Here is a 57,671-nt window from a genome sequence, read left to right on the forward strand (position 1 = left end):
TGCAAAAAAAATAGCATTGGTAACCGGCGGGGCAGCCGGAATAGGAAGATCTGTCGTTGACCGTCTGGTCGACGAGGGAGCTCAAGTTATCGTATGGGATATCAACGAAGAGCAACTGGAGCAATGTCGTACGCGCCATGGCGCCAACGTTCTGACGCAACGGGTCGATGTCACTGATAACGCTACTATCGAATCAGAATTGGCCGCGGCAATCAAGAGATTCGATCGTCTTGACATCCTCATCAATGGTGCAGGCATGATTGGCCCCAATGGCCCCTTCTGGACGGCGACGCCTGAGCAATGGGAGAAAACAATTCGCACCGACCTGACCTCTGTATTTTTAGTTTCACGTGCAGCGTGCCCACACCTGGCGGCCAATGGTTGGGGACGTATAGTGAATATCGCTTCGGTCGTAGCCAACGAAGGACCCAAAAATCTTTCCGTGTATGCGACATCGAAAGCCGGTGTGGTGGGACTGACGAAATCCATGGCAAAAGACCTCGCCGGCTCAGGCGTTCTCGTCAACGCAGTCGCGCCGGCGCTGATAGCTACAGAACTTCTTGGACAGCTTACAAAGGAGTACTACGAGGCTGCATTATCAAAGATTCCCTTGGGACGCCCTGGCACTTTGGCTGAAGCGGCTGCACTCATAACCTGGCTTTGCTCGGATGAGTGCTCGTTTTCTACCGGAGCGGTCTACGATCTTTCCGGTGGGCGAGGCGTATAAGTGCGGAGATGGTCACGCCATAAGATGGTGACCATCTTTGCCTCGGCTGAGGCGATCAGCCCTTAGAAGAAAGACTTCGTGCGCTTGATGCACGCTTTGCTGCGAAGCCTCCCGCGCGACGACCAGAAACCATCGCCCAGCCGATATGATGACCATGGCCGGCTAAAATAACGCCTCCCTGACCAGCAGAGCCAACCGCATAAAGACCTGGCACCACCTTGTTATCTCTGTTCAACACTTCGTGCTCGCAGCTTACTGCAAGGCCTCCTTCCGTGAAAACGATCCAGCTTTGCACAGGCCCCAGCGCATAAAACGGCCCATCGATCAATGGCTTGCGCGGCCCGGTTGGAGAACCCAACGCATTGTTATAGGCCTTGACGGTCGCCACAAGGTTTTTCTCTGACGTTCCGATGCTTTTGGCCAGTTGTTCGATGCTGTTTTCCTTGTGATAAAGGTCTTTACGGGTTCTCCGGTAGTCATCAAGGTATGCGTACGAGATCCCCGGCGCTGTTGAGACAAAGTTTGGCCATTGTTCAAACATTTTCGCCACTCGATCATCGAAAATAATGTACGCCTCTTTGTTGCTTTGACTCGCCACTTTTAACTCTGGCTTGTCTAGTTCGTCCGAGAAACGATTCCCTTCGTGATTCACCAGGATTGCTCCAGCACGTAATAGCGTTGGCTCCGGTGCAAGCGATGCCGTCATGAACTTCGTGATGAAAGGCCTGAACAATGACAACGGTAGATGAGAAAGCGCGAACTGCATTGGGGCAGTGATGACTCGATACGGCGGGAGACGCCGCAGTAGAGTGTCCTTTTCCGGCGCCTTGAATCGCATGCTCGGGCCCCACATTACTTCAGGATTTCGTATCCAAGCCCCTACCTGTGCGGCAATAACGTGTCCGTCACCCGTGCTTGCTGGGTTGATTGCATCAACATGCGCGACATGCGGCAAGTTCTCTTGTTTCAGGATTGCGCTGGCACTGAAGTCACCACTTGCCAAAATAACGCCACCCTTTGCGATATATTCGACCGGACCTGAGGCGTCTGTCGCCAAGATTCCAGTCACAGAGCCGTTTTCAATCAACAGTGATTGAGCACGAGTCTCAAGCCGGATTTCTACTCCGAGCCTGGAACACTCCTTGGAAAGGTAGTAAGGATAGGCTCGGGAATTGGGCAATACGTTGTGCATCCGAGGCATTTTGTGCGGCGGCTCAGGCATGGGGCCGTAGAAGCTAAGTCCAATGCTGGTCAGCCATTTGAAGGTCTCGGGAATATGATCGACCAAGACTCGCCGAAGATCATAATTCTCTTTTGGTTCAAGCTCTGGCGGCAAAAAGAGCGACATATCGGCATAGTGTGCATCTGGCGTATCGTTTATACCTTTACGCTTCTGGAATACGGTGCCCGATGACGTGATCGACCCGATCGAAAGCCTGGTCGTACCCCCTAAATGGGGATTTTTCTCCAGGACAATCGTTTTTGCTCCGGTTACAGCGGCAACGCACGCTGCGGCAAGACCGGATCCGCCACCGCCCATAATGACTACGTCCGCGAAGACCCTGCGAACATTCGAACCAACATCCTTATGCACTATTCAGCTCCGTATTAAGGTTTAGAGCCGCATCAAAGCGTACCGCTCCGCCAAATCTGCATAAAGATCTGTGGACCAGCGCCGATTGATTTAGCTCGAGAGATGACGCGGGCGCGGGCGGCATACCCACGCCCGACAATCAGGATATGACCGTTTGATACCGCGTTGCTTGCGGAGCTTTTGATGGAGAACGGATCTTGTCCAGATCCGATTTCCCGGCAGCATGCATCGCGACCCGATAGCCGAACGATAGTGCCGGCCCTAAGGTTGTGCCAGGACCTGGATAGGTGCCGAACATCACTGACGCCATATCATTGCCACAGGCATATAGACCATGCACGATGTCATCGCTTTCATCGAGAACTTGGCCATCACCGTTTGTACGTAAGCCAGTGCTGGTAGCTATCTCTGCTGGATACACTTTCATAGCGACAAAGGGGCCAGCCTTAATTTCTGCCAGGCACGCATTGGGCTTCACGCTTGCGTCGCCGTTAAAGCGGTTCAACTCTGTGTCGCCCTTGCCGAAGTCGGTATCTTTTCCACTCCGGGCAAGCTGGTTGTAACGATCGACGGTCTTCCGAACAATACGTGGGTCCAGCTTGAGTTTCTCAGCCAGCTGGTCGATAGTTGGAGCCAGGATTACGTAGCCATCACGGATAAAGCCCGAAAGGTTGGTGGTGCTCGGATGAATCGCACCCAATCCGTATTTTCTGATGAAATCCGCTTCGCAAATCAGGTAGGCCTCAGTCGTCTTGGCCGCATACATTCCCTGTACGAAATCATGATATGACGCCGCTTCATTCACGAAACGATGGCCATGCCGATCAAGTGCGATCAGTCCTGGCTTTGCGCGATCAAGCGACAGGTGTGGATAAACTCCAGTCTTGTTGCCGCTGCGACGAGTGACCGACACTGGAGTCCAGAAGGCTCCATCGCCATGCTCCGCGGGATTTACGGTTCCGCCATACTTCAAGCCTAGTGAGATGCCATCGCCGGTATTGAATTCGCTGGCCACGGATCGAGCAGGCGCCGGTTCAGGCATGAATCGGCTTCTCAACTCCTTATTGTGTCCATAACCGCCCGTAGCAATGACCACACCTTTTCTTGCATTCACACGCTCGATTCCTGAAGGTGTTTTGACAACAGCGCCAACAACCGCGCCGCCTTCAACAATCAGTTCAATGACCTGCGATTCGAATAGGATGGGTACGCGATTCTTCTTGAGACTATAGAACAACCTTCCTACGAGGGCGTTTCCCATCACAATCCGCGCACCACGGGTATATCGGAGGCGGTCTGTTAGATAGCGAAGGAATAACTTTCCCGCATAGACAAAGTTGCTGATACTTTTGAATCTGCCGAGCAACCGGGGGATATCATCTTTGCCGGCCATCATCCCCCCCAAAACCATGAATTCGGGAATCGGCGGACGAACGCGTTCGAAGTCGGCTCCTAGTAAGCGCCCGTCAAATATCTCTGGGACGAGCGCTCGACCGGAGATCGCAGCCCCTTCTAAATCTCGGTAGTCTGGATGTTTCCCACATGGAATGAACCGCACATCAGACTTCTCCCGCAAATAGTCAACGACTGTTGGCCCGGTTTTGAGAAAAACATCCTGCAGGCCAGAACTATCCACACGTCCGCTCAACTTCTCCATGTAGACAGCCGCCTTGGCTGCAGAATCATTGTATCCAGCGGCAAGACTCTGGCGATTCCCAGGAATCCAGATGGATCCAGCGGAAGTAGAAGCGGTACCGCCGACCTGGGCAGATTTTTCAACCACCAGTGTGTTGACCCCTTCTAGTGCGGCGACCAGAGCCGTGGTCATCCCTGCGGCACCCGCGCCGAGTACGAGCAGGTCGACTTCCCTGTCCCACTTGATATCTCTGTTCATTTTTGGTCTCCTAAGCTGTCGCGAGCCGGCGCTCTTTGGGCGCCGTGCCATTTAATGCGCGGACAATCTCTTCCCCAGTCAACAAGCCAAATACACTTGATTTCGAGAGTCCGCCGGAGTACCCGGCGGCGCCCCCTTGCCCCTCCAGACCTCCCGTGCACGCACCTGCGGCATAAAGCCCTGGAATCGGCATGTCCTGCTCATTCAGAACTCGTCCTCGGGCATCGGTCGCTATGCCACCCATCGTGTATGTGATACCCGCACACAGTCTCAACGCATGAAAAGGCCCTTGCTGAATCGGCCAGGCCTTATATACCGACATGGTGCGAGGTGGCTGAACATCAACAGCTCCGTTGATACAGGTTTTGTTGTAGGCGTCTACGGAACGTTGGAGAGCCACTTCATTCACGCCGATTTTCCTGGCGAGATCCGCCAGGGTTGTCGCCGTGATGAGATTCCCACCTGCATTCACTAAGTTTGGATTCGCGGGCAAGATCCAATCGCGTCCTGGACCATTCCACGTCGCGTCATCAAACACAACCGCGGCGCTTAACGGGTCATCCAGCCCTGCAATTGCGTTTGCAATGTAGACCCCGCCAAGGCCTTCGTCGCAAAACCTTTGAGCGTTCCCATCGACCACCATGCCAGCAGTAGTCAGAGAGTCAACGACGGGATATGGCCACAGACCGGGATTGGTCATAGCCTCGCGGTCATGGACGTGTCCGTAGAAGCGATCCGCTCCGACGATCTTGGCGCCAACCACCTCAGCCATCAATAACCCGGCACCTTGACCCGATTGGGCATTTCGTTGAAGCAGCTTCTCTGGTTGCTTGGTAATAAATCGTCGCAGCAGCTCGTGGTTGCCTTGGAAGCCTCCATCTGCAATGACCACTGCTTTTGCCCGAACTTCACTGAGGCCTTGATCTGCGGATCTAACTTCAACACCCACACACCTGCCGTGCTCCGTCACAAGACGCTGGGCAGTTTGGCCGCGTTGCAGTTGACCACCACGCTCTTCCAGTCGCTGCCCCAGCGTACGGAGCATGACGTCACCGGATCTGCCGTGCCAGTTCAACCCCGTTTTGCGCATTCCTGGTGGAGCTAGTGCATTGCGGCGCAATCCGTCTGGCCCTGCCTTGATTAGCCTTACACCTTGCCTGACGAGCCATGAAAGTGTCCGGCGCGCATTTTGAGTAAGCGCATCCGCCAGTTCCGGGTTAGCGGTATTGCGTGTGACCCGCATCAGATTGGACCGTACCCAGGAGGTATCGCCTGTCATATCATCCATTGCGATATGGAAGAGCCCCCCGGTGTAGCGACTATTGCAGAGATAAGCAATATCCGTACTTTTCTCGAGAACACGCACAGTAAGGCCTTCTTCCGCCACCTTGTTGGCCACGGTAAGACCGGCAAGGCCGGCACCAATCACCAGAACATCAATTTCAGAAATTTTGTGCATCACACCTCCTGCGACAACTAGACGTCATTAATACTTAGGAAGTAACGTGTCGGCGATGATTTTGAGAACTTCCACGTAGCTCAAAAGCAGAACCAGCAGAATCACAGCGCTGATCAATGCGACGCCATAAAGCCAGTTGGTGGATGTTGCAAAGGCAAAGTAGCCCAAGCCGCCCAGTAACGCCAACGCCAGAAGCACTGCGAGAGCATTGCCATTGGCGACCAGAAATTGGACGACCGGATAGGAAGGGGTTTTGAAATTAGGTTGATTCACGCGAAGCTCCGCTCATTGATATGAATTTAAGAGCGGCTGTGACATTAGCCATTCGCTGCGTTGTGACAATCGATGGTCGTTATCCTTTGGGGATCAATTGCATCAATTGGAATGTGGAGGTCTCTTCTGCCAGGCTTGTCTCCAAGACTGTTATTTTGCAGTCATAGCGCCGCTCTTTGAAAAAAGTATAGAAGTCGTGACATTCCATTACCAATGAATAAATCGTCTAATCCATACCTATTTATACATACCTTATCGTGGTGTTTTTGGTCTCTTCGACAGAGCGCCCATTCTTTCAAGATGAAAAAAACGGAGGCTAGCTCCGTCAAAATATTTCAATCGGGAATATGCGCTACGCGATCCCTTTGGACTCCTCAATTACGCGATGTACAGCGGCGCCCGCAGATAGCCCTCCGTCAAGAGCAATCTCTTCGCCAGTGATATAGCTTGAATCATCGGATGCCAAAAATAGTACAAGCTTGGCTGCCTCGGATTGCTTGCCCAAACGCTTCATCGGAGTCATCTTTCGGAATGGCTCCAAGTGCGAGGAATTTTCATTGAGTGGGGTCACGATTACCCCGGGGCATACCGCATTTACCCTGATGCCATCTTCTGCAAATTCGAGAGCTGACGTCTTGGTCAGACCGCGAATTCCCCACTTACTAGCAGTGTAGGCGGCATCGTAATAGCCGGAAAGGCCTGCGATGGAAGATATGTTGACGATAGCGCCGCCGCCAGAGGCTTTCATAAAAGGCACAACCGCCTTCGTTCCCAAAAAGGCACCCGTCAAATTGATGTCGATAAGCCGCTTCCATGCGTCCGCGCTCGTTTCGATAACACCAGTACGTAGAATGATGCCGGCATTGTTGACGAGTACATCGATGCGTCCTGCCCACTCGACAATCTGCTGAACCGCTTGCGTCCAAGATGCTTCGCTAGCCACATTCAGATCAAATACCCGTGCGTTGCCTCCGCCCGCAACGATACTTTCCGCCACCAGCTTAGCTTTATCGAAGGCAATATCGCAAACAGCGACCGTGGCTCCTTCGCTAGAGAATAGACGCGCTTCTTCTTCACCCTGGCCGCCGCCGGCACCGGTAATGATTACAACCTTTCCCTCAAAGCGACCCATTGAACAACCTCGACTTTCAGAATAGCGAAAAATAATGAACCGTCCAGACGTCGACTGCAATTTGCAGCAGTACGTCATGGAATACTTTTTCGCTCAAGTATCAAGGATTCAGAACTGATCGCGAAATGAAAAAATCACATGAGGTATATGTTCTGGAGTATCCCTGCAACTCGCGACAGATATCACCAAGTTGGTATTGGGCTGCATAAATTCGGCCAGCACTTCCCCAGTTTCCCAGACATTTTTCATCCTGGGGCGTCCCATTTTTGGCCATGCTGTATGACGGCTGATGAGTTAGCGGATCGACGACTTTTCGATTAATCGTCTCGCAGCGATGCCGATGTTATTCGCCGAAGCAAGCGCTGCCCCGCCTGCCGATGCCGCCCAATAGCCGCATTGGGGAATTGCTGCTGCCTCACTGGATACCGATCGACTATTTTTTGCCATCATGGAAAGCTCAAGTCCAAACCAAGCATCTTGCTAAAGACAAAGGTGGCGAGCCCCAGGACCAGGAGCGACAGCACGAAGACTGCGGCCACCTTGCCGCCCGCGCGCAGCACCGCGCGCCCTTCCCTTTCCGTTCCCTTCTTGCCTTGATCGTAATGCCACTTGATGGCGAAGAACATGCCCGTGCCGAGCACGAGAGCCTTGAACGTCACGAAGACTATAGGGGTCCAATCCACCATGTTGAGCATTCCCAGGTTGTTACTTGATACTGTCACAAACATCCGTTTGTGAATTCTAACCAAGCAATTGGTGACAGGGCTAGCAGACAAGATCCATACAACTTCATCTGCGACGCGGACTGACAAGTGTGTGTCGCATCAAGCTGATCGGACTCCCGAAAAGGCCGGGCGTCATTGGCTCAGACTGGGCGCCAGGATCTCCTCCAGCCACCGGCTAAACGTCTTCACCCGCGCCGACAAGTTACGCCGATGCGGATACACCATCTGCACCGACATTGATGGCGCCGCCCAACCCTCCAACACCTCGACCAGCTCTCCCTCCTGCAAATGCTCGCGCACGTCATACGCCGGGATCTGGATGAGCCCCATTCCCGCCAACCCGCACGCGATGTATGTCTCGACATTATTGACAGACACTTGCGCGGCCATCGCTACCGTTCGCAGCTGATCTCCCTCCAGCCATTCCCAAAGGGGGACCCGTCCGCCACCGTAGCGCACCATGCGATGGTGCGGCAGGTCGCCTGGACTTTGCGGCATGCCATAGCGAGCCAGATAGGCAGGGCTGGCGCAGTTTGCCATCCGAAATCGGCCCAAGGGATGCACCACCAGACTATCGGAACCCACATGACCGACACGCAATGCGCAATCGATACCCTCACGGACCAGATCAATGGAGCGATCGCTTGACCCCAGTTCAATGGCGATGTCGGGATAGCGATCCAGGAATGTCGGCAATGCGCGAGCCACAATGCGGCGCGCGATGCGGCTGGGCATTTCTACCTTGATGCGCCCGGATAACGCACTGGCTTGCGGCTTGAACTGCTGCTCCAAGGCCTCGCTGTCGGCCACCAGGACGAGGGCGCGCTCCAGCAACGCCTCACCGTCCCGCGTCAAGCTCACACGACGGGTCGTCCGATTGAACAGGCGTGTTCCCAGCCGCGCCTCCAATTGCTGGATCGCCAGAGAAACAGTCGGTCGTGGCAGGCCGAGCTGCTCGGCGGCTGCGGTGAAACCACCGCCATGCGCCACACGGATGAAAATACCGAGCTGGTCGATCCGGTCCATAAAGCCTCATTGGTAATGATTTCTGGCTAGTCTATACAGAAATGCGCTCTTTATTGGCGCGGGTTCCGCTTTTATAGTGGGGCACTCCTACCATCACAAGAGAGCTCCTCATGTCCACGCACAGCATTCAAGAGAAAATCGTCCTCATTGCCGGCGGCGCCAAGAACCTTGGCGGCCTGATCGCCCGTGATCTGGCGGCCCAAGGCGCCAAAGCTGTCGCCATCCACTACAACAGCGCCAGCAGCGCCGCCGATGCCAAAGCGACTGCCGCCGCTATCGAGAAAGCCGGCGCCAAAGCACTGATGCTACAAGGCGATCTGACTTCCGCCGCCGCCGTCGAAAAACTGTTCGCTGATGTGATCGCCGCCGTAGGCCGGCCGGACATTGCCATCAACACGGTCGGCAAGGTGCTCAAGAAACCATTGGTCGACATCAGCGAAGCTGAATACGACGAAATGACAGCGGTCAATAGCAAGTCAGCCTTCTTCTTCCTGAAGGAAGCCGGCAAGCACGTCAACGACAACGGCAAGATCTGCACGCTGGTGACGTCGTTGCTCGGCGCCTTTACGCCCTTCTATGCGGCTTACGCCGGCACCAAGGCGCCGGTGGAACATTTCACGCGGGCAGCGGCCAAGGAATTCGGGGCGCGCGGAATTTCAGTGACGGCGGTCGGACCGGGCCCCATGGATACGCCGTTTTTTTATCCGGCGGAAGGCACCGACGCGGTGGCGTACCACAAGACGGCCGCAGCCCTCTCGCCGTTCAGCAAGACCGGCCTGACCGATATCGAAGACGTCGTGCCGTTCATCCGCCATTTGGTCAGTGACGGCTGGTGGATCACCGGACAAACCATCCTGATCAACGGTGGATACACCACCAAGTAAATCATTTTCGCTTTCATGGCATTTCCATCCGGAATGGGTGTTGCAGACCGGCCACGCGTCACTCTTCCGGGTCATGCAACGCCCGTCCGTGCATTACACTTGTTCACAGGGTTGTCGGGAACATCAAACAGATTGGGAGCCTGCAATGCGAACGGATGAAGAGACTGCACTCCAGATGCAGGGGGACTAGCGCATGTACCTGCTGGATCCACGTACTACTGTTCTGATCGGGGGAATCACCTGCGGATTAATGGCCTTCGTCTTGACAATGCACGCGCGCGCCACGCCGCTGCCTGTTCCTGGCTTGTGGACCTGGGTAGCTGGCGCATGGCTGGTCTGCGTTGCGTTGCTGCTGATCGGATTGCGCGACTGGATCACCCCCTTGATTTCTGTCACCGTAGGCAACAGCGCACTGTTGCTGGCATTCATTGTTTGGTTTGCCGGAACGCAACGACATTTTGGCAACAAAATACGCTGGCGATACTGGCTCGCCATGTGGGGGCTGGCCACCATAGCGGTCACCTGGTTCGTCTATGGCGAAGAGAGTTTCCGTGCCAGAGTGGTCATCGTTGCCGGACTCGCCGCCTTCATCAATCTTTATCACGCGCAGGCCCTGTTGCGCCGTCCCCAAGCCGACATCACTGACAAAGGACTCGGCCCCACGCTGACGGGAGCCTGGCTCGCAACCTTGTCATTGGTGTTCTTTTTAAGGATGCTGCATGCCGCCCTCTTTCCACAGGGGGCTCGCGGCCTGCTCACACAAGACCTTGTCCAGGTTCTTTACACCGGCAGCTTTACCATCTGCGACCTCATGCTGGTGATCGGATTTGCTACGCTAGCCTCGGATTATGTCCGCGAGGTGATTGAAAAGCAGGCGCTGCGGGATCCGTTGACTGGCATCTTCAATCGCCAGGCGCTGGTGAAATGCCTCGAGCGTGAATGGGCGCAAGGCATGCGGGGGAACTATACCTTCAGCGTCGTCATGCTGGACGTGGATCATTTCAAGCAGATCAATGACCGATATGGACATCCGGTCGGAGATCAGGTTCTGGTTCAGCTATGCCGGCGCATGGAGTCACTGATCCGTCCCCATGACATGCTGGCGCGCTATGGCGGCGAGGAATTCTTCATTGTGATGCCCGCCACTGCTTTCGCGAATGCACTCTCGGCCGCACAGCGCATGTTAGTTGAGGCTGTCCAGACCGATGATCCTGCTCTGCCCGACTTTACGATCAGTATCGGCATCGCAGAATGGCAGCCCGTGGATACATCGATTTCCGAGCTGATCGCCCGTACGGATGCCGCCCTCTATCGAGCCAAAGCGAATGGACGCAACCGGATTGAAGCCGCCGTGATCCCGACGGAAAATTCCCTGCCACAAATCATGGTCGTTGCCGCGTAATGCGACCAATGCACTCCGGACGACCATGCCGGGCGAAGGCAGCCGCATCTGCTTCTGCGCTTTCACGCTCGCTGCGCTGGTAGTCCAACGCCAGGCCAACCCGCGCCGGTATACTTACTCCCTTGCCTCCCTTGTCGTTCCTTGTTCAATCGCTTGTGCAAAACCTTGCAAGAACCCGGTCACTTGGGCCGTGAATCCGGGTTGTGTGGCCAATGCGGCGACTTCTTCCGGCGACTTTCCCACGAGGGCGAGGCGAAGAAAATGCTGCTCAAGGAAATGCGTACTGACGGTCGACAATACCAGCCTCAGCGACGACAGCATGTCATCGCCGCGATGAGAGGCATGTACCAGGGCGATGGGCTTGCCGATGATCTCGTCACGCGACACCATCCAATCGATCACATTCTTCATCCCGCCGGGAATAGCCCGCACATACTCCGGACTGGAGATGATCACGCCATCCGCCTGGGCCACTTGCGCAAGCAATGTGCGTACTACCGCGGGCGTCCGCTCCTCCTCATTGTCCGGCGAGAACACGGGCAACGAACCTGCCTGGTCGAAAACCGTCAGTGACATGCCTGCCGGCGCCACGGCCTGTATCGCCTTCAACAAAGCCGTGTTGGTGGAAGCGCGACGTGCGCTCCCGGATATGGCGAGGATGTTCATGTGGCATGATTGTTCATTGGAATCATGGGCATTATTCCCGATATCGTCCCCGACGTCCGTTATCGCCATGAGTGGACGGTGGCAGAGTGTTGAGTTGGGCTTACGTTTGAGCAGTTGAAACAGTTTTTTGCTCGCCGTACGGAGATTTCCAGTGTTGCGGCAGCCCTCTCATCTCCGACTCTCCCCGTTGAGGCAATTGAGAGAATACTTAACGCACCTCAGAATGGCATCAGCCTGCCTTCGTCCCCATTTTCGCCACCTCGCCAACGTTCGATTGTTGCTCCAAATTCCAGCAAGCATCAAGCAACGCGCGCACTCGGTTTGCCGGCAGGATGTCCTTCGTCAGGTCGGTAAATTTGACCTCCAATTGCTGGTCGCTCATCGGAACTTCCAGACTTCCGATAGCGTGTTCGATGTATTTATGCAGCTTGCGGCCGTCCTTGAGGGTGATGGTCATATCCACTTGCTCAGTCTTGATGGCAGGGTCGATAGTGGCGTTCACGCGTTCACGCAAAGCTACAACAGTTGGGTCTTGAACCGCTCTGTCGCTGTACTGGCGTTCGCCGGCGGCACCTTCGATAATCGCCACGGCTACGGAATGGTAGATGCTGAACTTCCCTTCCAGTCCAATACGCGGCGTCTTTTTTCCAGTCAGCTCAATGACCAGCGGATGCACCTTAAGGTCAACAGATGCGATCTGGTCGGCCTTCAATTGATATTGGTTTCGCAGTTGAATGGCCGCATCCAGCGCCGGATGAATAACGATGCCACAGGCGAACGGCTTGTAAGTGTTGAGTGCTGCCTCGTATCGCTGGCCCAGACCATCGGTGATTTCACGGTAGTCCTGCTTTGTGCTGATAGTGTTGGCCCAACCGCGCTTTGCCTCAATCATGCCGTCCGAGCTGGTGAATCCACGTGCAGCCAACAATGCGGCGAATAAACCGTTGCTCGCGGCACGGCCGGGATTGAAGCTCTTGTTCATGGAACCGAAGGACTCGCGCAAGCCTACCGGCTGAGAGGCGGCCAAGCCCAGGGCCCAGACCATCTTCTGTTCGTCCAGCCCCAACACCTTGCCAGCTGCCGCCGCGGCACCAAATACGCCCGCAGTGCCGGTAATGTGCCAGCCGACGTCGTAGTGATTGGGGTACACAGAGTTGCCGATGCGACATTCCGTTTCCACGCCGAGCACCAGCGCATTGAGAAACTCACGCCCCGTGATTGGGTGGTACTCGGATAGCGCGAGCAACGCAGACGCCACCGGACCTGCGGGATGAATGATGGTCTTCAGGTGCGTGTCATCGAAGTCGAAGATGTGACTGGAGACGCCGTTCACGAACGCGGTGTTCATGATGTCAAAATGCTCCGAGCGTCCAAGCAGACTCGCTTGCGCCGGCCCGGAGAACGGCGCCAGTGCCGCGACGGCACATTCCACGGTCTCATGCCGGGAGCCTCCCACAGCCACGCCCATCCAGTTCAAGAACGTGCGAACGCCTTCTTTACGCACTTTCGCTGGCAAATCCTCGTATCGGGCGTTGACCAGGTAACGCGCCAGGATCCGGGTCACATCCTGGCCTGCCTTCGCCTCGCCGGCGGTAGCAGCCGGCATCGCCGTCCCCTGCGACTCAGGCGCAGCTGCGGCAAGTTTGGCAAAGCCAGCCGCAGCGGTTAGGGATGCCATGGCACTCGCTTTCAGCATGGAACGACGGTTGATCGTATTCATTGCATTGGTCTCCTCAGGTCTATTGGTCTTGGCTCGCATCTTGTTGCGAGAGCAATCATCATCCACGAAGGCAATTGCAATTAGAATTGCAAATATCACACCTATTTATGCATACAGCACATGAATATCGAATTGAGCGACTTGAGAGCGTTCGTCGCAGTGGCAGAGCGCGGCAATTTCAGCGCCGCGGCGGAAGATATCCACTTGTCGCAATCCGCCCTGTCCAGACGCATTTCAAAATTGGAGGAAGAACTTGGAGTCCGGCTCCTGGAGCGCACCACCCGTCGGGTCGACCTTACGGCACACGGACGCGATTTTGCCCGTAAGGCACGCGAGCTCCTGAATGGATTCGATGAATCACTACTGGGCATTACAGAGGTGGCCACACGCATGAATGGCGAGGTCACCCTCACCTGTGTTCCATCTGCCGTCCGGCATTTCTTGCCGGCCGTGCTGAGCGAGTACCATCGGAAATACCCGCGCATCCTGGTGCGCGTGGTGGATGAAGGCGCCAGCGAGACGTTGTCGTGTGTGGCGCGCGGCGAAGCAGACTTCGGCCTCAACTACGTCGGCGCCCAAGAAGGGAACATCGAGTTCACCCCTATTCTGAAAGAACCATTCGTTGCCGCGTGCCATCCTGACCATCCCCTGGCTTCGCGCCGTTCAGTGAGCTGGCAAGAGCTGGGCAAATACGACTACATCTCCGTAGCCAAGGCTAGCGGCAATCGCTTTTTGCTAGACCTCGCGCTCGCCGAAGTCCCGGAATTGCCTCGCGCGTTCTGTGAGGTTCGCCATGTCATGAGCGTCATCAGCTTGGTAGAGGCAGGAGTCGGCATCGCTGTCGTTCCGCGGCTGGCAATGCCACCGGATACTCATCCCAAGCTCAAATCGATCAAACTGACGAAACCAGAAGTACACCGGACAATGGGGCTTATTCGTCGGCGCGGCGTTGCCTTGTCACCTGCGGCGCAACAGCTGTACGACGCGATTTATGCGCACGCTCGGCGAATCGTTGGGCTCAAATAAGGCCCGATACGGCACCCAACATATCTACAGCGATGTTGATAGAAAGAGCGGGAGCCGCAGGCGCCCTGGCGCTAGCGTCCCCGGAACCCGGAAACAGTTTCCCGTTGCGGAAAATGCTCCACAAGCCATCCGCTTGCGCCATTGGAGCCAGCGACATGCGCAACTGGGCTCTTGTCCATGAGATTTTGTGGATAAAATAGCTCGACCATTCTCCAACCACCCCGGCATTGAAACTATGACCTTGAAGCAGCTGGAAGCCTTTTATTGGGCGGCCACCCTTGGGAGCTTTGCCGTGGCATCTCACCGGCTCAATATCACCCAGTCCACGTTGTCGAAAAGACTGGCTGAACTGGAGACGTCGCTCGGGGCCTCCCTCTTCGACCGCTCTGCCCAGCGCTCCGTACTCACCGAACATGGCCAGCGAATTCTCGACCATGCTCATCGCATGCTGGTCATGGAAGGAGAACTCAAAGCCTTGTTGAGTACCCCCCAGCCCCTTACCGGAAATTGCCGATTCGGCGTTAGCGAGCTCACCGCTCTTACCTGGTTCCCAAAGTTTGTCTCGCAAGTCAACGTGAACCACCCGCACCTGGTATTGGAACCCTATATTGACCTGGCCTCGGCCCTGGAAAAGAAACTTCTTAGGGGCGAATTGGATTTTGCGATTCTTCCCCGTACCGCGTCGGATACGAATCTTCTTTCGTCGATACCTCTCGCCACCCTGGACTTCGCTTGGATGTCCTCGCCGAAACGGATTCGCGCAGGAAAGATCCTTACCAAGAAGGATATCCAGAAGCATCCCATCATCACGATGACGAGCGAGTCTAGGCTGACCGAATCCTTCCAGCTTTGGGCCGCGCAGCACGGCGTACCGGCGCGCCGCGTCTTGGCCTGCAATAGCCTCAGTGCCATTGTTGGCCTGACTATCGCCGATGTCGGCATCAGCTTTCTGCCCCGGCACTTTCTTCAGCCCATGGTCGACCAGCGCAAGCTGAACGCCTTCCAGTGCGACCCACCGCTACCATCCATCGAATACTGCTTCCGCTGGCGCAGCGACGACACCCGCTCCCTCGTGCCAACCTTGGCCCGCTTGGCACAACAGGAAGTCGACTATTCGCTGACTTACGGATTCTGATGGGAGAACATCGACTTGCCTGGCGTATCCCAACGCGCGCGCATAATGCAGCCGCTTGCGGATTCAGTGATATAGATGTCTTGGTTCTCCGGCCCGCCAAAGGCCAGGTTCGTCGACAACATGCCGTTCGGCGTCTTAATGCGAGCCCGCGGCTCCCCGTGCACATCGAAGGCCCAGACCGATCCTAGCCCGGCATGGGCGACCAAGAGCCCGCCACGGTCGTCCAGAGCAAGGCCATCCGGGCCGGCGCCGCCGGAGAGCTGGATGAAGGTGCCGACCTTCGAGACCCCGCCATTGGCCGTCAGCGGCACTTTCCAGACCGCGTTGGCGCGCGTTACCGCCAGAAGAAGCGTGTTCTCCGCCTGGTTCATCACCAGGCCATTCGGGCTGGGCACGTTGTCCAGCAAGCAGTCAATGCGCCCCTTGGCGGTGACCCGGAACACCCGACCGGTTGGGTCGTGCAGGCCGGTCAAGCCCTGGTCGGTGAAGTACAGGTCGCCGTTGGCGGCAAAGAACAAGTCGTTCACCGCCTTGAACCGTTCGATGCCGGCGCGTTCCAGATAGGGCTTCACAAGCTTCGAACCAGGCTCGTGAATCATGATGCCGTTCTTGTAGTCGGCGATGAACACCAGGCCATCATCGCGAATCTTCAGGCCATTCGGCCAGCCGTCGTATTGGACGGCAACCGAGAAGTTACCCGCCGGGTCCACATTCAGGATGCGGCCGTTGACAATATCGACGCACCAAAGCACGCCGCTTTTATCGAAGGATGGCCCTTCCAGGAAACTGGAGGCGCCCAACCCTGCCGGCTGGTTCTTGTTCCATTCGCTCTCGGCGCCGGTCCTGAGCTCCTCGGGATAGAGGGCGAACAATTCGGCGTTGATGGTCTCAGGCGGTGCGAAGAACATGCTGGTCCCCTTGCTTCGGTTTGTTCAGCTGCTTCACGAACAGCAACGTAATAAGCGCACCCGCGACCAACAAGGTCCCGGCGATGACGAATCCCGCTTGATAGCCATGGGAAATCGAGATGACGTAACCAGTCACGATAGGCGCCGCAATACCGAAGATATTACCGCCGGTGCTGATAAATGCGATCGCCGAGCCCGAATCCTCCTTGGAAGGCAACAGGTCGTTGACCAGCGAGATATTGGAAGCGACCGCCGCGGTGCAGCCCGTGAGCGACAGCGTCAGCAACGTCATGATGAGCCAGAGTTCGTTCACGTACGGCACCAACATCACCAAGGCCGACAGCAACAAGCAACCGACCACCACGAGCCGGCGCTTGCCTTGACTCAAGTCGGCGCCTGCCAGGAACCGGTCGCTGCAGCGGCCAATCAGGACACCCAGAACGGCCGCGCCGACATAGGGAATTGCGGTATACACGCCGCTCTTGATGATGGTCAGGCCCTTTTCGGCTTGCAGGTAATTCGGCAACCAGGTCAGGAACAGGTAGGTCGCGTAAACGGCGCAACCGTGTGCTACTGCAATTGCCCACAAGGTCGGGGAGCGCATCAGAGCGCGCAAGCCCAGTTTGGTTTGAGGCGCGGTGGAAAGCTGCCCCACATTGGAATCGCGGTCACGCAGCAATTGCTCGCGCTCTGCCGGCGACAGCCAACTGGCCTGCTCCGGTTGACGGAACCAAATCAGCCAGGCGGCCAGCCAGACGAAGCCGATTGCCGATGCCAGCACGAATGCAATACGCCAGCCGTAGGCATTGACCACCCACCCCAAGCCAACTGCGCCGATAGCGGGGCCCAACAAACTACCCGCATGGAAAATCGATGTTGCGATGCCGCGCTCACGAGCAGGGCTCCACTCGCGAACCACGCGACCGCCGGCGGGATAGGTCGTCGACTCGCCCAAGCCCATGATGACGCGAGTCATCAGCAACGAGAAAAATCCTCCTGTCATTGCCGTCAAGGCTGTGGCAACAGACCACAAACCGATGCCCCAGGCATTGACAACGCGGGTGCCGAAGCGGTCAACAATCATCCCCACCGGGATGAGCGCGGCGGCATACAGCCACAGGAACGAAGAAAAAAGATAACCCATCATCACCGGATCGAGCCCGAATTCCTTGCTAATCTGGCTCGATGCAATCGACAGCGCGATACGGTCGATATAGTTGACGGTGGTGAGGGTGATGAGGAATAAATAAATCCAGTAGTGCTTGCGCATGATTGTCTCCGTTGAATATTCTTCTCATTCTTATGCATTACCGGCGCCGGGTGGAAACCCCGGCGCCGATATAGGGCAACGCTTTTTAGCGCTTATGCCAGCGTTTCGTCCGCGCCGATGACGCCTGCCGCACGCAGGGCATCGTCCAGCCACGGAGAGACGAGAATGCCGTCTTCGATTTCCTGGATGCGTTGCGCTTCTGCCCTCACCTTCTTTTCGGCGGCGGCCAGGACGGCCGGCACGTCACGGCGGGGGATGACGACCACGCCATCGGCATCGCCGACGACCAGGTCACCCGGCTCCACGGCGACATCGCCGATCGAGATTGCAGTGCCGATACGGCCGTCCAGTCCCTTGGTCGGTCCTGCGGGGTTACGGCCTGCGGCAAACACCGGGAATGGCCCTTGGTTCAGGGTATCGACGTCGCGGGCGGCGCCATCGACCACGAAGCCGCCGAGCTTTGCAGCGTGTGCCTGGGTCACCATCAGTTCACCGAACAGCGCGCTGGATTCATAGCCTTTGCCATCCACGATGATGATGTCGCCGGGCTTGGCCAGAGCCAGCGCCACGTGGAACAACAGGTTGTCGCCGCCTCGCACTTCGACCGGGAAAGCCGGGCCCGCCAGCTTCATCGATGGCACCAACGGCTGCACGCGGGCATTCAGGGCGCCGCGGCGGCCGGCCACGTCACACAGGATGGCGGCCTGGAACTCACTCGCCTTCGCGACCTGGTCAGCTGGTACGCGTTCGAATTGGGCAACGTTGTCAAATTTCTTGGTCTTCATCAATAGGTCCTATTGTGGCTGGGAATAGAGAAATCGGCGCCCGAACGTCACTTGGCGCTCAGGACGTGAGCCGGCTGTCGGCCGGCCAATGCGTCGATACATGCTTGTGCGGCGCCGCTACCCATGCGCAGCAGCGAATCACGGCTGCTGCCTGCCACATGAGGGGAACCGACAAAATTGGGGAGTGAGAACAGCGGATGGTCCGCCGGCGGCGGCTCGACCTCAAATACGTCGCTGCCTGCGCCGGCGATGACGCCGTTCTTGAGCGCCTGGTACAGCGCAGCCTCATCCACGACGCCACCGCGCGCCGCATTCACCAAGATAGCCGTCGGCTTCATGGCAGCCAGCTGCCTGGTGCTGATAAGGTTGCGTGTGCTTTCCAACAGCGGCACATGCAGGCTCACCACATCCGCCGCATTCAGAATGGCGTCGATATCGGCCACCTTGACGGCGCCGGCCGCCGCAAACACTTCATCAGAGGCGTATGGGTCGTATGCCAGAACCCTGGCGTCGAAAGCCCCCTTGAAAAGCCGGCTGGTGCGGCTGCCGATGTCGCCCAGACCGATCAGGCCCAGCGTCTTGCCCCCCAGTTCAAGGCCATCTTGCACCAGCCCACTCACGCTGTTGCGCAAGTTGCGGTCGGAGAGCGCGACACGGCGAGCGGCAGACAGTGCCAGCGCCAGCACATATTCCGCCACCGCATCAGCGTTCGCGCCAGGCGTGTTGGTGACCAGAATGCCCTTGGCGGCGGCGGCGGCGATATCGATGTTATCCACACCGCTGCCATGCTTCGCAACAATCTTCAGGCGCTTGACCTGCGCCAAGTCGGGCGCACGGACCTGGAAAGTGCGGACAATCATTGCATCGGCCTCGTTGCGCCAGTCACGCTCGCGTGATTCAGGAAAGTCGACTACATCGTGTTGCTGCTTGAGTTGCGCCACCGCTTCAGGCGCGATGCGGTCCATGATGAAGATTGCCATTTGCTGCCCTACAAGTGATAAACAATACGGATTAGGCTTGAGCCACCTTGCCAATGCTTCCAGCTGGTTCATTTGCGACGGATGGCGCATTCGCGCTGCGCGGCTTGGGCTCAATCATGCTGAGCACGAGGAAGAAGGCAATCAGGGAACTCAGCGCCAGCAGACCGAACACCCAGTCCCAATTGAAGTTGTCCAGGATGACGCCAACGATGAATGGAGTGAATGCGCCCCCCAGGGAGCCCGCGAAGTTGACGATGGATGCGGCGAACGGGACCTTTTCCTTGGTCGCAATACCCATCGGGTAGACCAGGAAGGTCGAGTAGCCCAGGTTCAGGAGCACGCCAGCGAGGAAGAACAAGGCCGCCAGAGCAATCGGCTCGCTAGGCGCGGCGATGAGGGTGTACATCATCACCACCGTCGCCGCGGACGTGATAATCATCACGGGCTTGCGGCGTTTTTCAAAGAAGTTGTCGGACAGCCAGCCGCCCAGCAAATTACCCACGATAGCGCCGACCCACGGAGCGGAGGCGACGATCCCCATCTTCATGATGGAGAAGTGCTTGACCGAGACCAGGTAGGTGGGCACCCAAGTCATGATGGCGTAGGTGATGCCAACCATGAAGAAGTAGCCCAGTGCGCAGGCCCAAACGTTCCAGGAGCGCAGGATCTCCCCGTTCGTCTTCAGCAGGTCGATTTCACGAACGCGAATCACCTTATCCAGCCATCCGCCTTGTGTTCGCGGCGCGACCTTGCCGGCATCTGCAGGGGCGCCCAGGGGAGCCGAGTCCTTGATGTACGCCTGTTCTTCCGGCGAGCACTTCTTCACTTCAGCGGGGTCGTCGCGCACCAGCCAATACCAAAGGAAGGCGCTCAGGAAACCCGGGATTGCGAAGAAATAGAAGACCTCTCGCCAGCCGTAATGCAGCATCAGCCAGGCGCACAGCGGCGGCACAAATGCCGGCGCAAACTTGATGGAGGACATAAACACGCCGGTAGCCAAGCCCTTTTCATGCGGAGGGAACCAGCGGTTGATGGTAGAGACGATGCCGATATTGATGGGGCCCTCTGCGGCGCCCAAGATGGCGCGAGAGGCCTTGATTTGGAAGGCACTGCCGGCGCTGCCGGTGAAGAATGTCGCCACCGACGTAAGCACCATGGAGCCGACCAGAATCTTGCGGATCCCGAATTTCTCGAACAGATAGCCGGCCGGAATCTGAATCAGCGCGTATGTGATGTAAAACAGGCTGGCAAGTGCGCCAACATCCGTATTGCTGAGATGAAAGTCCTTGCGTATTTCAGGGATGGTCACCCCGATGTTTGCACGGTCTGCGCCCGCAATCATGTAGGTGATGTAAATCATGACAAGCACGAGCCAGCGATAGCCGGTGCGCTTATTGGAAGCAGCGGTAGACATGTCTCTCCTCTTTTTATCGGCCCATCCATTGCGGACCATATTGGGGAGAGATGCTAGAGCAAGCGGTGCGCCTGCGGGGAGTGAAATATATCGATGCCCGGATAGTCGGAAATCTCATGAGCCGTATTTCTGGCCGCACAAAGCAAAAAGGCCAGTCATAGTGACTGGCCTTTTTGCTTTTCTTTCTCGCTATTCTGTCGCATTGAACGAGTCATGATAAGAAACCTCTCCGCTTGGAATATCTCCATCAAACGCAAGCGCCTGGAAATATTCCGGTGGGACGCCCGGATAAAAAAGCCCTTCATGAACGCTGAACCCGAATCGGCCATAGTAGTTGGGATCGCCAAGGACGACACATCCTTGCGCATTGCTTGCCTTGAGTTCGGACAGCACCGCCCTCATCAGCTCGGAACCAATGCCTTTTCCCTGGTGCTCAGGCAATATGGAAATCGGGCCGAGGCCATACCACCCAGCCACTCCGATCGAAATGCTGACGGGGGAAATGGCGACATGGCCGACTATATTTCCATCGAGCTCAGCCACAAGGGAAATGGATAGCTGATTGCTTCTCCGCAAGGCATCGACAATCCAGTGCTCCGTGTGACTGGAATACGCCGCATGCCTGAATGCCGCTTCTGTGACATCCCTGATTGCGCCGATGTCGGCATGGTCTTCCGGGCGGATCTTGATTTCGTCTCTCATTTATTTTTACCCTGGTTCAGATGTTCCATCCCGGATTTTCGCATCCCGCATGCCGCAGGAAAAGGACATTGGCCGCATTCAGGCGACGGCCATGCCATTCCCGCCGGTGACTTTTTCTCACATTACCGGGATTTCATATCGTTTGCCCGCCGCATACCCATCTCCTAAGATGCGGCGTAGACGTGACGGCTTCAGGCTGCGCGCGTCGTTCATCAACCCAATACCTACCCAGAAAAAACATGGAGAACAATACCAAAGTCGCCATCGTTACCGGCAGCGCCAGCGGTATCGGCGAAGCATCCGCACTCACGCTGGCCCAACGCGGCTACCGCGTGGTTATTGCCGACCTGCGCGAAGATGCCGCCCGGGCAACTGCGCAACATTTCCAGGCGCAAGGCTTGCAAGCGATGGCCGTGGCAGTCGATGTGTCGGATGAAAACAGCGTGGCCAGGATGGCCGAGACGGTCATCGGCAAGTGGGAACGGATCGATGCGCTGGTCAACAGCGCCGGACTGGAAAGCGCCAAACCCTTCCTCGACATCACGCCTGCCGAATTCCGCAAGGTGATGGAAGTCAATACCACCGGAACCTGGTTGTGCTGCCAGGCGGTATTGCCGCACATGGTCAGGCAGACCGGCGGCGCCATCGTCAACATCAGCTCGATCGCCGGCATCCGCGGCGGCGGCATGCTGGGCACGGCGGCCTATGCCACCTCAAAGGGCGCCGTCATCGCCATGACCAAATCGATCGCCCGCGAGTTTGCCAAGACCGGCGTACGCGCCAACGTGGTCGCGCCCGCTTTCACCCTGACCGATTTCGTGGCCCGCCAGCTGGAAACCAAGCCGGCCGGTTTCATCGATAGCATCATGGCGTCCACGCCCCTGGCGCGCGGCGCACAGCCACGCGAGATTGCCGCTGTGGTGGCCTTCCTGGCGTCGGATGAATCGTCGTTCGTGACCGGCTCGGTCTACAACGCCGACGGCGGTTCGGCGATGTAAGAAAGCACGGCTCAGGCGGCGCCTTCAGCGGCATCCAGTTCCTGCTTCAGCCACGCCACCAGCGCATCGCTCTGGTGGCGTCCGGCCATATGCGGCGCCACCCACAGCACCAGATGGTGCGGCCCCGGCACAAAGCCGAACGGCGCCACCAGGGCGCCCGAACGCAGTTCGTCGCGCACCAGCATGCGCGGGACATTGGCCACGCCCAATCCGCATTTCGCCGCCTGGATCAGCAGATAGAAATGCTCGAAGGCTTCCGCGATGGCGGGCTGTATTTCTGTCTGGCCGGAAACATCGCACCACTCTTGCCAGGCTTGCGGGCGCGTCTTGGTGGCCAGCAAGCGCACCCGGGCCAAATCAGCCGGGCTGCGCAGGCTGGATGAGCGCATGTATTCCGGCGTGCACACCGGCCCGATCCACTCCGGCACCAGCTCGATGGGAACAATGTCGCGCGGCGGCTCGATGGTATTGATGCGGATCGCCACGCTCACGTTGTCGCGCGCGAAATCGACATGGCCATGGTTCATGTTGAAGCTGACCTTGATGTCCGGATATTGGTCGTGGAACTGCGCCAGCCGCGGCAGCAGCCAATACATCATGATGGACTCGGAACAGGAGAGGATCAGCGGCCCCGGCTTGACCTGTTCCACGCTGGCCTGGATCAGGTTAAAGGCGCGCGACAGCCCTTCCGCGAGCCGCGCGCCTTCCGGGGTAGGTTCGGTCGAATGAGCGTTGCGCATGAGCAGCATGACACCCAGCGTGTCTTCCAGCGAGCGGATATGCCGGCTCACCGCGCCATGCGTGACCGACAGCTCTTCGGCCGCGGCGCCGAAGCTGCGCAAGCGCGCGGTCGCTTCAAACGCGCGCAGCGCATTCAGGGACGGGCGGGGTATCCGCGTTGGCGCAACATATGCCATCTGGCATGTCTCCTCTGTTCTGCATGCCCGGCTGTGTCGTGCAGAGACGGTGGTACGGGCAATCCTGGTGTGGCCTGTCTTCGCTATTGTGAGTTTTTTGCAGGGCGTCCAGAAATCATATCGTTTGATGCTTTTGACGGTCAATCTTATATTCGACACTGGCCGCCCGGTGTGCGCCATCCCAACTCAAACGACAAGAGACGACCTTGCTGCGCCATACGACAACACCATACGGCGCTGCCAATAACCCGTAGCCGACATGCCAAACCAATCTCCTCCACGCAAAGAATTCATCGCCCGCTATTTCGTCGAAAGCACCGTCCCCATTCCGAAGGCGGCGGAAATCATCGCTGGCGAACAATCCAGCGGGACTTTTCTTTCCCTGCCCGGTGAAACCGAAGAGCTCAAGCAGCGTTCGCGCGCCCGCGTCACCCATGTCGCCATGCTACCGCCGGCCATGGAGCCGTCGCTGCGCAGCGCCCACGCCGAACGCAACGGCCATCAAGGCGTATTCCATCGCGGTGAAATAGAAATCGCCTTCCCGTGCGCCAATGTCGGCGCCAACCTGCCTTCGCTGCTGGCCACCGTCGCCGGCAACCTGTTCGAACTGGGCGAGATCACCGGCCTGCGCATCCTCGACATCGACATGCCGGACGATTACGCCGCGCGCTTTCCCGGCCCCAGATTCGGCATCGAAGGCACACGCACATTCGCCGGGGTACATGGCCGCCCCATCGTCGGCACCATCATCAAGCCGAGCATCGGCCTGTCGCCAGAACAAACGGCGGAAATGGTCGATGCGCTATGCGCGGCCGGCATCGATTTCATCAAGGACGACGAACTGCTGGCCGATCCCGACTACGCCAGCTTCGACGCCCGCCTGCAAGCCGTCATGCCAGTGCTCAAGCGCCATGCCGACCGCCTGGGACGCATGCCCATGTATGCCATCAATATCTCAGGCAGCATCGAAGAGCTGCGCCAGCGCCATGACGCCGTGCTGGCCGCCGGCGGCACCTGCGTGATGGTCAGCGCCAACTGGGTCGGCTTTGCCGGGGTAGAGCATCTGCGCCGCCACACGCAGTTGCCGATCCACGGCCACCGCAATGGCTGGGGCGCGTTCACGCGCTTTCCCCATCTCGGTTTCTCGTTCACCGCCTATCAAAAGCTGTGGCGCCTGGCAGGGGTGGATCATCTGCACGTCAACGGCCTGCGCGGCAAATTCTGGGAACCGGACGATTCCGTGATCGCTTCGGCCAGGCATTGCCTGGCCGGTTTCGCCGGCACCCGGCCGCTGATGCCGGTGTTTTCCTCCGGACAATGGGCCGGACAAGCGCCCGACCTGTACCGCCTGCTGCAGTCCACCGACCTGATGCACCTGGCCGGCGGCGGCATCATCGGGCACCCGCAAGGCATCGCGGCGGGTGTGGCCAGCATGAAGGAAGGATGGGAAGCGGCAGTGTCAGGCGTCTCGCTGGAACAATATGCCCAGACCCGTCCGGCGTTGAAGGCGGCACTGGCTTATTTCAAGAAGGACTGAGCATGCGCGACAACGGACAACCCCCGGCCTTGCGCCTGGCATTCTATGGCGACGATTTCACCGGCTCGACCGATGCGCTCGAAGTGCTTGCCTTCTCCGGACTGCGTTGCGCGCTTTTTCTGAAAACGCCCACGCCGGCCATGCTGGAGCGGCTGGGCGGCTTCGACGCCATCGGCGTGGCCGGCGACAGCCGCGGCATGTCGCCGGCGGAAATGGATGTCGCCCTGCCGCCGGTATTCCAGGCGCTGCACGCCCTGGATGCGCCCATCGTGCATTACAAGGTGTGCTCGACCTTCGACAGTTCGCCGGCCATCGGCAGCATCGGCCGGGTCATGGAGATCGCGCGCGCCCAGATCGGCGCAGATGCGATTCCCATCGTTGCCGGCACGCCGGCGCTGCAGCGCTATTGCCTGTTCGGGAACCTGTTCGCGCGTTCCGGCACCGACGGCCGGGTCTACCGTATCGACCGCCATCCCATCATGCGTCGCCACCCCGTCACGCCGATGGATGAAGGCGACCTGGCCGCGCACCTGGGCCGGCAAACCTCACTGCCGATCGGCAATTTCCACCTGCCCTTATTCGAACTTGCGCCGCAGGCGCGCGAACGGGAACTGGATGCGCTGTTTGCCGGCGGCGGCGGCGCCGTGCTGCTCGATACCGCCAGCAGCGGCCACCTGACCGAACTCGGACGCCTGCTGGAGCGTGAAGCGAAGTTGCGCCAGGCATCGCGCAAAACGCTCTTCGCCGTCGGCTCTTCAGGCCTGGAATATGCCCTGACCCAATGGTGGCAATCGCAAGGCCGCTTGCCGCAAGCCAGCCGCAGTTACCGGCATGTCGATGCCGCCGCCTGCATCCTGGCCGTCTCAGGCAGCGCCTCGCCGCTCAGCGCGCAGCAAGTCGATGCCGCCATCGATGCCGGCTTTGAAGAGATCGCCGTCGACGCGACCGCGCTGGTGGGCGACGACACCTGGCAAGACGCGCAGGCGATGATGGCGCGACGGGCCGTCGCCGCGTTGCACGCCGGGCGCAGCGTCATCATCCATACCGCGCGCGGCCCCGGGGATGCGCGCATTGATGCCATGATCGCCAGCCTGGCGCAGCGCGGCATGGAGCGCGAACAGGCGCGCCACCAGGGTGGACGCCTGCTGGGCCAGCGCCTGGGGCTGCTCACGCAAGCCATCCTCAAGGCGGCGCCGCTGCGGCGCCTGATCCTCTCCGGCGGCGACACCTCCAGCCAGATCACGCAGGTGCTGGGGCCGGACGCGCTGGAAATCTCGGCCAAGCTGGCGCCGGGCGCCCCATTGTGCAAGGTCATCTCCGACAAGGAAGAACTGCGCGGATTGGAAATTTCCCTGAAAGGCGGCCAGATGGGCAATGCCGATTTCTTCGTCACGGCATTGCGCGGCAACCTTTGAAGCATCGTCGCCACCGCCTCTTCCCTCTCCATTTTCCCGCCTCCGCTGATACCCGTCCGGCCCAGTCCGGCGGGTATCGCTTGGTCGTGCCGATTCTCCCGTCGATTCCCGCGCCGCTTCCCGTACCATTTCCCGCACTGTTTCCTCCGCCGGTCCGGCGCACATAAAAAAAGGCGGCAACCGGAGTTGCCGCCAAATCCACATACCAAGCTGCGGGATGTGTTTCCGGTATCAGAGGAATCCGATCGAGATCCACGGTATGGCCGCGACCACGATGATGCCGATCAGCAGCGCGACCATGTAGCCGATGATCGGTTTGATGCCGGCATCGGGATGGGTCTTGCTGACCGCGCAGGCGCCGTAGTAGCCGACGCCGAACGGCGGCGAGAACAAGCCCAGGCCCATCGACAGGATCACTACCATCGCGTATTGCACCTCATGAATGCCCACCTCGCGGGCGATCGGGAACATCAGCGGCCCGAACAGCACGATGGCGGGAATCCCCTCCAGCACGCTGCCCAGCACCACGAACAGCACGATCGACATGGCCATGAAACCGATCGCGCCGCCCGGCAGGTTCTCCATGAACAGCGCCAGGTTGTGCGAAAAGCCGGACTGGGTCAGCGACCATGCCATCGCCGTGGCGGTGCCGATAATGATGAGGATGGCGCCGGACAGGGCCGCCGTTTCCACCAGCATCGGCCCGATGCGTTTCCAGTTGAAGGTGCGGTACAGCAACAGGCCGGCAACGACGGCATACACGATGCCCACCGTCGACACTTCAGTGGCGGTGGCCACGCCTTCGACCACCGCCACCCGGATCACGACCGGCAGCGCCAGCGCCGGGATGGCCACCAGCAAGGTGCTGCCGACTTCGCGGCCCGAGGCCCGCGCCGCCGACGGCACCGTCTTGCGGGCGCGCCACCAGACCAGGATGCACAAGGCCAGCCCCAGCACCAGGCCCGGCAGCAGGCCGCCCGTAAACAACGCCGAGATCGACACGCCGGTGACCGAACCGATGGTAATCAACACAATGCTCGGCGGCACCGTCTCGGTCTGGGCGCCGGTAGCCGACAGCAATGCCACCAGCTCGCCCGGCTTCTCCCCGCGCTTGGTCATCTCGGGAAACAGGATCGGCGCCACCGCCGCCATGTCCGCCGCCTTCGACCCCGAAATGCCGGAGATCAGGTACATCGCGCCCACCAGCACATACGACAAACCGCCTCGTACGTGCCCCAGCAAGGAGGCCAGGAAATTGATCATCGCCTTGGCCATGCCGGTCATCTCGATCAGCAAGCCGAGGAAAACGAACATCGGCACCGCCAGCAACAGCAGCTGCGACATGCCCTCGTCCATCCGGCTGACCACGATTTCCAGCGGCATCGTGGTCGACAGCGACAAATAGGAGAACGTCGCCAGGCCGAACGAAAAGGCGATCGGCATGCCGCTGAGCACCGTGAAGCCGACCACGCCGACGAAGAAGATCAGCAAGTTGAGGTTGCCCAGGTCCTTGAGCAGCGGGCCGCTGAACTCCAGCGCGAACACCGCCAGCGCCACCATGCAGATGCCGCCGAGCATCTGCTTCCAGCCGATCGCCAGCAGGCGGACGATGCACATGGCCAGCATGCAAAGCACCGCATACATGATCCCGGCCACGCGCCAGCCATCGTTGAACTCCAGCGCCGGCGTCACCAATCCCCATTGCTGGCTGATGAAGGCCCATGCCGGCGCCAGGATCAGGCCGAGGAACAGCATGCTGGACATCAGGGCGACGTTGTCCCAGATCTTGCCCCACTCTTTTCCCGCGCGGTTGACGATGGCCGTCATCCGCATGTGCGCACCGCGATGCAAGGCGGTGGCGGCGCCGGTCATCGCCAGCCAGAGGAACAATATCGCCGCCAGTTCATCGCCCCAGGACAACGGGTTGTGGAAGGCATACCGCATCACCACGCCGGAAAACAGCAGCACGATCTCCGCCAGCACCAGCAGCGCGGCCGGCACGGCCACCATCAGCCCCAGCGCATGGTCGATGCGCTTGAGCCAGCCAGGCATGGAATGCGGCGGCCCGGCAACCGCTGCTTCGCCGCCGCGCGCAGCGGCGAACTCTTCAGCGATGGCCGGAGTCATGCCAGTTTCCCGGTGACTTTTTCGAGCAACGACCACTCTTCATCGCCGAAGGTCTTTTGCATCTCGGTATAGAAACCGCCCTTCTTGAGCACATCGCGGAAGGCATCGATGTTGGGCTTGTTGAAGACCAAGCCTTTCGCCTCCAGGTCTTTTTGCAGCGAAGCGTTCAGCCTGGCGACATCTTCGCGCTGCTTCATCGCATGGGCATTGAGATGCCTGGACACCACGTCGCGCACGCTGGAGGGCAACTTCTGCCAGGCATTACGATTGCCCAGGAACCAGAAGCCATCCCACATGTGGCTGGTCATCGAGCAATACTTCTGGACTTCGAACAGCTTGGCCGAATCGATCACCGCCAGTGCGTTCTCCTGGCCTTCCACCACCCTGGTCTGCAGCGAGGAATACACTTCATTGAAGCTGATCGAAGTGGGTGCCGCCGACAGGGCCCGGAACAAGGAGATCCATACGCGTCCCGGCGGAACGCGGATCTTCATGCCTTTCAGGTCGCCCGGCGTGGCGATCGGCTTGACGCTGCTGGTGATCTGGCGGAAGCCGTTATCCCAGATCTTGTCCTGCACTTCCAGTCCCGCCTTGTTGATCAGGCCGCGCAGGTGGGCGCCCAGTTCGCCGTCCAGCGCCGAGAACACCTGGTTGTAATCCTTGAAGGCAAAGCCGACGCCCGAAATCGCCGTCTTCGGCACCAGCGCCGACAGTGCATTGACCCCGGACAAGGTGAAGAACTCCAGTGCGCCTGCGCGCAACTGGGCGAACATGTCGGGATCGCCGCCCAACTGGTTGTTGGGGAACAGGCGAATTTCCATGCGGCCATCGGTTTCCTTCCTGATGGCATCGGCCGCTTCCTGGATACGCGTATTGAGCGGGTGCGAAGCCGGCAAGTCAGTACCGACCTTGTAGGTGAACTCGGCCGCATGTGCACGGCGAATCCAGGGTGCGCCCATCACGCCGGATGTGGCCAACGCGACGGAACCTGCCCCGGTGATGAGGAATTTGCGGCGATCGAAAGTCATTGCTATCTCCTTGATGTAATTGCCGACCGTTGTCAGCGTTTATGTGCCTGGCGACGGCAAAGCGGTACCCTGCCGCAGCATCGGCTGTCTCCCTACCTTGGTATGCGTTTTTCCTCTATCGCGGTGCTGTCGGCATCGCTCAGTCGACGGTGATCACGGGCTTGATCTCCTCAAAATTCTTCATGCGCTCCAGCGCCAGGTTGACCTCATCGAGCTGGTAGCGGCCGGTGATCATTTTCTGGAACGGGAAATCGTCCTGGTGCTTCTCCAGGAACTGCAAGGCCAGCGAATAGCTGCGCGCATCGCCCGAGAACGAGCCGATCACCTGCAGGTTCTTCTTGACGATCATCGACGGCTGCATCGTGGTGGCGCCTTCGCCCAACTGCCCGACCACCAGGTAACGGCCACCCTTGCGGGCCAGCGCCAGGCCTTCATTGAAGGCCGATGGCGCGCCGGTGAACTCCATGACGATGTCGGCGCCCCGCCCTTCGGTGTGCTGCAGCACCAGGTCCAGGCGTTCCTGCGGCGTCGTGCCTTCCACCGGGATACAGACATCCGCGCCGAACTGGCGCGCCATCTCCAGGCGCGGCGCCGGCGAACCGACCACGATGATCTTGCGGGCGCCGCGGACACGGGCATTGGCCGTCGCCAGCAGGCCCAGCGGGCCGGCGCCCTGGATCAGGACGGTCTCGGTCGGCTCGATCTCGCCCAGTTGCGAAAAAGCGTTCATCACCGAACGCAGCGCGCAGCTCGACAGGCTGGCCAACTCATTGGGCACCGAGTCCGGCACGCGCAAGCGGCCGGACTGCGGCAGCACGTAACCGTATTGGGAAAACCCGCCCAGCAAGTAAGGCGACTGCTCGATGTTTTCATACATGTAGGCGCGGCGGTTGGTGCATAGCGTCGGCTTGCGCGCGGTGGTGCAGAAGTAACAGCCGCCGCAGGAAGTATGGGTATAGACCACCCGGTCGCCGACCTTCAGCGGCGTGCCGACCGAGTCGGTCTCCACGCCCTTGCCGGCGCGGATCACCCGGCCCACCATTTCATGGCCGATGATCACGGGCAGGTTAACCTTCAGCGACAGGGAGCCCTGCCACAAATGGATATCGGTGCCGCAGATCGAACACATCTCGATCTTGACCATGGCGGCATTGGGTTCGAGCTCGCGCGGCACAGGCACTTCTTCGATCTTCAGCGGCGCCTTGAATTCGCGCAGCACGGCCGCGCGGGAAAACTCCGGAATGGGTGTCATGCAGTCTGTCTCCTGATGGGATGGCGTTGTTCTGTTCAACCGTGGCGCAGCACGATGGTCTTGGCGACGGTGTATTCCTTGAGCGCTTCCAGGCCCTTTTCGCGGCCGTGCCCGCTGCGCTTGACGCCGCCGAACGGCAGTTCGATGCCGCCGCCGGCGCCGTAGTTGTTGATGAATACCTGGCCGACGCGCAGCTTCTTGGCCACGCGCATCTGGCGCGCGCCATTCTCGGTCCACAGGCCTGCCACCAGGCCGTATTCGGTGCCGTTGGCGATGGCAATTGCCTCGGCCTCGTCCTCGAACGCAATGGCGGCCAGCACCGGCCCGAACACTTCATCCTGGGCCAGTTCATGCGTGATCGGCACCGGGCCGAACAAGGTCGGCGGCACGAAGTAACCCGTCTTCACCGCGCTGGCATCCATGCTCCCTTGCGCCAGCACCTTGATGCCGTCCTTGCGCGCGCGTTCGATGAATCCCTTGACCTTGTCGGCCTGGGTGGCGTTGATGACCGGGCCGCATTGCAGGTCGGCCGCCGGCGCGCCGACGCGGATGGCGGCCATCTTTTCAGCCAGCAGCGCCGAGAAACGGTCGTAGATGGAACGCTGGATCAGCACGCGGCTGCCGGCCGAGCAGGTCTGCCCGGCATTCTGGGTGATGACGCCGACAATCGTCCTGGCGGCCAGTTCGGCATCGGCATCGTCGAAGACGATCTGCGGCGATTTCCCGCCCAGCTCCAGCACGCATGGAACATGGTTCTTCGCCGCCGAAGTCTGGATCAGCGTGCCCACCTCCGGCGAGCCGGTGAAGGACAGGAAATCCACATCCGGATGGCTCGACAAGGCCGCGCCGGCCTCTTCGCCCAAGCCGGTGACGAGGTTGAGCACGCCCGCCGGCAAGCCGGCCTGCGCGGCCAGTTGCGTCAGGCGGATGCAGCTCATGCTGGCGTCTTCGGCCGGCTTGAGAATGGCGGTATTGCCGGTCGCCAGCGCCGGGCCCAGCGTGCGGCCGAACATCGATGCCGGGTAGTTCCACGGGATGATCAAGCCCACCACGCCGCGCGCCTCGCGCTGGACGGTCACCTGGAAACCGTCGAGGAACGGCAGCACGTCGCCCAGTATCTTGTCGCAGGCGCCGGCATAAAACTCGAAGTAGCGGGCAGTGGCCTTGATGTCGGTGCGGGCCTGGCTGATCGGCTTGCCGGTGTCGCGCGCCTCAAGCTGCGCCAGGTCTTCTTCGCTGTCCAGGATCAGTTGCGACAGCCGGGCCAGGATACGGCCGCGCTCGAAGCCGGCCATGCTGCCCCAGGCGCCTGCCAGCGCGCGGCGCGCGGCCTGCACTGCGCGCTCGACTTCGCCCTTGGCGCCGCGCGCAATCGCAGTGAACACTTCACCGTCGGAAGGGTTGCGCACGTCGATGGACGCGCCCGATTCTGCGGCGCTCCAGGCGCCGTTGATGAAGATGGTCTGGGCTGGTACAGCCATGGTGATGCCTCCTGATGTCTCGATCGTTGTAGTGGTGTTGCGGCGGTATTGGCCATCGTTGCAAGGCGAGGCCTTGCAACGATGCTGGAAAAAAGTATAGGGAGTTAAAAGCCCGCGCTACAAATACGAATTGCCAATAGAGGATATAATCCACACCTATACCAACCATAAAAACACCGCTTTTCCATCGTTTCTCCATGTGTGGCGCCCGCCATGGAACCTGTAGGAGACAAGTTCGTGGACGTACGACAATTGCGTTACTTCGTGGCCGTCGTCGAAGCCGGCAGCCTTTCCAAAGCCGCGCTGAAACTGGCCATTTCGCAACCCTCGCTGAGCCAGCAGATCGTCGAAATGGAAGGCGACATGGGCCTTCCCCTGCTGTTGCGCAGCTGGTCCGGCGTGCGGCCGACCGAGGCCGGACTGTCGATGTACCGGCATGCAAAAACCATCCTCGGCCAGGTCGAACAGATGCGCGCCGAAGTACGCCGCGGCGAGTACGAACTCTCCGGCCCGGTCGCCATCGGCCTGCCCACCAGCGTCGCCACTGTCATCGCCGTGCCGCTGTTCGACCGCATGCGCAGCAGGTATCCCGGCATCCAGCTGCAGATCATCGAGAGCATGAGCGGCAGCCTCTCCGAACTGCTGGCCAACGGCAGGCTGGACATGGCCATCCTGTTCCGCGAGACCGAGACGCGCGGCATCAGCGTCATCCCGCTGTTCAACGAACTGCTCTCCGTGCACGGCGCGGCCTGGATCGGCGATCCGATGGCGCGGTCGCTGCCGCTGTCGATGCTGTCCGGCGTGCCGCTGGTCCTGCCAGGCAAATCCAACGGCTTGCGCCTGCTGGTGGAACGCACGTTTGCCGCCGAACGGCTGGAGCTCAACGTCGTCGCCGATATCGACTCCCTGCCCACCATGCTCTCGCTGGCCCGCCGCGGCAGCGTCGCCACGATCCTGTCCGGCTTCATCACCATCGGCAGCCACGGCGAACTGCCGGCGCGCTATCTGGTGGAGCCGACGCTGGAGCGCTCGGTCGCCCTGTGCCGCCTCAATTCCGTCCCGCAGACCGCCGCATCGCGCGCGGTGCAGGACTGCATCCAGGCGATCGTGGCCGACCTGGCGCCGTCGCTGAAGGTAACGCCCTAACCTCCCTGGCCAGCGGCAGGCATCTACCACATTGGTTTTGGCTATACCCCCTAGTCAAAAAGAGTATTTCCCGGGGTCTCCTTTTGCGGGCTAAGATTTTTCATCGATACGACATTCGCTTCGTGACAACGAAAAATCCAACCATCCTGGAGACCTGCCATGCCACTTCCTCTTTCCGGCGTCACCGTGGTGACGCTTGAACAAGCCATTGCCGCACCGATCGCCTCGCGCCACCTGGCCGACTGGGGCGCGCGGGTGATCAAGATCGAACGCCCGGGCCAGGGCGACTTCTGCCGCGACTACGACACCGCCATGAACGGCATGTCCAGCCAGTTCGCCTGGACCAACCGCTCCAAGGAAAGCCTGGCGCTCGACATCAAGAGCCCCGAGGGCAAGCAGGTCCTCGACGCGCTGCTGCCCAAGGCCGATGTGTTCCTGCAAAACCTGGCGCCGGGCGCCGCCGCCAGACTCGGGCTCGACGCGCGCACGCTGGTCAAGCGCTTTCCGGCACTGATCGCCTGCGACGTTTCCGGCTACGGCAGCGGCGGCCCGTACAGCAAGAAAAAAGCCTATGACCTGCTGGTGCAATGCGAATCGGGCTTCCTCGCCATCAACGGCACCGAAGAGCAACCGGCCAAATGCGGACTGGCCATTGCCGATACCGCCACCGGCATGTATGCCCTCAACGGCATCCTCATGGCGCTCTATCACCGCGAACGCACCGGCCAGGGAACCGCCTTCGAAGTCTCGCTGTTCGATTCCATGGCCGAATGGATGAGCTATCCGGCCTTCTACACCAGCGGCACCGGCACACCGCTCAAGCGAACCGGCATGCGCCACGCCACGATTTCTCCTTACGGCCCGTTCCGCGCCGGCGACGGCCGCAGCATCTTCTTCGGCATCCAGAACGCCCGCGAATGGGAGTCGTTCTGCCAGACGGTGCTGGAAGATCCGTCCGTCTGCACCGATGCCCGCTTTGCCAGCAATCCGCATCGGCTGCTCAACCGCGATGCGCTCGAACAGCTCATCGAAGAACGCTTCACCCGCTGGAGCAGTGACGAACTGCTCGCCAAACTGGACCAGGCGGCCATTGCCAACGCGCGCATGAATACGGTGGAAGAATTCACACAGCATCCGCAATTGCATGCCCGCAAGCGCACTCGCGAAGTGGACTCGCCCTACGGCCCGCAAACCATGTTCCTGCCCGCCATCACGATCGACGGTCTGGAACCGGCCATGCATCCGATTCCTGCCGTGGGCCAGCACAACGACGCCATCCTGGGCGAGCTCGGCCTGCGGCATTTGCGCCAGCGGGGCGCCGCATGAACCCGGCCCGCGTCTTGCAAACCGTGCGCACCTTCCTTGCCGTACCGGCCCACCGGCGGCGGCTGGTGGAGTCGGCGGCCCGCTCGCAGGCCGATGCCGTCTTCCTCGACCTTGAAGATGCCGTTCCCGAATCCGAAAAACAGCAGGCGCTGGGCGATGCCTTGCTGGCGCTGCAGGAACTCGACTGGGGCGGCAAGCATGTGGCCGTACGCGTCAATGCCTTTGGCAGCCGTTTCCTGCAAGCCGAAATCGAGACGCTGGCCAAGGCCGCCCGGCTCGATGCCATCATCATCCCCAAGGCCGAACGCTGCGGCGACATCGCCGTCATTGCCGGCTGGCTGGATGCATCCGAAGCGGCGCGCGCCCAACCGCTCGAACTGGAACTGCTCATCGAAACCGCGCTCGGCCTGGTGCAAGTCGATGCGCTGGCGCAAAGCCATGCGCGGGTTTCGGCGCTGCACCTTGGCGTCGGCGATTTCGCCGCCTCCATCGGCGCCCGCAGCACGGAAATCGGCAGTTCGCCGGACGGCTACCGGCAAACCGTTGCTGCCGCGGGCAACTACCTGAGCGCGCCGCTCGACCTGTTCGCCTATCCGATGATGCGGCTCCTGGTCGCGGCCCGCGCGTTCAACCTGCGCGCCATTGACGGCCCATGCGGCGCGTACCGGGATGCCACGCTCACCCAGGCCTGGGCCGAGAAAGCGGCGGCGATGGGCTTCGATGGAAAACAGGTCATCCACCCATCGCAAATCGCAGCCACGCGCGACGCCTTCATTCCGGACGCCGCGCAACAGGCATTCGCGCAGCGCGTCGTCGCCGCCATGCAGGATGCCGAACGCAACGGCAAGGGCGCGGTGTCGGTCGACGGCAAGATGGTCGACTACGCCAATGTCCGCATGGCGCAACGCATCTTGCGCCTCGCCGGCCACTCCTGATTCATACCGGCGCCATCGAAAACGGCGCCGGTGCGCCAACCTTTGCAAGCAGGCCTCAGATGGAACCGGCGCCATGCGCCAGGAACCCGCCATCCACCGGCAGCACGATGCCGTTCACATACGAAGCGCCATCCGAGGCGAGATAGGTCACGGCCGAAGCGATCTCGGCCGTCGTTCCGTAACGTTGCATCGGGATGGCGCGCGTATATTCTTCGCGGAATTTGTCGGTATGCAGGACCCGCGTCATCGGCGTATCGACCGGCCCCGGCGCCACCGCATTGACGGTAATGCCGTGCTGGCAAAGCTCGACTGCCATCTGGCGCGTCAAGGCGATCACCGCGCCCTTGGACGTGCCATAGGCCGTGCGGCCGCTGCCCACGGCGCGCATGCCGGCCACCGAGGCGATGTTGATGATGCGGCCCCAATGCTTGGGGATCATCAGGCGCGCCGCGTGCTGGCCGCACAGCATGCTGCCGGTGACGTTGACGTTCATGGTCGACTGGAAGATGTCGAGCGGGTATTCGACGAAAGGCAAGACCTTGGCGATGCCGGCGCTGTTGACCAGCACGTCGCAGCGCCCGAACTCCTGGCCGATCTGGCTGAAGCCGGTGGCGATCGATTGCGCGTCGGCCACGTTCATCTGCAGCGCCGATGCCGCATGGCCCTGATTCTGGAAGCGTGTGGCGGTGGCTTGCGCCGCCGCCGGATCCAGGTCCGCGATGACGATGTGATAGCCGGCCGTCGCCAGCTGCTCGCCCACTTCGGCGCCGATGCCGGCCGCGCCTCCGGTGATCACTGCGACCCTGCCGTTGCTCTTGCGTTGCGTCTCGTCCACGTTGTCTCCTGTCCCAATTTTTTCGCTGCGGCGCCGGATCGACCGCGCCGAAGCATGCATGATTGGAGCAGATTATGAGAGACGGAAAACGCCGGCTCAATGGATATTAAAGCCGCGCCCTGTGAGAAAAAGTCACTGCGGTCAACGTCACTGCTGATGAACCGCTGATGAGGCGACTGCCAATAGCGCCAAGTAGGCAAACGCCCGCACAGCACTGCGGTGAATCGGGAAGGCACGATGGCCGGCTCCACAAAAAAACATCCATCCAAGCGCCTACGCCTGCCCCAAACGCACTCCCAACACTTCGATGCAGGCCGGCGCTTGGATTTCCATTGCCAACGCAGGCGATGAATCGGCATGGCCGGCCAATGCGGCGCTGCGTTGCCGCGATTTTCCTTTACAATAAAAATATTAATTCTCATTTACAATTTGGCCATGCCAACCCTGTTCCCAGCCGGAAACAGGGTGGTGCGCATCGCTTGCTCCTGTTTTCCGACCATCGTGCATCCATCTTCGGCGTCTTCCCTGATCGGCCTGCTGGCGCGTCATTACGACGAGCTGATCGATCATTTGCGGCGCCGCTTCCGTGACAAGGAGTTCGCCGCCGAAGTGCTGCACGATGTGTGCGTGCAATTGCTGGAGCGGCCGCCCCAGAGCGAAATCCGCGCCCCGCACGCCTTCTTGCGGCATGTGTCGACGCAGGCGGCGATCGATCGCTACCGGATCGAGAAGGCACGGGCCGATGTCATTGCCCATGTCGGCGAGTTGCCGGAGTGCGCGCCGGCGCCGTCAGCCGCGCCGCTGCAGGGAGCCGAACTGGCGGTGGCGTTCCAGCAGAAGCAGCGGGCCGTGCTGGCGGCTGTGCGGGAATTGCCCGAGCGCTGCCAGGAGGTCTTCATCCTCCACAAGCTCTACCATCTGCCGCAGGCCGAAGTAGCGGCCAAGCTGGGCATTTCGCGCGGCATGGTGGCGCGCCACATGGCGCGTGCAGTGGCCGGGCTGGCGCCGGTCATCAACCAACCCTGACAGGACAAGGGACAACGATGGCCAATCCCGCAACCGGGCGCGCCGATGTCGGCGCCGTGGAACATAACGGCAACCGTCCTGGCGGCCAGGCGCCGACGCTGGACGACGATACCTTGATGTTGTTCGAGGACGGCCTGCGCGCGCAGTTGCCCGATGCCGAGGAGATCATCGCCCGCGCCGCCTCGCGCAAGCGCGAACATCGCCTGGCCGGCGCCGCCGCGCTGCTGTTGGCGGTGACGGCCGGCCTGTTCTGGATCAATCCGGCCTACCGCACCGAAACCATTGCCACCGCGCCCGGCGAACGCGGCACCTGGACGCTGGACGACGGCAGCGAGGTCTCGCTCAATACCGCCTCGCGCCTGACCGTCGAATACCGCCTGCGCTCGCGCGAACTGCATCTGCCGCAAGGCGAAGCCATGTTCCGCGTTTCCCATCCGCGGGTGCGCAGCTTCATCGTCTACGCCAACCGGATGCAGGTCGAGGACATCGGCACCGTCTTCAATGTGCGCAATACCGAAGAAGGCGCCCGCGTCACCGTGCTGGAAGGCCATGTGCGGGTGCATTCCGGCGTGCGCGACGGCCCGAGCCAGTTGCTCGGCGCCGGCCAGGGCATGGAGGCGCAAGGGGAACAACTGCGCCCGTTCGCCGTCACCGGCCTGCCGGCCCTCCCGGCCTGGCGCGAAGGCAAGCTGGTGTTCGACAACACGCCGCTGGCGCAAGTCATTGCCGAGCTCCAGCGCTACCGCGCCGCGCCCTTGCTGCTGTCACCCGCATTGGCCGGCGGCCCTTTGCGCATCACCGGGCAATTCGACATCGACCATCTGGACCAGTTGGTGGCCATGCTGCCCAAGCTCGCGCCGATCGCCGTCGAGCATCGCGCCGATGGCAGCGTGGCCATCTTCCCAAAGGGCGGGACAGACATCCCCGCCCCACGGGCTGCGCGCTGAGCCAACCGGTTTCTTAAAAATATTTTTCGCCCAAAGGTGTACATCGACCTGTGCCGGCCCGGCTATCTCTCTATAGACAGATTCTGACAAGGAGATTTTCATGGGGAAGCTACAGGCCAGGTTGGCCTTGCTGGCCGCGGGTGTGGTCATTTCGGTTTCGGTGCTGGCCCAGCCGGCGCCGCTTGAGCTGGATCTCGGCGCGCAGCCGCTGGGCCAGGCGCTTAACGCACTGGCGCGCCAGTCCGGTGCGCAGATCGTGTTCATATCGGATGTCACAGCCGGCAAGAACGCGCCGGCCCTGAAAGGCAGGTTCAGCGTGCGCGAAGCGCTGGAGCGCTTGCTCGAAGGCTCGGACCTGCGCGTGGACGCCATGGATGAACGCACTTTCGCCGTGGTGCGCGCCGCCGCAGGCGGCGCCGCCAACGGGGTATTGCCGCAGGTGACGGTGGCCGCCGCCGCCGATGCCGGGGACTTGCCGCCCGCCTATGCCGGCGGCCAGGTGGCGCGTGGCGCACGGCTGGGCCTGCTGGGCAACCGCGACGTCATGAGCACGCCCTTCAACGTCGCCAGCTATACCTCGGCACTGATGGAAAACCAGCAGGCCCGCAGCCTGGCCGATGTGCTGGCCAGCGATCCCTCGACCCGCTTCATCAGCCCGGCCGCCGGCCTGAGCGACGACTTCCTGATGCGCGGCTTCACGCTCAGCAGCACCGATATCGCCTTCAATGGCTTGTATGGACTGCTGCCGTACTACCGCGTCCCCACCGAGGTGGCCGAGCGCGTCGAAGTGCTCAAGGGCCCAAGCGCGCTGCTCTCCGGCATCTCCCCCGGCGGCGCGGTGGGCGGCAACATCAACGTGGTGCCCAAGCGCGCCGGCGACCAGCCGCTGACGCGCGTAACGGCCAGCTATCTCTCCGACGCCCAGTTCGGCACGCATGTCGATATCGGCCGCCGCTTCGGCGACGACAACGAGGTCGGCCTGCGCTTCAACGGCGTGTACCGCAACGGCGGCACCAACATCGACCACAGCACTGAAAAGCTGGCGCTGGGATCGCTGGGGCTGGACTACCGCGGCCAGCGCCTGCGCGCCTCGCTGGACGTGATCTCGCAGCAGGAAGACATCGATGGCACGCGCCGCCAGCCGCAGTTCGCGGCCAACATCGCGATTCCGTCGCCGCCCTCTTCCTCCGCCAACTGGTTTCCCAATGCCTACTCGCGCCAGAAGGACGATACCGTCCTGCTGCACGGCGAATACGACTTCAGCGACGACATCACCGGCTTTGCCAGCGTCGGCTCGCGCCGCAGCCGCTCGGAGCTGCTGCTGGGCAATCCCTCCAATGTCAGCGCGCAAGGCGTATTCCAGTCTTCGCTGGCGTACTGGAATGCCTACACCGACACCACCACGGCCGAAGCCGGCATGAAGTTCCGTTTCCGCACCGGCCCGGTGGGCCACGAACTGGTCGCCAGCAGCAATATCCTGCAGCAGGAAGACGGCCGCATCCTGTCGGCCTTCAGCACGCCGGTAACCTCCAGCATCTATGCCCCGGTGCCGGCCAACCTGCCGACGACGTATCCGGGCGCCACCCCCAAGATCTCGGAAAGCTCTTCGACCAGTTTCGCGCTGGCCGACACCATGTCGTTTGCCGACGACCGCGTGCTGGTGACGGCAGGCGCGCGCAAGCAATACGTTTCAACCAGGAATTTCGCCACCGGCGGCGCGGTGACCTCGCGCTACGATGCCGACGCCATCACCCCGATGCTCGGCATCGTGGTCAAGCCGTCGGAGCAGGTCTCGCTGTATGCCAACTACATCGAAGGCTTGAGTCCCGGCCAGGCGGTCAACGACATCGCCGCCCCCAACAACGGCGAGGTGTTTGCGCCCTACAAGACCAAGCAGTATGAAACCGGCGTGAAGTTCGACTTCGGCAGGATCACTACCGGCCTGGCCCTGTTCCAGATCACCAAGCCCTCGCTGATCCAGGATCCGGCCAGCCTGCGCTACAGCGCCGACGGCGAGCAGCGCAACCGCGGGCTGGAATGGAACGTCGCCGGCGAAGTCGCCGAGCATGTGCGGGTGCTGGGCGGCGCGGCCTATACCAATGCCGTCCTGACCCGCACCGCGGGCGGCGTCAACCAGGGCAACCGGCCACTGGGCGTGCCGAAGTGGCAAGCCAACCTGGGCGGCGAGTGGGATGTGCCGGCGCTGCCGCAACTGACGCTGCTGGCGCGCGCCATCTATACCAGCCAGCAATACGTCAACGTGGCCAATACCCAGAGCATACCGAGCTGGATCCGCTACGATGCCGGCGCCCGCCTGCAGACCCGTATCGCCGGCAAAAGCGTGACCTTGCGCGCCAACGTCGAGAACCTGCTCAACAAGGACTATTGGGTGGCGCCCAGCTCCGGCGGTTACCTGACGCTGAGCGCGCCGCGCACCTTCCTGCTGTCGGCAACGGTGGATTTCTGAACGCGAGGAACCTGACATGAGCACGCATGCCGCCATCCGCCGCTGGAGCTGGATCCACAAATGGAGCAGCCTGGTCTGCACCGCGTTCCTGCTCATGCTGTGCATCACCGGCTTGCCGCTGGTGTTCCACGAAGAGATCGAGGAGCTGATGGGGGAAGTGGCGGCGCCGGCCATGCCGGCCGATACCCCGCGCCTGCCGTTGGCGCGCATCGCCGCAGCCGCGCGTGAGCATTACCCTGACCAGGTGATCCAGTTCCTGTCATGGAATGCGCAAGAGCATCCGCACCTGGTGTTCGCCGGCATGAACAGTTCGCCGCAAGCGTCCCCGGAAACGCGCAAGTCGCTGGTGCTGGACGACCGCACGGCGCAGATCCTGGACACGCCGGATCGTCGCCAGGGCTTCCTCTTCGTGATGCGCCAGCTCCACACCGACATGTTCGCCGGCTTGCCCGGCAAGCTGTTCCTGGGCGCCATGGGCCTGCTGTTCGTGGCGGCCATCGTCTCGGGGATAGCGCTCTACGGGCCGTTCATGCGCAAGCTGGAGTTCGGCGCCGTGCGCCACCGCCGCTCGCGCAAGCTGCAGTGGCTGGACCTGCACAACCTGCTGGGCATCGTGGTGCTGGCCTGGACCTTCATCGTCGGCGCCACCGGCGTCATCAATACGCTTTCCGACGTGATGCTGGTGGCCTGGCAGAACGGCCAACTGGCGGAAATGACGGCGCCTTACCGCGACGAACCGACATTGCCGGCCGATGCCGTCCTGAGCCCGCCCGAACGCGCCGTGGCTACCGCCGAAGGCGCCGCGCCGCACATGAGCTCGCTGTTCATCGCCTGGCCCGGCACCCGCTTCACCAGTGCGCACCATTACGCCGTGTTCATGCACGGCAATACGCCGGTAACCTCGCGCCTGCTGATGCCGGCGCTGATCGACGCCAAGACCGGGCAGCTCACCGACATGCGCGAGATGCCCTGGTATGTGCGTACCCTGTTCCTGTCGCAGCCGCTGCACTTCGGCGACTACGGCGGCTTGCCGCTCAAGATCCTGTGGGCAGCGCTCGACCTGATCACCATCGTGGTGCTGGGAAGCGGCCTTTATCTCTGGTTCGCGCGCCGCCGCCAGGCGGCGTTGCGGTCGGCGCATTTTTCCTCTGCGGCGTCGGCAGCGTCGGCGGCCGGCCACGACGGGAGCTCATCATGAAAGACCATGCTACGCGCGGCGGCTTTCTCCGGGTCTGGCGCATGCCCCTGCTGCTGGCGGCGTTGACCGTGTTCGGCTTGTTGGCCGCCTTGCTGGGGAGCGGCTTCTGGCGCGTCTTGTCGTGGCTGGCGCTGGCGCTACCGGTGGCAGTCGGTGTGCGCCACGCGCTGTGGCCGCGCGATGGTTCCGGATAGCATGAGCGTCGGCGTGCCTCCGGCCTGCGGCACGCCCCCCCGATGGGCGGGGCGTGCCGCCAGCACCGTTCAGAGAAAGCAGGTCGAAATCGCCGGGATGAACGTAATGGCCACCAGCCCCGCCAGCAACACGCCCAGATACAGCCAGATGCGCTTGAGCGCGGTCTCCGGCGGCACCTGTCCGATGATGCAGGCGGCGTAGTAGCACAGGCCGAAGGGCGGCGCGAACACGCCCAAACCCATGGCCAGGATCACCACCATCGCGTAGTGGATTTCATGGATGCCGAGCTGGTGCGCCACCGGGAACAGCAAGGGCGCAAACAGCACGATGGCGGGAATCCCCTCCAGCACGCTACCCAGCACGATGAACGCCACGATCGACACCAGCAGGAAGCCGGTGGCGCCGCCCGGCACATGGGTCATCATGGCGGCCAGGTCATGCGAGAAGCCCGATTGCGTCAGCGCCCATCCCATCGCGCTGGCGGCGCCGACGATGAACAGGATCGCGCCCGACAAGGCGGCGGTCTGCACCAGGATCGGCATGGCCATGCTCCACTTCAGGCTGCCCCGATAAATCAGCAGGCCGACGATGAGCGAATAGGCGATGCCGATGGTCGAGACCTCGGTCGCCGTCGCCACGCCTTCGACCACGGCGGTGCGGATCACAAACGGCAGCAGCAATGCCGGCAGCGCGATGGCGAAGGTGCGCAGCACGTACTTGGCGGGAGCGCGCGCGGTTTCCACATGGTCGCTGCCGGCGCGCCACCAGGCCACCACCGCCAGCACCACGGCCAGCACGATCGCCGGCAGGATGCCGGCGGTAAACAGCGCCGCGATCGAGATGCCGGTCACCGAGGCGATTGCGATCAGCACCAGCGAGGGCGGGATGGTTTCGCTCATCGCGCCGGAGGCGGCCAGCAGCGAAATCAATTCGCTGTCCTGCATGCCGCGCTTGCGCATTTCGGGAAACAGCACCGGCGCCACGGCGGCCATGTCGGCGGTCTTCGATCCGGAGATGCCCGACACCAGCAGCATCGCCCCCAGCAGCACATACGACATGCCGCCGCGCACGTGGCCCACCAGCGAGGCCAGGAATTCGACCATCACGCGCGCCAGGCCGGTGGCATGCACCAGTTGGCCCAGCAGCACGAACATCGGCACCGCCAGCAGGATCAGGCTGCTCATGCCCTCGTCCATGCGCCCGACCACGATCACCAGCGGGGTCGAGGTGGTGCATAGCAAGTAGGCGCTGGTGGCGATGGCAAAGGCGAAGGCGATCGGCGCGCCGGCCATCACCGCCACGCCCAGCATGCCGAGGAAGAACACCGGCAGCGCCTGCTGCCCCATCGCCGCCAGCATCGGCGCGGCCAGGTAGCAGCCGCCGGCGACCAGCGCCAGCAGCGCCGCCACGCTGGCCACGTCGCGCTTGCCATGCTGCAGCAGGCGCAGCACGCAACTGGCGAGCGCGACCACGAAGCCGGCCGGCAAGGCCAGCGCGCGCACCATGCCGCTCCATCCCAGCGCCGGCGTTTCGACAAAGCCCTGGTCTTCCACGTAATCGAAGCTGGGGTGCAGCACCATCGCCAGCAGTACCAGCGTGACGCCGATGGCCAGCGTTTCGGCCCATACCTGGGCCCGCGGCGGCAGCTTGGAAACGAAGAAGGTCAGCCGCATGTGGCAATTCTTCTGCACCGCCAGCGCCGCGCCCAGCATGGCCAGCCACAGGAACAGGATCGACGCCAGCTCGTCACTCCAGATCAGCGAGCTGTGCAGCACCGAGCGCGCGACGATGCCGGCCATCAGGATCGCCACCTCGGCCACCAGCACGGTCGCCGCCAGCGCCTCCACCGACTTCTGCAACCAGTGCTGGCAGGCGTCGATCAGGCTGCGCGGGGCGTCATGCGTGCCCATCGCGGCGCCTTGCCGCATGCTGTGGACCGCACTCATGTCATCTTCCCGACGACCGATTCCAGCGCGGCCCACGGCGCGGCGCCGAACTTGTCTTTCCATTCCTTGTAGAACCCGACGTCGGCCAGCGCCTTGCGGAAGGCGTCGCGGTTGGCGCTGTCGAAGACGATGCCCTTCCTGGTGAGCTGCTCCTTGAGCGAGACGTTGAGCTGTTCGACGTCGCCGCGCTGCTCGACGCTGGCGCGGTCGAATTCGCGGCGCACGATCGCCTTGAGGTCGTCCGGCAGATTGTTGAACGCGCGGCGGTTGCCCAGCAGCCAGAACGGATCCCAGATGTGGTTGGTCTGGCTGATGTATTTCTGCACTTCGTACAGCTTGCCGGCATCGATGGCGACCAGGCCGTTTTCCTGGCCGTCCACCAACTTGGTTTGCAGCGCCGTGTACAGCTCGTTGAAGTTGATCGAGGTCGGGTTGGCGCCGAGCGCCTTGAACAGCGAAGTGAACATCGGCGACACCGGCACGCGGATGCGGTAGCCCTGCAGGTCGGCCGGGGCCTTGATCGGCTTGGAAGTCGATGAGATCTGGCGGAAGCTGTTGTCGGCGGCCTTGGAGACCGACACGATGCCGCTCTTGTCGATCTGCGCGCGGATGATCTTGCCCAGCTCGCCATCCACGCTGGACCACACTTGCTGGTAATCGGAATAGGTGAAGCCGACATTGGTGATGGCCGCCAGCGGCACCACGGTCGACAGCACCGAGCCTGCGATGTTGAGGAACTCGACGCCGCCGGTGCGCACCTGGGTCAGCAGGTCGGTATCGGAGCCCAACTGGCTGGCCGGGAAGAAACGGATGTCGAGCCGGCCCGAGCTGGCTTCGCGGATGCGCTCGGTGGCCTGCTTCAAGCGGGCGTTGATCGGCTGGTCGAGCGACTGGCCGGTAGCCAGCTTGTAGTTGAATTCGGCGGCGCGCGCCGGTTTGCTCCAGATCGTCACCAGCGGCAGGGCCGCGGCGGCGGCCAGGACGGAACGGCGCGACACGCCGCGCAGCGGGTTGGTTTTGCTCATGCTGTGTCTCCAGTTTTTATGTGTCGGAGGAGTGCCGCCTGCCGACTGAAGCGGGCTGGCGGCCATGTCCTGATAGTGCAGCTCTGTGGCTGCTACGGTGTGTTCGAGCTTGAATTTAAAAGGTTTATTGGTGAAGTACAATTAATTTATTTTTCATTAATCTTTAGAAAATTTAAAGGATTAGCGTATGTATCTGCCGCTCCGCGCCATCAGCGTATTCCACGCCGCCGCCCGCTCCGGCAGCATTTCGGCGGCCGCCGACGAGCTCAATGTGACGCCCTCGGCCGTCAGCCAGCAGATCCAGGCGCTGGAGACGCACCTGGGCACGTCCCTGATGGTGAAAGTGGGGCGCGGCGTGGCGCTGACCGAGGCGGGGGAGCGCTACTTCTCCTTGATCGCCGAAGAGATCGACCGCATCTCCGAGGCCACCCAAAGCATCCGCGGCCTGCGGCCGGTCACCCTGCTGACGGTGCGCGCCACGCCCACGCTGTCGAGCAAGTGGCTGCTGCCGCGCCTGAAGGGTTTTCTGGACGCCAATCCCGACCTCGAAGTGCGCCTCAACGGCACCAACGAGGTCACCGATTTCACGCGTGAAACGGTGGATGTGGAAATCCGCCACGGCCGCGGCCAATGGCCGGGGCTCTATACCGAAGGACTGACCGAAGAACTGTTCTTCCCGGTATGCCACCCCGGCTACGCCGCGCCCGGCAGCCTGAACGCGGAAGACCTGGCGCAGCACCGCCTGATCCAGTCGGTGAAGTCGCAGGTGCAATGGCCCTACTGGTTTTCGCTCAACAAGCTCAGTGCGCCGAACCAGATGCGGCGCGTGCTGTTCGACCGCAGCCACATGGCCATCGACGCGGCGGCCGACGGCATCGGCCTGGCGCTGGAAAGTTCGCTCATGATGTGGCGCGAACTGCGCGAAGGTACGCTGGTTTGCCCATTGCGCCACCCGCCGCGGGTGGCGCAGACCACGCAATGGGTGGTGTGCCCGGTGGACAGCCTGCGCAAGAAGAAGGTCAGCCTGTTCCTGGACTGGCTCAAGGAAGAAGTGAAGCAGTGGCAGGCGCAGCAATTCATCCCGCCCGGCATGCCCGGCGCCAAATAATTAGAAAAACTAATCATTCCCATCGTAAATGTTAATTGTTTTAACAAGATGCGCTGATTAAACTTTTTTGCACGGGTTGGCTGCGTCGTCGCTTCACACCGCAGCCGCCCCGCAAAAAGGAGACACGGCAAGGAACCCATCCCTGCCGCTTTGACGAGTCAGTCGCATCCGGCGCCCGCATGACGCTTCACGCATCGGGCCGCCGCACATTACGAGAAGGAATTGACATGAATTTGTACAGCTTGCTGCGCGAGCGCGCGGCCGCCGGCCGCCCGGTGCGCGTCGGCCTGATCGGCGCCGGTAAGTTCGGCTCCATGGTGTTGGCCCAGGCGCAGCACATCGAAGGCATGCATGTGGTCGGCGTGGCCGACCTCAACGTCGAAAAGGCGCATGCCGCGCTCAACCGCGTGGGCTGGCCCAAGGAACGCTACGCCGCCAAAAGCCTGGGCGAAGCCGTCAAGAACGGCACCACCTGCGTGCTGGAAAACGCCGCCGCGCTGGCCGATTGCGAAGAGATCGAATGCATCATCGAAGCCACCGGCCATCCGATCGCCGGCGTGCGCCATGCGCTCTCGGCCATCGACGGCGGCAAGCATGTGGTGATGGTCAACGTCGAAGCCGACGCCATGTGCGGCCCGCTGCTGGCGGCGCGCGCCAAGGCTAAGGGCCTGGTCTACAGCATGGCCTACGGCGACCAGCCGGCCATCATCTGCGAACTGGTGGACTGGGTGCGCTCGTGCGGCTTCGAGCTGGTCTCGGCCGGCAAGGGCATGAACTTCGAGCCGCGCTATCGCTACTCGACGCCGGATACCGTCTGGAGCTATTTCGGCTGGACCGATGAAGAAGTGGCCAAGGGCGACTTCAACCCCAAGATGTACAACTCCTTCACCGACGGCACCAAGGCCGCGATCGAAATGGCGGCGGTGGCCAACGGCACCGGCCTCGATTGCCCGGATGACGGCCTGGCGTTTCCGCCGACCGGCCTGCACGACCTGGCCGGCGTGTTCAAGCCGGCATCCGAAGGCGGCCGCCTGCCGCGCGCCGGCCTGGTCGACATCGCCGCCAGCCAGGAGCCCGATGGCCGCGAGGTGTTCAACAATATCCGCTACGGCGTGTTCGTCACCTTCAAGGCGCCGACCGAATATGCGCGCGCCTGCTTCAAGCAATACGGCCTGCTGGTCGACAAGTCGGGCTGGTACGGCTCGATGTGGCGCCCGTTCCACATGATCGGCCTGGAAACCAGCATCAGCGTGCTGTCGGCCGTGCTGCGCGGTGAATCGACCGGCTGCTCCAAGGAGTTCCGCGGCGATGCCGTGGCCACCGCCAAGCGCGACCTGAAGCCGGGCGAATTCCTCGACGGCGAAGGCGGCTACGCGGTCTGGGCCAACGCCATTCCCGCGACCAGGAGCCTGGCCCACGGCGCCTTGCCGATCGGCCTGGCGCATAACGTCAAGCTCAAGCGCGCCGTCGCCAAGGACACCGTGGTGCGCTTCGAGGACGTGGAACTGCTCAACGACCTGGATGTGGTGGCGCTGCGCCGCGAGATGGAAAACCAGGCGCGCGGCAACGTCCGCTAGGGGTACACATGGCAAACGCAGACGCATTTGCCGTCATCGCGGAGTTCGAGGTAAAGCCGGCCTGCATGGCGGCTTTTCTCGCGCTGGCGCATGACGATGCCCATCATTCCGTCAACAGCGAGCCGGGTTGCCAACGCTTCGATGTGGTGCGGCTCGACGGCACCAACCACGTGCTGTTCTACGAACTGTACGACCACCGGCGCGCCTTCGACCTGCATCTCGACACGCCCCACCTCAAACGCTTCCAGGCCGGTTTCCCGGCACTGGTGGTACGCGAGTTGCCGGTGCGCTTCGGCCAGATGCACCGGCACTGGGAAGGAAGCCCCGCATGAAGACTATCGGCTTCATCGGCACCGGCATCATGGGCTTGCCCATGGCCGGCCACCTGCTGCGCGCCGGGCTGACGGTCAAGGCCTGGAACCGCACGCCGGCCAAGGCCGCGCCGCTGGCAACACTGGGCGCGCAGCTGATGCCCGCCGCAGCGGACACGGTACGCGATGCCGACGCCCTGGTCTGCATGCTCAGTTCCGGCCCGGCCTGCGACGAATTGCTGCTGGGCGAACACGGGCTGATCGCCGCCATGAAGCCGGGCGCGCTACTGGTGGTGATGAGTTCCATCCCGGTGGAGACGGCGCGGCGGCAGGCGGCCACGGCCGGCGAACAGGGCGTGCTCTATGTGGATGCGCCGGTCTCGGGCGGGGAAAAGGGCGCCAGGGAAGCCACGCTGGCCATCATGGCCGGCGGCGCGGCGCCGGCCTGGGACGCCGCGCAGCCGTTGCTGGCGCTGATGGGCCGGCCCACGCATGTCGGCCCGGCAGGCTGCGGGCAGCTCGCCAAGCTGGTGAACCAGATGATGGTGGCGGCCAACATCGCCAGCGTCTCTGAAGCCATGCTGCTGGCCGAACATGGCGGCGCCGACGTCGCCAAGGTGCGCGAGGCGCTACTGGGCGGCTTCGCCGACTCGACCATCCTGCGCCAGCATGCGCTGCGCATGATCGCCTCGGACTTCACGCCCGGCGGCCCGGCCAAGTACCAGCTCAAGGACACCCGCACCGCCACCGCCTTCGCACACAGCGTGGGCTTGTCGCTGCCGATGCTCAACCAGGCCGACCGCTTGTTTGGCGACATGGTCGAGCATGGCGATGGGGAACTGGACCATAGCGGCATCATCCGGGAACTGCGGAGAAGGCAAGGCTTGCCGGCCTAGCCGTCTATCCGCATCGAGCGCCTTACCAGCGGTAACGCGCCGTCGCCAGCACCTGCCGGCCGTTGCCGTAGATGCAGCGCGCATCGTAATAGCAGCCGGTGACATAGTCGCGGTTAAACAGGTTGCTGCCGGTCAGCGACAAGCGCCAGCTCGGCAAGTCGTAGTGGAGCGCCGCATCGAACAAGGCGTAGCCCGGAATGCTCAGCGAGTTGTCCGGCGAACCGGCATTGCTGCTGACGTAACGCACCCCGCCGCCGAACCCCAACCCCGACAGCGCGCCGCCGCGCAGCGTGTAGTCCAGCCACAGCGCAGCCATCTGGCGCGGGCGCGGAATATCGATCGGCCATTTGTTCAGGGTGGTCGGGTCGTTGGTCCTGGTGTTCTTGACATCCTGGTAGGTATAGCTGGCGATCACGTTCAGGTTGCGGTTGATCTCCGCCAGCGCTTCCAGCTCGAAGCCGCGCGAGCGCACCTCGCCGGTCTGCACATAGCTGTTGCCGCTGGGATCGTTGAGGTCGGTGGTGGTCACGTTCTGCTGCTTGATTTCGAACACGGATGCGGTGATCGAAGTCTTGCCGCTGCCGGGCTGGTATTTGACGCCGGCTTCCAGCTGCTTGCCGGTCGTCGGCTTGAACATGTTGTTGGACGAATCGCGGCCCAGCTCCGGCATGAACGAAGTCGAATAGCTGATGTAAGGCGCCAGCCCCGATTCGTCCAGGTAAACCAGGCCGATGCGGCCGGTGTAGGCGCTGTCCTTTTGCGATTGCGAGGTGCCCGCCACCAGGTCGTCGACCACGCTCCGGGCCCAGTCCTTGCGCCCGCCCACGGTCAGGATCCAGTGCCGGTCGAACTTGACCTGGTCTTGCAGGTACACGCCGACCTGTTCTTGCGTGGCCACCGCGCTGTCCGGCGTGGCGCCGTCAAAGATGGACGTATCGAAGCGGGGATAGACCGGATGATAGAGATTGAAGGAACCCGGGATCAACACGTCATATTCCAGGCTGTTCTTGCGCTGGCGCTGGACGTCCACGCCCACCAGCGCGGTATGCGCGATGGCGCCGGTGGAGAATTTGGCTTGCGCCTGGTTGTCGAGCGCCAGCCGGTAGTAATCGAACTTGGCCAGGTAGGCATCGCGCAGCATGGTGCTTTGCGTGGCGTCGGCCGGGTCGAGGCCGACGCCGTAGGTCATCTGGTCGTCCAGCTTGACCTTGCTCCAGCGCAGGTTCTGGCGCACGGTCCAGGTATCGTTGAAGCGATGCTCGAACAGGTAACCGAACGAGTACTGCTCTTTGACATAGCGGTCCCAATCCGGCGAGCCGGTAAACAGGGTGCTGGAGATCTTGCCGTTGGGATTGGGCAGGATGGTTCCCGCCGCCGGCAGGAAACTGTCCGACGAGTTGGTGCGGTCGCGCAGGTAGGTGGCCTGCAAGGTCAGCGTGGTGTCGCTATCGGGCATCCAGGTCAGCGACGGCGCCAGCATCAGGCGCTGGTCCTTGAAGGGGCCGAGCGGCAGGTTGCCGTCGCGCACCAGGCCGGTGAAACGGTACAGCAGCTTGCCGTCCTCATCCAGCTTGCCGCTGAAGTCGCCCGCCAGTTGGCGGCGCGCGTCGGTGCCGATCTGCATTTCGATTTCATGCAGCGGCGTCGCCGTCGGCAGCTTCGACACCATGTTCACGGTGCCGCCCGGGTCGCCCTGGCCATACAGCACCGACGCCGGCCCCCGCAGCAATTCGATGCGCTCCAGCTGGTACGGGTCGACGCGCCAGCTGGCGAGGTTGATCGTGGTCGGCAATTGCAGGCCGTCCAGGTACACGCTGGGCACGAAACCGCGCACCACGGTGTACCAGTCCGAACGCGTCCCGGCGCCGTAGGACGAGACGGCGGCGCTATAGCGCAGGGCCTCGTTCACGCTTTGCGCGCCCTGGGCTTCGAAGCGCTCGCGGGTGATGACGCTGATCGATTGCGGGGTTTCCAGGATCGCGCTGTCGGTCTTGGTCGCCGTGGCGCTGCGCGTGGCGACATACCCCTGGACCGGGCCGTAGGCGCTTTCTTCCCGTTCGCCGCTGACGGTCACGGCCGGCAGCTGGGCCTCGTTGCTGGAGAGGTCGGCGGCTTGCAGCGTGAAGGTCTTGTCGGCTTGTTCGCGCACCTCCAGGCCGCTGCCGGACAACAACCGGTCGAGCGCTTCGCGCGCGGTGTAGCTGCCTTTGAGCGCCGGCGCGGTGCGCTCCTTGGCCAATCCGCTGGCAAAGAAGATCTGGATACCGGTTTGCCGCGCCAGGGCATTGAGCGCCCGGTCCAGCGGCTCGGCCGGGATATCGACATTGACCCTGGCGGTCTGGGCATACGATGACGCGGCCAGCAGGATGGCGGCAGCCAGGACGTTCAGGCGCAGCAAGGCGCAACGGCGCGGCGCTGCCGAAGGTGTAAAGCGGTGCACGGGTAGTCTCCTTGAAAATGGCTCTTAGAACCTGTTCACAGGTTCTTATGGAGATAGCCGAACCAGCCCGGGGATTACCCAACCCATATTGAGAAATATTTTTATTTATTTTTACACTTGGAGCGCAGCGCCGGTGATCTAGCGCGCCTTGATGCGGATAACACCGTTGCCGCTATCGCTGCCATTATTGTTGCCATCACGCGCCACGGCCACCGGCAGGATCGACGGCAGAAGATCGAGCATGGCGTCGGCCCGTGCGGTATCGAACACGCCCGACACCCGCAGGCTTCCCAAGGCATCGTCCACCGGCGCGATGCGGGTGCCGATGTAGCGCTGCATTTCCTGCAAGGCGTCGCGCAGCGGCGTGCGGTCGAACATCAGCTTGCCGTCTTTCCAGACGGTCTGCGCGACGGCATCCACCGCCGCCACCGCCGGAACCTGCTGCCCGACGGCCTGCGCCTGCTGGTTTTCGGTGAGGTAGACCGGCGCGCCGCCGCCCTGCACCTTGACCTGCCCCCGCAGCACCGTGACCTGTACCGACGCCGGCTTGCGCCAGACATCGAACATGGTGCCCACCACCGTGACGCGGGTATCGCCCGCCGCCACCGTGAAAGGACGATAGGCCTTGTGCTCGACGTCGAACAAGGCCTGCCCGGCATGCAGCTGCACGCGGCGCGACCGCAGGTGCCAGGCGATATCGAGGCGGGTATCGGTATTGAGGACGATGCGGCTGCCGTCGGCCAGTTCGGCCGTCAGTTGCTGCCCCACCGCCGTCGACAGATGGTCGGTACGATAGGCGGGATCGGCCCACAGCACGGCGGCGCCGGCCGCGACCACCACCGCCAGCGCGAGCTGGCCGCGCCGGCGCGGCTTGGCGACGGAAGCCGGCGGCAAGGGAAAACGCGCCATCAGCACATCGCGATGCCGGGCGATGGCCTGCTCGGCGTGCTGGGATTCTTGCGGTTGATCCTGCCCGATGCGCATCAGTTTCTTTCGTCCGCTTGCAGTCTGGCGCGGCATGCGGCCATGCCCACGCGCAGATGCTTCTCCACCATTTGCCGGGAGATGTTCAGGTGCGCGGCAACCTGCGCCTGCGGTATCTGGTGGATCTTGTGCATGATAAAAACCTCCCGGCATCGTGGCGGAAGATTCTCGATAACATTAATCAGCACGTCAAGGTTCTGGTGCGTTTCCAGGCGATCTTCGTGGCTGGGGGCCTCGGCGGCATAATCGGGCAGCTCGGCCACCGGCTCGACCAATGCGCGGCGGCCTTCTTCGACCCGATAGCGATCGATCGCAAGGTGGGTGGAAACGCGGCGCAAGAAAGCGAACGGCGTATGCACCGCGGTTTGCGGCGGCTGCTCCAGCAGTTGCACGCAGACATCCTGCATCACGTCGCGCGCAAACCCCTTGTCGCCGAAGCGGCGGCGCAAATGATCGACCAGTTCATCGTAGTGATGAACCAGTGCGGAAATCAGTCCTGGAGAAGGGTCGCGCTGCAAGAGGGAGGTACCGGCGGATTGTGTGGAAAACGCCAAAATTATAAATGATAATCATTATTATACGAATCTTTAGACTTTTCCCTGGGTCCGCGATACGCCGCAACCGCGAAAAAAAACCCGCCTTGAACTTCAGGCGGGTTTCTTCCAGCGCTCACGCTTGCATCAGCGTTTGCATCAACGCTTGAGCTGCGACAAGTCGCGCACTGCGCCGCGGTCGGCCGAGGTGGTCAGTGCGGCATAGGCTTGCAATGCCTGCGACACCACGCGTTCGCGATTGCCCGGTTGCCATGCCTTGTCGCCTCGCGCTTCCATGGCGGCGCGGCGCTTGGCCAGGTCGTCGCCGGAGATGCGCAGGTTGATGGTGCGGTTGGGGATGTCGATGTCGATCATGTCGCCCTCTTCCACCAGGCCGATGGCGCCGCCTTCGGCCGCTTCCGGCGAAGCGTGGCCGATCACCAGGCCCGAGGAGCCGCCGGAGAAACGGCCATCGGTGAACAGCGCGCAAGCCTTGCCCAAGCCCTTGGACTTGATGTACGAGGTCGGGTACAGCATTTCCTGCATGCCCGGGCCGCCCTTGGGGCCTTCGTAGCGCACGATGACGACGTCGCCGGCATGCACCTGGTCGCCCAGGATGCCTTCCACCGCGGCGTCCTGGCTTTCGAACACGCGCGCGGTGCCGGAGAACTTGAGGATGCTTTCATCCACGCCGGCGGTCTTCACGATGCAGCCCTTCTCGGCAATGTTGCCGTACAGGACCGCCAGGCCGCCGTCCTTCGAGTAAGCGTGCTCGAGGTCGCGGATGCAGCCGTTGGCGCGGTCCAGGTCGCTGGTCTCGAAACGCTCTTCCTGCGAGAACGCGGTTTGCGTGGGCACGCCGCCGGGCGCCGCGCGAAACAGCTTGTGCACGGCCGGGTCGCTGGTGACGCGGATGTCGTATTTCTCGATCGCCTCGCCCAGGGTCTTGCTGTGCACGGTGGGACGCGAGGTGTCCAGCAGGCCGGCGCGCGCCAGCTCGCCCAGGATGGCGATGATGCCGCCGGCGCGGTGCACGTCTTCGATGTGGTACTTGTTGGTCATCGGCGCCACCTTGCACAGGCAGGGCACATTGCGCGAGATGCGGTCGATGTCGGCCATGGTGAATTCGACCTTGGCTTCATGCGCGGCGGCCAGGAGGTGCAGCACGGTGTTGGTGGAGCCGCCCATGGACACGTCCAGGGTCATGGCGTTTTCCCAGGTTGCCTTGGTGGCGATGTTGCGCGGCAGGATGGAGTAGTCGTCCTGCTCGTAGTGGCGCTTGGCCAGTTCCACGATCTGGCGGCCGGCGCGCAGGAACAGTTCCTTGCGGTCGGCGTGGGTGGCCAGGATGGTGCCGTTGCCCGGCAGCGACAGGCCCAGCACTTCGGTCAGGCAGTTCATCGAGTTGGCGGTGAACATGCCGGAGCAGGAGCCGCAGGTGGGGCAGGCCGAGCGTTCGACTTCGGCCACGTCGGCGTCGGAGATGTTCTGGTCGCCGGCCTGGATCATGGCGTCGACCAGGTCCAGCTTGATGATCTTCTTGTCGGCATTGACGGTCTTGATGACCTTGCCGGCTTCCATCGGGCCGCCGGAGACGAAGATCACGGGGATGTTCAGGCGCATGGCGGCCATCAGCATGCCCGGGGTGATCTTGTCGCAGTTGGAGATGCACACCATGGCGTCGGCGCAGTGGGCGTTGACCATGTACTCCACCGAGTCGGCGATCAGGTCGCGCGAGGGCAGCGAGTACAGCATGCCGTCATGGCCCATGGCGATGCCGTCATCGACGGCGATGGTGTTGAATTCTTTCGCTACGCCGCCGGCCGCCTCGATCTCGCGCGCCACCAGCTGGCCCAGGTCCTTCAGGTGCACGTGGCCCGGCACGAACTGGGTGAACGAGTTGACCACGGCGATGATGGGCTTGGAGAAATCGCCATCCTTCATGCCGGTGGCGCGCCACAATGCGCGGGCGCCCGCCATGTTGCGGCCTTGGGTGGTGGTATAGGAACGGTAGGTAGGCATGTTGGGTGTCTCCTCAGAGCGGCGAACGAAAAGGAGCACTAGGGTGCCGTGGGCGGCTCCAGTTGTCCAATATATTATTCAATGCCCTGTGATTCGCCCGGGATATTACTAAGGCCGGATAACAACAGGCCTCAAGAAAGCCGCCAGGAAGGGCATTGCCCTTCCTGGCGCGGTCGCAAACAGGTGATTGTCAGGGTTGCATTTCAGGGTACTGCCATCGCCGGCAATGGCCGATGGCGTTCATTTGCGTACCGCGGCGTCGATAGCGCTCACGATGGCGATGGCCTTTTCGATCACTTCTGCCTGGCTGGCAACCTGCATGCTGACTTTCAGCGCATGCAGCTGTTCCCGGGTTTCCTTGCTGACCGGCACGTTGATGAAACCGTCCGGATCACGGATGAAGCCTGGATCCTGCCTGCTTCCCTGGGGGATGGATTTTCTGGCCACGTCGGACTCCTCGCTGTTAGAAGTTAGAAACTTGTGGCGCCTATTATGGGGGCTCGCTTGCGTATCCACCAGCGACAAAGTCTCATTCAATGGGAGAAGCCGATGAATGTTTAGGGCTTGTCAATATTAAGACTCATTTCATCAATGGAAGTAAGTACCTTCTAAATCTATCAGCGATATAGGCACACGGCAAAAGGACGCAGGGCCGGCGGCGTTCGCCACGTTGCATGGCGAACGTGACATCAACGGATTTATTTTTCCCTGGCCGCCGCTTCAGCCAGCATCGGATCGCCGACGGCGTAGCTGCCATTGGCGTTGAGCGCCTCGCCGGCGCCGAGGATATCGCGCAACTCCTTGTTCTGGCTAAGCTTGCGCTTGCCGACCAGGCGGGTGATTTCGATTTCGATGCCGACGATGGCCTTGAGCATCGTGTCGATGAAATCGGCCGGCGCGTCCGACATCTTCCACGGCGCCGGCTGCGCCGCCTCGTGGGTGCGCGTGAGCCGTGCCACCACGCCGCGCACGTAGCGCTCGTCGTCGCGGATGACGATACGGCCGTGGGCATGCGCCACCATATAGTTCCAGGTCGGCACCTGCCGATGGGCCTCATGCTTGCTGGGATACCAGTTGGGCGAGACATAGGCGTCGCCGGCTGAAAAGATCACCATCACCTCGTCGCCATCGGCCAACTCACGCCACAGCGGATTGGCGCGCGCCACGTGGGCGTGCAAGGTACCCAGCGCACCCTGCGCCGGGTCGAGGTGGAACGGCAGATGGTTGGCATCCAGCCCGCCTGCGCCATGCGAGACCAGCACCCCGAACGGGTGGCTGGCGATCATCTGGTGCAGGACTTCGGTGCGCGGTTCATCGAAGTGGGCGGGTACGTACATGGCGGCTCCTGGCAAATAGGCTGGGTGGTGACGGATGGCAACGATGACGGCGTCAAACGGGATTCATTCAATATCAAAGCCCGTTTTCTCCAATCTCATTGGACTCATTGGATCGGAATCATGTTAACCGATAGCCGCCGCATAGCGGCGCGCCACTTCCGGCCAGTTGACGACGTTGTAGAACGCGCCGATATATTCCGGCCGGCGGTTCTGGTAGCGCAGGTAGTAGGCATGCTCCCACACGTCCAGGCCGAGGATGGGGGTGTTGCCGCCCATCAGCGGGCTATCCTGGTTGCCGCTGCTTTCGACCGCCAGTTTCTTTTGCGGCGTCACCGACAGCCAGGCCCAGCCGCTGCCGAAGCGCGATACCGCGGCCTTGGTGAAGGCTTCCTTGAAGGCATCGAAACCGCCCAGCTCGGCATCGATGGCGACGGCCAGCTTGCCGTCCGGCTTGCCGCCGCCGCCCGGCGCCATCACCGTCCAGAACAGCGCATGGTTGGCATGGCCGCCGCCCTGGTTGACCACGGCGGCGCGGAGGTTGTCCGGCACGTCCTTGACGCGCGCGACCAGTTCCTCCACCGTCAGCCTTTCCCATTCGGTGCCGGCCACGGCGGCGTTAAGGTTGTTGACGTAGGTCTGGTGATGCTTGGTGTAGTGGATTTCCATGGTCTGCGCATCGATGTGCGGCTCAAGCGCGTCGTAGGCATAGGGAAGGGCTGGCAGGGAATAAGGCATGGCATTGCTCCGTGATGTGAAATGTCCCGGCCATGGAGATGGCCGGGTTCGGAGGCTGCCGAGTGGGTGGCGATGGACGTGGTGGCGTCCGCTCTTCAGGTGAAGCCCAAAGGATGGAAAGATTCCATTCTAGAGGCAAATGCGGAAGACTTGCCCCTGTCGCCAGCAGGGGCTCCCCCGGATCAGGTCTGGGGGGCCGGCATGG

At 61.6% G+C, this 57,671-nt stretch carries 51 protein-coding genes (2 of these 51 only partly in view); 20 read left to right on the top strand and 31 right to left on the bottom strand.

What is annotated here, in order from left to right:
* Positions 1-727 carry the 3' portion of an SDR family NAD(P)-dependent oxidoreductase gene (locus AC07N6_RS13240; protein ID WP_494781520.1) on the top strand. 11 nt of this gene lie to the left of the window's left edge, so only the last 727 of its 738 coding nucleotides appear in the window; the start codon falls outside the window, past its left edge; the stop codon is at positions 725-727.
* Positions 728-782: 55 nt separating this feature from the next.
* On the opposite strand, the gene AC07N6_RS13245 is transcribed toward AC07N6_RS13240, so the two are convergent.
* The 7 genes from AC07N6_RS13245 to AC07N6_RS13275 form a co-directional block, all read right to left on the bottom strand.
* A complete protein-coding gene (locus AC07N6_RS13245; protein ID WP_494781519.1) occupies positions 783-2,321 on the bottom strand; it encodes an FAD-dependent oxidoreductase in 1,539 nt (512 codons plus the stop codon).
* 139 nt (positions 2,322-2,460) lie between these two features.
* Entirely contained in the window at positions 2,461-4,215 is a 1,755-nt protein-coding gene (locus AC07N6_RS13250; protein WP_494781518.1) for an FAD-dependent oxidoreductase, read from the bottom strand.
* 10 nt (positions 4,216-4,225) lie between these two features.
* On the bottom strand, positions 4,226-5,674 hold the full coding sequence (locus AC07N6_RS13255) for an FAD-dependent oxidoreductase (protein WP_494781517.1): 1,449 nt from the start codon (positions 5,672-5,674) through the stop codon (positions 4,226-4,228).
* A gap of 27 nt (positions 5,675-5,701) precedes the next feature.
* Positions 5,702-5,947: a hypothetical protein gene (locus AC07N6_RS13260; RefSeq protein WP_494781516.1), complete on the bottom strand. Its 246-nt coding sequence runs from the start codon at positions 5,945-5,947 to the stop codon at positions 5,702-5,704.
* A gap of 352 nt (positions 5,948-6,299) precedes the next feature.
* Positions 6,300-7,079 (bottom strand): SDR family NAD(P)-dependent oxidoreductase, encoded by a 780-nt coding sequence (locus AC07N6_RS13265; RefSeq protein WP_494781515.1) that lies wholly within the window; start codon positions 7,077-7,079, stop codon positions 6,300-6,302.
* A gap of 446 nt (positions 7,080-7,525) precedes the next feature.
* Positions 7,526-7,765 (bottom strand): hypothetical protein, encoded by a 240-nt coding sequence (locus AC07N6_RS13270; protein ID WP_494781514.1) that lies wholly within the window; start codon positions 7,763-7,765, stop codon positions 7,526-7,528.
* Between the two features lie 171 nt (positions 7,766-7,936).
* Complete coding sequence (locus tag AC07N6_RS13275) at positions 7,937-8,830, bottom strand: LysR family transcriptional regulator (RefSeq protein ID WP_494781513.1); 894 nt, start codon at positions 8,828-8,830, stop codon at positions 7,937-7,939.
* A gap of 110 nt (positions 8,831-8,940) precedes the next feature.
* On the opposite strand from AC07N6_RS13275, the gene AC07N6_RS13280 reads away from it, so the two are divergent.
* Both AC07N6_RS13280 and AC07N6_RS13285 read left to right on the top strand, forming a co-directional pair.
* The gene (locus AC07N6_RS13280; protein WP_494781512.1) at positions 8,941-9,714 is read left to right on the top strand and encodes an SDR family oxidoreductase; all 774 of its coding nucleotides are present in this window, start codon (positions 8,941-8,943) and stop codon (positions 9,712-9,714) included.
* Between the two features lie 193 nt (positions 9,715-9,907).
* Positions 9,908-11,116: a GGDEF domain-containing protein gene (locus AC07N6_RS13285; protein WP_494781511.1), complete on the top strand. Its 1,209-nt coding sequence runs from the start codon at positions 9,908-9,910 to the stop codon at positions 11,114-11,116.
* Between the two features lie 114 nt (positions 11,117-11,230).
* Here the strand turns inward: AC07N6_RS13285 and AC07N6_RS13290 are convergent, their stop codons facing one another.
* Together AC07N6_RS13290 and AC07N6_RS13295 are read right to left on the bottom strand one after the other, a co-directional pair.
* Positions 11,231-11,782, bottom strand: coding sequence for an NADPH-dependent FMN reductase (locus AC07N6_RS13290; RefSeq protein WP_494781510.1), 552 nt, complete (start codon positions 11,780-11,782; stop codon positions 11,231-11,233).
* A 229-nt stretch (positions 11,783-12,011) separates the two neighbouring features.
* Positions 12,012-13,388 carry an MmgE/PrpD family protein gene (locus AC07N6_RS13295; protein ID WP_494781722.1) on the bottom strand — a complete coding sequence of 459 codons (1,377 nt, stop codon included), beginning with the start codon at positions 13,386-13,388 and terminating at the stop codon, positions 12,012-12,014.
* A gap of 234 nt (positions 13,389-13,622) precedes the next feature.
* On the opposite strand from AC07N6_RS13295, the gene AC07N6_RS13300 reads away from it, so the two are divergent.
* On the top strand, positions 13,623-14,528 hold the full coding sequence (locus AC07N6_RS13300; protein ID WP_494781509.1) for a LysR family transcriptional regulator: 906 nt from the start codon (positions 13,623-13,625) through the stop codon (positions 14,526-14,528).
* A 235-nt stretch (positions 14,529-14,763) separates the two neighbouring features.
* Positions 14,764-15,663, top strand: coding sequence for a LysR family transcriptional regulator (locus tag AC07N6_RS13305; protein ID WP_494786260.1), 900 nt, complete (start codon positions 14,764-14,766; stop codon positions 15,661-15,663).
* Here the strand turns inward: AC07N6_RS13305 and AC07N6_RS13310 are convergent.
* The 6 genes from AC07N6_RS13310 to AC07N6_RS13335 all read right to left on the bottom strand — a co-directional run bounded on the left by AC07N6_RS13310 (position 15,651) and on the right by AC07N6_RS13335 (position 21,722).
* Complete coding sequence (locus AC07N6_RS13310) at positions 15,651-16,571, bottom strand: SMP-30/gluconolactonase/LRE family protein (protein ID WP_494781507.1); 921 nt, start codon at positions 16,569-16,571, stop codon at positions 15,651-15,653. The two genes, AC07N6_RS13305 and AC07N6_RS13310, sit on opposite strands and share 13 nt — an antisense overlap.
* Positions 16,552-17,841: an MFS transporter gene (locus AC07N6_RS13315; protein WP_494781506.1), complete on the bottom strand. Its 1,290-nt coding sequence runs from the start codon at positions 17,839-17,841 to the stop codon at positions 16,552-16,554. Before AC07N6_RS13315 ends, AC07N6_RS13310 begins: the two co-directional genes overlap by 20 nt.
* Positions 17,842-17,933: 92 nt before the next feature.
* Positions 17,934-18,626, bottom strand: coding sequence for an RraA family protein (locus AC07N6_RS13320; protein ID WP_494781505.1), 693 nt, complete (start codon positions 18,624-18,626; stop codon positions 17,934-17,936).
* Positions 18,627-18,673: 47 nt separating this feature from the next.
* Positions 18,674-19,606 (bottom strand): hydroxyacid dehydrogenase, encoded by a 933-nt coding sequence (locus tag AC07N6_RS13325; protein ID WP_494781504.1) that lies wholly within the window; start codon positions 19,604-19,606, stop codon positions 18,674-18,676.
* A gap of 31 nt (positions 19,607-19,637) precedes the next feature.
* Positions 19,638-21,020, bottom strand: coding sequence for an MFS transporter (locus tag AC07N6_RS13330; RefSeq protein WP_494781503.1), 1,383 nt, complete (start codon positions 21,018-21,020; stop codon positions 19,638-19,640).
* 189 nt (positions 21,021-21,209) lie between these two features.
* Positions 21,210-21,722, bottom strand: a complete 513-nt coding sequence (locus tag AC07N6_RS13335; RefSeq protein WP_494781502.1) for a GNAT family N-acetyltransferase — start codon at positions 21,720-21,722, stop codon at positions 21,210-21,212.
* Positions 21,723-21,961: 239 nt separating this feature from the next.
* On the opposite strand from AC07N6_RS13335, the gene AC07N6_RS13340 reads away from it, so the two are divergent.
* Positions 21,962-22,720: an SDR family NAD(P)-dependent oxidoreductase gene (locus AC07N6_RS13340; RefSeq protein ID WP_494781501.1), complete on the top strand. Its 759-nt coding sequence runs from the start codon at positions 21,962-21,964 to the stop codon at positions 22,718-22,720.
* A gap of 11 nt (positions 22,721-22,731) precedes the next feature.
* On the opposite strand, the gene AC07N6_RS13345 is transcribed toward AC07N6_RS13340, so the two are convergent.
* Positions 22,732-23,637 carry a LysR substrate-binding domain-containing protein gene (locus AC07N6_RS13345; protein ID WP_494781500.1) on the bottom strand — a complete coding sequence of 302 codons (906 nt, stop codon included), beginning with the start codon at positions 23,635-23,637 and terminating at the stop codon, positions 22,732-22,734.
* Positions 23,638-23,896: 259 nt separating this feature from the next.
* Here AC07N6_RS13345 and AC07N6_RS13350 point away from each other — a divergent pair, with 259 nt between their 5' ends.
* Together AC07N6_RS13350 and AC07N6_RS13355 are read left to right on the top strand one after the other, a co-directional pair.
* Positions 23,897-25,174 (top strand): ribulose-bisphosphate carboxylase large subunit family protein, encoded by a 1,278-nt coding sequence (locus tag AC07N6_RS13350; RefSeq protein ID WP_494781499.1) that lies wholly within the window; start codon positions 23,897-23,899, stop codon positions 25,172-25,174.
* 2 nt (positions 25,175-25,176) lie between these two features.
* Positions 25,177-26,589: a four-carbon acid sugar kinase family protein gene (locus tag AC07N6_RS13355; RefSeq protein ID WP_494781498.1), complete on the top strand. Its 1,413-nt coding sequence runs from the start codon at positions 25,177-25,179 to the stop codon at positions 26,587-26,589.
* A 231-nt stretch (positions 26,590-26,820) separates the two neighbouring features.
* Here AC07N6_RS13355 and AC07N6_RS13360 read toward each other — a convergent pair whose 3' ends face one another.
* The 4 genes from AC07N6_RS13360 to AC07N6_RS13375 all read right to left on the bottom strand — a co-directional run bounded on the left by AC07N6_RS13360 (position 26,821) and on the right by AC07N6_RS13375 (position 32,477).
* Entirely contained in the window at positions 26,821-28,641 is a 1,821-nt protein-coding gene (locus tag AC07N6_RS13360; RefSeq protein WP_494781721.1) for a TRAP transporter large permease, read from the bottom strand.
* Between the two features lie 71 nt (positions 28,642-28,712).
* Positions 28,713-29,744, bottom strand: coding sequence for a TRAP transporter substrate-binding protein (locus tag AC07N6_RS13365; protein WP_494781497.1), 1,032 nt, complete (start codon positions 29,742-29,744; stop codon positions 28,713-28,715).
* A 139-nt stretch (positions 29,745-29,883) separates the two neighbouring features.
* Positions 29,884-30,996: a zinc-binding dehydrogenase gene (locus tag AC07N6_RS13370; RefSeq protein ID WP_494781496.1), complete on the bottom strand. Its 1,113-nt coding sequence runs from the start codon at positions 30,994-30,996 to the stop codon at positions 29,884-29,886.
* Between the two features lie 35 nt (positions 30,997-31,031).
* A complete protein-coding gene (locus tag AC07N6_RS13375) occupies positions 31,032-32,477 on the bottom strand; it encodes an aldehyde dehydrogenase family protein (protein WP_494781495.1) in 1,446 nt (481 codons plus the stop codon).
* A gap of 213 nt (positions 32,478-32,690) precedes the next feature.
* On the opposite strand from AC07N6_RS13375, the gene AC07N6_RS13380 reads away from it, so the two are divergent.
* The 3 genes from AC07N6_RS13380 (at position 32,691) to AC07N6_RS13390 (ending at position 35,884) form a co-directional block, all read left to right on the top strand.
* Entirely contained in the window at positions 32,691-33,623 is a 933-nt protein-coding gene (locus tag AC07N6_RS13380) for a LysR substrate-binding domain-containing protein (protein WP_494781494.1), read from the top strand.
* Positions 33,624-33,782: 159 nt separating this feature from the next.
* Positions 33,783-34,949, top strand: coding sequence for a CaiB/BaiF CoA transferase family protein (locus AC07N6_RS13385; protein WP_494781493.1), 1,167 nt, complete (start codon positions 33,783-33,785; stop codon positions 34,947-34,949).
* Positions 34,946-35,884, top strand: a complete 939-nt coding sequence (locus AC07N6_RS13390; protein ID WP_494781492.1) for an HpcH/HpaI aldolase/citrate lyase family protein — start codon at positions 34,946-34,948, stop codon at positions 35,882-35,884. The genes AC07N6_RS13385 and AC07N6_RS13390 overlap by 4 nt, the downstream gene beginning before the upstream one ends.
* A gap of 55 nt (positions 35,885-35,939) precedes the next feature.
* Here AC07N6_RS13390 and AC07N6_RS13395 read toward each other — a convergent pair whose 3' ends face one another.
* A complete protein-coding gene (locus tag AC07N6_RS13395; RefSeq protein ID WP_494781491.1) occupies positions 35,940-36,719 on the bottom strand; it encodes an SDR family NAD(P)-dependent oxidoreductase in 780 nt (259 codons plus the stop codon).
* A gap of 435 nt (positions 36,720-37,154) precedes the next feature.
* On the opposite strand from AC07N6_RS13395, the gene AC07N6_RS13400 reads away from it, so the two are divergent.
* The 5 genes from AC07N6_RS13400 to AC07N6_RS13420 all read left to right on the top strand — a co-directional run bounded on the left by AC07N6_RS13400 (position 37,155) and on the right by AC07N6_RS13420 (position 42,551).
* Positions 37,155-37,745 (top strand): RNA polymerase sigma factor, encoded by a 591-nt coding sequence (locus AC07N6_RS13400; RefSeq protein WP_494786261.1) that lies wholly within the window; start codon positions 37,155-37,157, stop codon positions 37,743-37,745.
* Between the two features lie 17 nt (positions 37,746-37,762).
* Positions 37,763-38,692: a FecR family protein gene (locus tag AC07N6_RS13405; protein WP_494781489.1), complete on the top strand. Its 930-nt coding sequence runs from the start codon at positions 37,763-37,765 to the stop codon at positions 38,690-38,692.
* 100 nt (positions 38,693-38,792) lie between these two features.
* Positions 38,793-41,159, top strand: a complete 2,367-nt coding sequence (locus AC07N6_RS13410) for a TonB-dependent siderophore receptor (protein ID WP_494781488.1) — start codon at positions 38,793-38,795, stop codon at positions 41,157-41,159.
* Positions 41,160-41,175: 16 nt separating this feature from the next.
* Positions 41,176-42,357, top strand: a complete 1,182-nt coding sequence (locus tag AC07N6_RS13415) for a PepSY-associated TM helix domain-containing protein (protein WP_494781487.1) — start codon at positions 41,176-41,178, stop codon at positions 42,355-42,357.
* Positions 42,354-42,551 (top strand): hypothetical protein, encoded by a 198-nt coding sequence (locus AC07N6_RS13420; RefSeq protein WP_494781486.1) that lies wholly within the window; start codon positions 42,354-42,356, stop codon positions 42,549-42,551. Before AC07N6_RS13415 ends, AC07N6_RS13420 begins: the two co-directional genes overlap by 4 nt.
* A 69-nt stretch (positions 42,552-42,620) precedes the next feature.
* On the opposite strand, the gene AC07N6_RS13425 is transcribed toward AC07N6_RS13420, so the two are convergent.
* Complete coding sequence (locus AC07N6_RS13425; protein WP_494781485.1) at positions 42,621-44,498, bottom strand: TRAP transporter large permease; 1,878 nt, start codon at positions 44,496-44,498, stop codon at positions 42,621-42,623.
* A complete protein-coding gene (locus AC07N6_RS13430) occupies positions 44,495-45,523 on the bottom strand; it encodes a TRAP transporter substrate-binding protein (RefSeq protein WP_494781484.1) in 1,029 nt (342 codons plus the stop codon). Before AC07N6_RS13430 ends, AC07N6_RS13425 begins: the two co-directional genes overlap by 4 nt.
* Positions 45,524-45,710: 187 nt before the next feature.
* On the opposite strand from AC07N6_RS13430, the gene AC07N6_RS13435 reads away from it, so the two are divergent.
* The 4 genes from AC07N6_RS13435 (at position 45,711) to AC07N6_RS13450 (ending at position 49,415) form a co-directional block, all read left to right on the top strand.
* Positions 45,711-46,631, top strand: a complete 921-nt coding sequence (locus AC07N6_RS13435; RefSeq protein WP_494781483.1) for a LysR substrate-binding domain-containing protein — start codon at positions 45,711-45,713, stop codon at positions 46,629-46,631.
* A gap of 227 nt (positions 46,632-46,858) precedes the next feature.
* Positions 46,859-48,208, top strand: coding sequence for an NAD(P)H-dependent oxidoreductase (locus tag AC07N6_RS13440; RefSeq protein WP_494781482.1), 1,350 nt, complete (start codon positions 46,859-46,861; stop codon positions 48,206-48,208).
* Positions 48,209-48,216: 8 nt separating this feature from the next.
* On the top strand, positions 48,217-48,540 hold the full coding sequence (locus AC07N6_RS13445) for a putative quinol monooxygenase (RefSeq protein WP_494781481.1): 324 nt from the start codon (positions 48,217-48,219) through the stop codon (positions 48,538-48,540).
* The gene (locus AC07N6_RS13450; RefSeq protein WP_494781480.1) at positions 48,537-49,415 is read left to right on the top strand and encodes an NAD(P)-dependent oxidoreductase; all 879 of its coding nucleotides are present in this window, start codon (positions 48,537-48,539) and stop codon (positions 49,413-49,415) included. The genes AC07N6_RS13445 and AC07N6_RS13450 overlap by 4 nt, the downstream gene beginning before the upstream one ends.
* Positions 49,416-49,437: 22 nt before the next feature.
* Here AC07N6_RS13450 and AC07N6_RS13455 read toward each other — a convergent pair whose 3' ends face one another.
* The 8 genes from AC07N6_RS13455 to AC07N6_RS13490 all read right to left on the bottom strand — a co-directional run.
* Positions 49,438-51,855: a TonB-dependent siderophore receptor gene (locus tag AC07N6_RS13455; RefSeq protein ID WP_494781479.1), complete on the bottom strand. Its 2,418-nt coding sequence runs from the start codon at positions 51,853-51,855 to the stop codon at positions 49,438-49,440.
* Positions 51,856-51,993: 138 nt separating this feature from the next.
* Complete coding sequence (locus tag AC07N6_RS13460) at positions 51,994-52,839, bottom strand: FecR family protein (RefSeq protein WP_494781478.1); 846 nt, start codon at positions 52,837-52,839, stop codon at positions 51,994-51,996.
* Positions 52,839-53,357 (bottom strand): sigma-70 family RNA polymerase sigma factor, encoded by a 519-nt coding sequence (locus AC07N6_RS13465; RefSeq protein ID WP_494781477.1) that lies wholly within the window; start codon positions 53,355-53,357, stop codon positions 52,839-52,841. The genes AC07N6_RS13460 and AC07N6_RS13465 overlap by 1 nt, the downstream gene beginning before the upstream one ends.
* A 174-nt stretch (positions 53,358-53,531) precedes the next feature.
* A complete protein-coding gene (gene ilvD / locus AC07N6_RS13470) occupies positions 53,532-55,394 on the bottom strand; it encodes a dihydroxy-acid dehydratase (protein ID WP_494781476.1) in 1,863 nt (620 codons plus the stop codon).
* A 240-nt stretch (positions 55,395-55,634) separates the two neighbouring features.
* Positions 55,635-55,841 (bottom strand): hypothetical protein, encoded by a 207-nt coding sequence (locus tag AC07N6_RS13475; protein WP_494781475.1) that lies wholly within the window; start codon positions 55,839-55,841, stop codon positions 55,635-55,637.
* Between the two features lie 251 nt (positions 55,842-56,092).
* Positions 56,093-56,731, bottom strand: coding sequence for an FMN-binding negative transcriptional regulator (locus AC07N6_RS13480; RefSeq protein ID WP_494781474.1), 639 nt, complete (start codon positions 56,729-56,731; stop codon positions 56,093-56,095).
* Positions 56,732-56,854: 123 nt separating this feature from the next.
* Positions 56,855-57,466 carry a superoxide dismutase gene (locus AC07N6_RS13485; RefSeq protein ID WP_494781473.1) on the bottom strand — a complete coding sequence of 204 codons (612 nt, stop codon included), beginning with the start codon at positions 57,464-57,466 and terminating at the stop codon, positions 56,855-56,857.
* Positions 57,467-57,648: 182 nt separating this feature from the next.
* Positions 57,649-57,671, bottom strand: the 3' end of a protein-coding gene (locus tag AC07N6_RS13490) for a PACE efflux transporter (RefSeq protein ID WP_494781472.1). It continues 412 nt past the right edge of the window; the window shows 23 of its 435 coding nt (coding positions 413-435); the start codon falls outside the window, past its right edge; the stop codon is at positions 57,649-57,651.

It is taken from the genome of Herbaspirillum sp. GW821-FHT09A12, from assembly GCF_059418325.1.

Bases quoted from the DNA above. Each gene is read 5' to 3' on its own strand.
- AC07N6_RS13250 (WP_494781518.1), bottom strand. From the start codon at position 4,215: ATGAACAGAGATATCAAGTGGGACAGGGAAGTCGACCTGCTCGTACTC.
- AC07N6_RS13255 (WP_494781517.1), bottom strand. From the start codon at position 5,674: ATGCACAAAATTTCTGAAATTGATGTTCTGGTGATTGGTGCCGGCCTT.
- AC07N6_RS13265 (WP_494781515.1), bottom strand. From the start codon at position 7,079: ATGGGTCGCTTTGAGGGAAAGGTTGTAATCATTACCGGTGCCGGCGGC.
- AC07N6_RS13270 (WP_494781514.1), bottom strand. From the start codon at position 7,765: ATGGTGGATTGGACCCCTATAGTCTTCGTGACGTTCAAGGCTCTCGTG.
- AC07N6_RS13275 (WP_494781513.1), bottom strand. From the start codon at position 8,830: ATGGACCGGATCGACCAGCTCGGTATTTTCATCCGTGTGGCGCATGGC.
- AC07N6_RS13280 (WP_494781512.1), top strand. From the start codon at position 8,941: ATGTCCACGCACAGCATTCAAGAGAAAATCGTCCTCATTGCCGGCGGC.
- AC07N6_RS13285 (WP_494781511.1), top strand. From the start codon at position 9,908: ATGTACCTGCTGGATCCACGTACTACTGTTCTGATCGGGGGAATCACC.
- AC07N6_RS13290 (WP_494781510.1), bottom strand. From the start codon at position 11,782: ATGAACATCCTCGCCATATCCGGGAGCGCACGTCGCGCTTCCACCAAC.
- AC07N6_RS13295 (WP_494781722.1), bottom strand. From the start codon at position 13,388: ATGCCGGCTGCTACCGCCGGCGAGGCGAAGGCAGGCCAGGATGTGACC.
- AC07N6_RS13300 (WP_494781509.1), top strand. From the start codon at position 13,623: ATGAATATCGAATTGAGCGACTTGAGAGCGTTCGTCGCAGTGGCAGAG.
- AC07N6_RS13305 (WP_494786260.1), top strand. From the start codon at position 14,764: ATGACCTTGAAGCAGCTGGAAGCCTTTTATTGGGCGGCCACCCTTGGG.
- AC07N6_RS13310 (WP_494781507.1), bottom strand. From the start codon at position 16,571: ATGTTCTTCGCACCGCCTGAGACCATCAACGCCGAATTGTTCGCCCTC.
- AC07N6_RS13315 (WP_494781506.1), bottom strand. From the start codon at position 17,841: ATGCGCAAGCACTACTGGATTTATTTATTCCTCATCACCCTCACCACC.
- AC07N6_RS13320 (WP_494781505.1), bottom strand. From the start codon at position 18,626: ATGAAGACCAAGAAATTTGACAACGTTGCCCAATTCGAACGCGTACCA.
- AC07N6_RS13325 (WP_494781504.1), bottom strand. From the start codon at position 19,606: ATGGCAATCTTCATCATGGACCGCATCGCGCCTGAAGCGGTGGCGCAA.
- AC07N6_RS13330 (WP_494781503.1), bottom strand. From the start codon at position 21,020: ATGTCTACCGCTGCTTCCAATAAGCGCACCGGCTATCGCTGGCTCGTG.
- AC07N6_RS13335 (WP_494781502.1), bottom strand. From the start codon at position 21,722: ATGAGAGACGAAATCAAGATCCGCCCGGAAGACCATGCCGACATCGGC.
- AC07N6_RS13340 (WP_494781501.1), top strand. From the start codon at position 21,962: ATGGAGAACAATACCAAAGTCGCCATCGTTACCGGCAGCGCCAGCGGT.
- AC07N6_RS13345 (WP_494781500.1), bottom strand. From the start codon at position 23,637: ATGGCATATGTTGCGCCAACGCGGATACCCCGCCCGTCCCTGAATGCG.
- AC07N6_RS13350 (WP_494781499.1), top strand. From the start codon at position 23,897: ATGCCAAACCAATCTCCTCCACGCAAAGAATTCATCGCCCGCTATTTC.
- AC07N6_RS13355 (WP_494781498.1), top strand. From the start codon at position 25,177: ATGCGCGACAACGGACAACCCCCGGCCTTGCGCCTGGCATTCTATGGC.
- AC07N6_RS13360 (WP_494781721.1), bottom strand. From the start codon at position 28,641: ATGCCTGGCTGGCTCAAGCGCATCGACCATGCGCTGGGGCTGATGGTG.
- AC07N6_RS13365 (WP_494781497.1), bottom strand. From the start codon at position 29,744: ATGACTTTCGATCGCCGCAAATTCCTCATCACCGGGGCAGGTTCCGTC.
- AC07N6_RS13370 (WP_494781496.1), bottom strand. From the start codon at position 30,996: ATGACACCCATTCCGGAGTTTTCCCGCGCGGCCGTGCTGCGCGAATTC.
- AC07N6_RS13375 (WP_494781495.1), bottom strand. From the start codon at position 32,477: ATGGCTGTACCAGCCCAGACCATCTTCATCAACGGCGCCTGGAGCGCC.
- AC07N6_RS13380 (WP_494781494.1), top strand. From the start codon at position 32,691: ATGGAACCTGTAGGAGACAAGTTCGTGGACGTACGACAATTGCGTTAC.
- AC07N6_RS13385 (WP_494781493.1), top strand. From the start codon at position 33,783: ATGCCACTTCCTCTTTCCGGCGTCACCGTGGTGACGCTTGAACAAGCC.
- AC07N6_RS13390 (WP_494781492.1), top strand. From the start codon at position 34,946: ATGAACCCGGCCCGCGTCTTGCAAACCGTGCGCACCTTCCTTGCCGTA.
- AC07N6_RS13400 (WP_494786261.1), top strand. From the start codon at position 37,155: ATGCCAACCCTGTTCCCAGCCGGAAACAGGGTGGTGCGCATCGCTTGC.
- AC07N6_RS13405 (WP_494781489.1), top strand. From the start codon at position 37,763: ATGGCCAATCCCGCAACCGGGCGCGCCGATGTCGGCGCCGTGGAACAT.
- AC07N6_RS13410 (WP_494781488.1), top strand. From the start codon at position 38,793: ATGGGGAAGCTACAGGCCAGGTTGGCCTTGCTGGCCGCGGGTGTGGTC.
- AC07N6_RS13415 (WP_494781487.1), top strand. From the start codon at position 41,176: ATGAGCACGCATGCCGCCATCCGCCGCTGGAGCTGGATCCACAAATGG.
- AC07N6_RS13420 (WP_494781486.1), top strand. From the start codon at position 42,354: ATGAAAGACCATGCTACGCGCGGCGGCTTTCTCCGGGTCTGGCGCATG.
- AC07N6_RS13425 (WP_494781485.1), bottom strand. From the start codon at position 44,498: ATGAGTGCGGTCCACAGCATGCGGCAAGGCGCCGCGATGGGCACGCAT.
- AC07N6_RS13430 (WP_494781484.1), bottom strand. From the start codon at position 45,523: ATGAGCAAAACCAACCCGCTGCGCGGCGTGTCGCGCCGTTCCGTCCTG.
- AC07N6_RS13435 (WP_494781483.1), top strand. From the start codon at position 45,711: ATGTATCTGCCGCTCCGCGCCATCAGCGTATTCCACGCCGCCGCCCGC.
- AC07N6_RS13440 (WP_494781482.1), top strand. From the start codon at position 46,859: ATGAATTTGTACAGCTTGCTGCGCGAGCGCGCGGCCGCCGGCCGCCCG.
- AC07N6_RS13445 (WP_494781481.1), top strand. From the start codon at position 48,217: ATGGCAAACGCAGACGCATTTGCCGTCATCGCGGAGTTCGAGGTAAAG.
- AC07N6_RS13450 (WP_494781480.1), top strand. From the start codon at position 48,537: ATGAAGACTATCGGCTTCATCGGCACCGGCATCATGGGCTTGCCCATG.
- AC07N6_RS13460 (WP_494781478.1), bottom strand. From the start codon at position 52,839: ATGCGCATCGGGCAGGATCAACCGCAAGAATCCCAGCACGCCGAGCAG.
- ilvD (WP_494781476.1), bottom strand. From the start codon at position 55,394: ATGCCTACCTACCGTTCCTATACCACCACCCAAGGCCGCAACATGGCG.
- AC07N6_RS13480 (WP_494781474.1), bottom strand. From the start codon at position 56,731: ATGTACGTACCCGCCCACTTCGATGAACCGCGCACCGAAGTCCTGCAC.
- AC07N6_RS13485 (WP_494781473.1), bottom strand. From the start codon at position 57,466: ATGCCTTATTCCCTGCCAGCCCTTCCCTATGCCTACGACGCGCTTGAG.